Genomic DNA, 54,011 nt, shown 5'->3' with positions numbered 1-54,011 from the left:
CCGCCCACCTGCCGCTCGACCACCAGCTCCAGCGTGTCGCCGCTCTTCACCGGCCGATCGAGCGCGAGCGTCATGTCGCGCCCCCCCACCAGCGCCTGGAAAGTGCCGTCGGGCAGCGGCCGCTGGATGGTGGCGCGCAGCACCTGCCCCGGCAGCACCTCCGGCAGGCGCTCGGGGATGGGGCGGATGCGCTCGACGCCCCCCACCTGCGGCTCGGGGCGCAGCAGATCCGCCTCCACCATCATGCGCAGGCGGGCGACGACGTCGGGCGGGATCATGAGGCCGCCTCGAACGCCCTACGGCGCGCTCGTTGCACGCGACGGCGCTGCGGGCTCCTCATGACGGTTGCGCCTCAGCCCGGCGGCGCGCCCCAGGCGCGCAGGAGCTTCGCCAGGCTCGCATGCGCCGGCAGCAGGTGTGCGCCGGCCGCCTCCAGCGCCGTGCGCGCCGCCGCGATCGCTGCCCGCCGCTCGGGCGAAGCCGGATCGTGCGCCGCGCACCAGGCGCGGTCGGCCTCGGCGAGCCGCGAGAGTTCTCCCATGATCGCCGCCGCGCGCCCCCAGTCGTTCGCCTCGGCGGCCGCGGCAAACGCCGCGCAGCCGCGCGCGAGCTCCGCCCACGGCGCCTCTTCGGCAAGCGTCGTCATCGGTTCACCCCGCCGTGGCCGCGGCCTGCTGGCGCGGCATCTCGGCCCAGGCCTCACGTAGGGTGCGCAGCAGCCCGCTCACCTCCTGCACCGCCGCGGCGTTGTTGGTGGCGTTCGCCTGCGTCAGGCGCTCCACCATGTAGTCGTACAGGGCGGCGAGGCGCTCGCCCAGCTCGCCGCCGCTCTCCACGTCCAGCGAGGCGTGCAGCCCGTCATGGATGATGGCGATGGCCCGGCTGATGGACTGAGCGCGCTTGGGGATGTCTTTTTGCTCCATGGCGACCACGGCCTGCGCGAGCGCCATCAGCGCACCGTCGTAGAGCATCAGGATGAGCTGGTGCGGATCGGCGCTTTGCACGGCGGTCTCCAGGCTGACTTGCGAATAGGCGTTGGCGCCTCGCATCCGGTTGAACATGCCTTCTCTCCTCGGCATCAATTCTTCGTACTCGCCAGCAGGGCGTCGAACTGCTGTTGCAGGTAGCTGCCCAGGCTGGTGTACTGCCCCACGATGCTGTCCATGGCGCTGAACTGGCGCTGGTAGTTCTGCTGGATGCGCTCGAGCTGCGCTTCCAGCCGTTCTTTTTGCTGGTCGATGAGGCTCACCTTGGCGTTGAGCCCCTGCACGCGCGTCTCGAGCAGCCCCCCTGTCTGCAGGTCGGCGGTCAGCAGCGTATCGAGCCGGCTCGCCAGCCCCGGCTGGGTGTCGGTGCCCACCAGCATCTGGTTCACCGCCTGCGGCTGGTCGCGCAGCGCCTGCGCGAAGGTGGCCGCGTCGAACGAGAGCGCGCCTTTGTCGTCGAAGCTCAGCCCCAGGTCGGTGAAGCTGCGCAAGCCCCCGCTGCCGCCGAGCGAATTGAGCGTGTTGCGCAGCTGGCTCTGGATGGTGCGCAGGGCCGAGTCACCGGAGAGCGGCCCGGCGGTCTTGCTCTCCGGGTCGTAGTAGGTGAGGGTGTAGAGGGTGTTGTTCACCGCATTGTAGGCATCCACGAACTCCTGCATCGCCTGGGTGAGCGCCGAATCGTCGCGCTGCACGCTGAGCGTGGACGTCTGCCCTGGCGTGGCCGACTGCAGGCTGAGCGTCACCCCCGGGATCAGGTCCTCGATCGTGTTCGAGGAGCGGGTGACCTCGAGGCCGTTGAACTTGAGCTTGGCATCCTGCGCCGCCTGCACCTGATAGACGGAATTTCCCGGTTCGGTCAAGGGGTTGGTCGGATCGAACGTCAGCCCTGCGAGCTCGCCCGTTCCCGTGAGCGAGAACGCTTGCCCCGTGCCGGTCTGCCGGCTGGTGAGGACGAGCTGCTGGGCCGTGCCGTTGTCGACGATGCTCGCGCTCACCAGCGAACCGGCCTGGTCGTTGATGGCGTTGCGCAGGTCTGCGAGCGAGCCGCCGCCGGAAAAATCGACCTCCACGCTCTGCCCGCCGGCGCTGATGGTGAGCCTGCCCGCGCCGGGAGTGAAAGGCTGCGTGGCGCTGGTGGCCACGCGCTGCGCCTGGGCGAGCTGCTGCACGCCGATCTCGTAGGTGCCGGTGCTCGCCCCGGCGCTCGCGCTGGCGGTGAAGCCGGCCCCTTCGCTCACGCTGGCGGTAGTGGCGTAGCGCACGCTCGGGTCGTCCAGCCGCTTGACGGCCGACTGCAGGGTGGAGAGCGCCGACTTCACCTGCCCGAAGGCCGAAATCTGCGTCTGCACCGTGCTCTTGCGCTGCTCGAGCGCATCGATCGGCTTGCGCTCCACCGCCATCAGCTTGTCGATGATGCCGTTGATGTCCAGCCCCGAACCGATGCCGGAAGAAGTGATGGTGGCCATGGTGCGCTCCTCGAATCAGGCTTTCTGGTGGACGAGCAGGCCCTGGAGCTTGTCGAGCGCCTGGGCGATCTCCAGCATCTCCTTGGGCGGAATCTGCCGGATCACTTCCTTGGTGGAGGTATCGATCACCTGCACCACCATGCGCTCGAAATCCTGGTCGAGGGTGAACTGGATGCCGGCGCTGGAGAGCGTCTGCACCGCCTGCTGCACCCGCTCGACCGCGCCCTGCAACGTGTCGCGGTCGACCGGCGCCGAAGAAGCCGCGGCACCTGCCGCCGTTGCCGCAGCGGCCTCGGTCGCGCGCGGTGTGGCCGTTGGGGAGGGTGCCGTGTCCGCCGCGGCAGCAGAAGGCGCCGGCGCGCGCGGCGGCTCGGTGAGCACCGCGCTCGCCGCGCCTTGCGGTAACGACACGGAAGAAATCGGGACGTTCATGACAATTCCCCTCAAAGCAAAGCGGGCGGCGTCAGGATCATCGTAGACCCTGCGCCGCCCGTGTCAAGCCCCGATCAGCGCAGGAGCGTCAGCACGTTCTGCGTCGAGGCGTTCGCCTGCGCCAGCATCGCCGTGCCCGCCTGCTGCAGGATCTGCGCCCGGGAGAGGTTCGCCGTTTCGGCGGCGAAGTCCGCATCCAGCACCCGCGACCGGGCGGCGGCCACGTTCTCGCTCGTCACCGAGTTGCTCGAGACCACCGAGCTGAAGCGGTTCTGGATCGCCCCGAGGTCCGCGCGCAGGTCATCGACGTAGGCCAGCGCCCCATCGACGATCTTGAGCGCGTCGTTGGCGCCTTGCTGCGTACCGATGTCGATGTCCGCAACCGATTTAAGCTCCCCGTAGTTAGCCGTGCCAGCTGTATCGAACAAATCTCCTGCCACGGAGACGCTGACACTGAAAGGTCCGGACGAATTGAAGGTGACTTCGCCACCGACGCGGGTGCTATTAGCTCCTCCGCTCGTCAAAAGGACCGCATTACCCTCACTTCCGGCGACCGAGATCGTGCTGCTCCCGGCGCTATTGTTGAACCCTTCGATCCCGATATCGTACCCTTCAGCCTGAACCAGCGTCAATTTGCCCGTTTCTTTATCAAAGGAGGCGGATACGCCGGTGGTGCCGGTCGTCTGGTTGATCGCATTGGCCAGTGCAGACAAATCATTGGGGTCGGTGATGTCGGCTGTGACCTGCGCGGTTTTGTCGTTAGCTCCATGCAGAGTAAAGCTGACCGTTCCTGCGGAAGCCAAGGAGCTCATCGTAACGGTTGTGCGTGCGGTGGCGGTTACGCCCGTTTTCTCGCTTTGACTATTGACCGCATCAGCGATTTGTTTGGCCGTCACGCCATCGGTGATGGTGGTTGCCGAGGAGAGCCTGGCTTCGCCGCGCGGGCCTTGGATGGTAATGTCCTGAGCGGACATGTTGTTCGCTGTGGGATATCCGGCTGAGGCCGCAACCGCGGCTTCGATCCCTGCGGAGCCGGTGGTCGAAATTTGGTAGGTGCCGATTGATGCGGCCCGAGAGTCTCCGATGGAGAAACCGATGGTTTGGTTGGTGTAAGCCCCTACTTGGAACTGCTGGCCGGTGAAAGAGCCATCGAGCAGGTTCTTGCCGTTGAACGAAGTTTGGGTGGCGAGTCGCGTGATTTCCTGCTGCAGCTGGTTGACCTCCTTCTGCAGCGAGGCGCGGTCGGTGGCAGTGTTGGTATCGTTGGCCGACTGCACCGCGAGCACGCGGATGCGCTGCAGCGCGTTGGTGATTTCGCCCAGTGCGCCTTCGGCCACCTGGGCGATCGACATGGCGTCGTTGGCGTTGCGCGTGGCTTGGTTGAGGCCGTTGATCTGCGCCGTCATGCGGTCGGAAATCGCCAGGCCCGCCGCGTCGTCCTTGGCCGAGTTGATGCGCAGGCCCGACGAGAGCCGCTGCATGGCGGTCTGCATGTCGTTCTGGCTCTTCAGAAGGTTCCTCTGCGCGTTGAGCGAGGCGATGTTGGTGTTGATGACGGATGCCATGATGGTTCTCCTTGCGTGAGTGGATTGCCGGGTTTGGTAGGAGTGTTTACGGCATCATGCGGCGGGACTTGAGGAATTTTTCCCGTTGGGGGGCATGGCGCCCGCGCGCGGGGGCTTGGGCGTTTTGCCCTCACGCCGCCACAGTTCGTCGGGCACGCCAGCGCGGCGGTTATAGACGCGGGCGAGCACGAAGAGGAGGTCGGAGAGGCGGTTGAGGTAGCGCCGCGGGGCGGCGTGCAGGGGTTCTTCCTGCGCGAGCGCCACCACCGAGCGCTCGGCCCGGCGGCAGACGGTGCGGGCGAGGTGCGCCAGCGCAGCCGCGCGGCAGCCGCCGGGCAGGATGAATTCCTTGAGCGGGGGAAGGTCGGCGTTGTAGGCTTCGACGAGCGCTTCGAGGCGCGCCACCTGCGCCTCGCCGAGCACGGCCGCGCCGGGCAGGCACAGTTCCCCGCCCAGGTCGAACAGGGCGTGCTGGATCTCGGCGAGCACCGCGCGCAGGTCTTCATCGGCGGTTTCGCTCGCGAGCAGCCCGAGCACGGCGTTCAATTCGTCTACTTCGCCCAGCGCTTCGATGCGCCGGCTGCTCTTGGCCACGCGCGAGCCGTCCCCGAGGCCGGTGGTGCCGTCGTCGCCCGTGCGGGTGGTGATCTTGGAGAGGCGGTGTCCCATGGGTGACTCCTTCGTCGAGAGAGCGGCCCGCCAGGCTGGGGCCTGGCGTTTCGTGCCGGACCTGGGTATAATACCGCGCTTGCCGGAGAGGTGGATGAGCGGTTTAAATCGCACGCCTGGAAAGCGTGTTCAGGGGAATACCCTGACGCGGGTTCGAATCCCGCCCTCTCCGCCAGTTTGCCCGCGCTCCGGGAGGCCGGGATGCAACGATTCTTCTTCCTGCTCGGCATCCTCTTCCTGCTCGCGGCCCTGCTCTGGCCGTGGCTGTCGCGCTTTCCCTTCGGCCGCCTGCCCGGCGACATCGTCATCGAGCGCGAAAACTTCACCTTCTACTTTCCCCTCACCACGAGCATCCTCGTCTCGGTGCTGCTCTCGCTGCTTTTCTGGCTGTGGCGCAAGTAGCGCCCAGGCGCTCGACCGGCGCGAACTTGATTTTCGGGCGGGGAGAGGATAGAATTCCATTTCTTCCAGGCCGCAAGGCCGCGCACCACGCCGTTGTAGCTCAGCTGGTAGAGCAACTGATTCGTAATCAGTAGGTCGGAGGTTCGAGTCCTCTCAACGGCACCAAAGGCACCGCTCAGGTGCTTTTTTCATCCCGCTGAAACGCGCACGTTCTCGTTGTAGATCGAGAACCAAGCGCTGCCATCCGAGGCTTACTTGCCCGACTCCTCCATCGGAGCGAGCTCCAGCACCACCGGGGCGTGATCCGAGGGGCGTTCCCATCGCCGGGGCTCGACGTCGATCGTGCAGGCGCGCAGCCGCGGCAGCACAGCGGGTGAGACGAGGATGTGGTCGATGCGCAAGCCCAGGTTGCGCCGGAATGCTCCTTGGCGGTAGTCCCACCAGGAGTACGACTGCGGCGGCTGGGGAAAGCGGCGGAAGGCGTCGACGAGCCCGAGCGAGAGGAGCCGGGCAAAGGCGGCGCGCTCGGGGGGCGAAGCGAGGATGCCGTCCTGCGGCCAGTCGGGGTGGGTGTCTTCGGGCGCCGGGGCGATGTTGAAGTCGCCCATCAGCACGAAAGGGCGCTCCGTGAGCCGCTCCCGTTCGATCCAGCGGGCGAGCGCCTCGATCCAGGCGAGCTTGTAGGCGAACTTGTCGCTGCCCACCGCCTGGCCGTTGGGGAAATAGGCGCTCGCGACCCAAAGCGGCGCCTCGCTGCCGGGTTCGTCGATCTCGGCCACGATGAGGCGCGCCTGCTCGTCGTCGAACTCGGGAACGCCGCGCACCACCTCGCGCCACGGCAACCCCTCGCGCACCAGCAGCGCCACGCCGTTGTAGGTTTTCTGCCCGTGCACCGCGGACGCGTAGCCGAGTTCGGCAATCGCTTGCGCGGGAAATTTCTCCGCCGGGCACTTGAGCTCCTGCAGCGCGAGCACGTCGGGCCGGGCGGCGGCGATCCAGCGCTGCAGGTGCGGCAGCCGGGCGGCGATGGAGTTGACGTTCCAGGTGGCGAGTTTCATGGGCGGGATTGTACCGCCGCACTGCTATGATGAAAGCGCTTGCCGGCACGAGAGGGGACTAGATCATGGTCGATGATGTTCGCTGGAAACGGCGGTTCGAGAATTTTCAGCGGGCGCTGAATCAGCTGAGCGCGGCCGTTCGCTTGTCCGAGACGCGACCGCTCACCGACCTCGAAAAGCAAGGATTGATCCAAGGATTCGAATTCACCCATGAACTCGCCTGGAACGTGCTGAAAGATTATCTGGAAATGGAGGGGATCCAAGGGCTCGTTGGTTCGCGAAGCACAGTGCGGGAAGCCTTCAAGCGCGGATTGGTGCGCGATGGCGACGTGTGGATGGACATGATCGAAAAGCGCAACCTGTCCAGCCATACCTACAACGAATCGGTGGCCGAAGCGATCGTCTCGGCGGTCGTCGAACGCTACCACGCCGCTTTTCTGGAACTGCGCGACCATCTGGCGCGCCTGGCGAGGGGATCGTGAGCGCGTCGCCGGATTTCGGCTTGCCGCAGCGCACGATCGACACCATCCGGCGCATCCTGGCCGAAGTTCCCGAAGTGGAGAAAGCGGTGATCTTCGGCTCGCGCGCCAAGGGAACGTACCGACCGGGGGCGGACATCGATCTGGCCTTGTTCGGCCCCAAGCTCGACCTCGATACGCTCGGCCGCATCGCGGGACAACTGGATGAATCGCCCATCCCTTATCAGGTCGATCTGTGCCTCTTCGACCTGATCGATCATCCCGGTCTGCGCGAGCACATCGAGCGTGTGGGCAAGGTGTTCTACGAGCGGGAGAGGCAGGATCGGACGCCGGGCTGCGACGGAGGCTAGCGCAGCCGCATGCTCGAACCCAAGAGATTTGGTTACAATGCCTCTGACACAAGCGCCGGATGCGGCGTTGGGGAGGGGGAATGAAGTGCGTGATCCTCGCCGGGTGTTATTTTTAAGCCATATTTTTTTATGTAAAATAAATTTTTCCTGATTTGGTGAAAAAATGATCCCTAAAATTTTTCATAGAATTTGGTTCGGTGAAAACAAGAAACCTGAAGAATACGATATGTGGTGGGAGGCATGGCAGAGACAATATCCAGATTGTGAGTTTAGGACATGGACTGATAATGACATTGGTGAATTATATCTTACATCAGAAATCATAAAATTAGCAAAAGGCTATGCCAGGAAATCTGATGTTGCGAGATATGAAATATTATATCGTTTTGGTGGGGTTTACTTAGACTGTGATTTTATGCCTTGGCATTGGTTTGATTTCTTTTCTTGTGATGATGATATTGTTGTTTGTAATGAAGATGAAAGTAATGATTACTGTAGCATAGGGATGATAGCAGCAAAAATTAAGCATCCAATTTTCTTGGAGATAATTGATGATATAAAAAATAATAAAGGTAAATTAAATGAAATTCCTCCAAATATTGGAACCGGGCCTTGGTTATTTGGAAAGCATTTGAAGGAATATAGAAATAAAAGACTTGATGCTAAAAGTTTTTATCCGTTTCATTATAATGAAACGTCCGCTAAGTTAATAATAAATAACCTGAGAAATTCTTATGGTATTCATTGGTGGGGTGGGTCTTGGCTAGGGGAAAATGAATTAATAAATAAAATTGAAAATGCATTAATAAATGAAGATTTTTTTGAGGCAAAAGCTCTTATAAAAAAAATATCTCCAAAAAGAGGGAAGGAATATGAAATTTACATAAATGAAAAAATAAAAAATAAAAAATACAAATGGGATCAAGTGAAAAGCGATTTTAAAGTTAGTAATGTTAATATTTTTGATTTTGAAAAAATATCTATATATTTTATTGATGCTAATCCTGATGGTATTATTTGGCAAATTGGTTCGGCGGATGGAATTTTTGTTGACCAATTACGTCCTGTTTTAGTTAACAAAGATCCGAAAACAGTTCTTTTTGAAGCAAATCCTTATTTATTTGAAAAATTGAAAAGGAATTATGCTAAAAATAAAAATGCAATATTTATTAATTTTGTTTTTGGATCCAGTAATGGATTTGTTGAATTTAATGCAATTAATCCATATAAAATATATGAGTATAAGTTGCCAGATTGGGTTTTAGGGATTTCTTCTTTATATAATGATAAAAATGCGCTTGGAGGATTTACAATAAATGAAGATTTAAAAAATAAAATATGGAAATGCGTTGAAAAAATTAAAGTAAGGCAAATAAATTTTGAAAAATCTAAGTCAATGACTTACGGAGTTGGTCCAGATATATTATTAATAGATGCAGAGGGAATGGATGCTGAAATTATTGATTTGATAGTAATTAAAAATAACCATAAACCAAAAATTATTCAATTTGAACATCAATGTTTGTCCAATGCTGAAAAAGAATTTATTGAAAAATTTCTTTCTCATGATTATAAACTTATTTTTGCTGGTAATGATTTAATTGCGATTAAAAAAGATTTTTTTATTGATTACTGTTCTTATTTATATATTTATCGAGGTTTATCTTATTTATTCGAAGAGCCTTTATGCTGCGGGGTATTAAAAAATAGTTCGCCCATCGTTTCTGTAATTATTCCCTGCTACGATCAAGCCTATTTTCTTGAAGAATCCGTATCAAGCGTTCTTGCCCAAACATTCGAAAACTGGGAGTGTATTATTGTCAATGACGGCAGTCCTGACGATACGTCTGACGTTGCACGCAATCTTATGAAAAAGGATCCAAATGGGAGAATTCGCCTTCTTGAACAAGAAAATAAAGGTTTGGCTGGTGCCCGAAATTTTGGAATTGAGGCTGCCCGTGGTCGATATATACTCCCTCTTGATGCGGATGATAAGCTTGATCCAAATTTTTTGAAAGAAACAGTCGCAATACTGGATAATAACCCGGAATTTTCTACCATTTATACCGATGAACAGAATTTTGGTGATGCGAGCCACATTCACGTCAAAGGTGAATCTCGACTTGATATTCTCAAATTAGTCAATGTGCATGACTACTGTTCTCTTTACCGGAGAGAAGTGTGGGAAAAAGTTGGTGGTTATTCTCCTGCAATGTATCTTGGGGGTGAGGATTGGAATTTCTGGGTGGCGGCGGCAAAACTTGGGTTTAGATCATTTCATCTGCGAAAGCCTCTGTTCTTGTATCGCAACCGACCCAATACCATGGTATCAGGTACGCTTGCGAGCCTTGATGAAGTTTGGGCGCACATAGTTTTTCATCACCCAGAAATATATTCGTCAAGCGAAATAGAAAAAGCAAATATTATTCTTGCCAATTCAAAAAAAGCAAATATTGAAAAATTAAAGATTGCATTGAAAAAACATACTGATAATAAATATCTTCAAAAAATTGCTGAAGCTGTTTTTGGCAGAAAAGATGACTTGCTGGTTTCTGTAATTGTTCCGACTTATAATCGCCCTGATCTGTTGATTCGCGCAATTAGAAGTGTAAAAGAGCAAACATATAAAAACATAGAAATTGTTGTTGTCAACGATGCCGGAAAGGAAGTTTCTGAGATTGTCAATTTCTTTTCGGAAGATTTGAATATTGTCTATATCCGTTATGGACAAAACAGAAAACACGCCGGGGCGCGAAATGTTGCTCTGCGCGTTGCCAGAGGCGACATTATATGCTATCTTGATGATGATGACGTTTTTTTGCCGGAACATGTTGAAAGAGTTGTGGATGAACTCCTTCGTGCTCCAGAGGCAAAATTTGTTTATACCAAGGCTGTATATGTCATTGAATCCTATGGACGTGGTCAGCCTCATGAAGTGGATCGGACGGATCCCCATGGCGAGTCTTTTTATTCCAAAGAGCGCCTCCATGTTTGCAATTATATTCCTATCAATACCTGGGGTCATTGGAAACATGTGATTGATGAAGTGGGTTTTTTTGATGAATCTCTCGATACTTTCGAGGATTGGGATTTTCTTCTTCGCTGTTCCAGATCGTTTGATCTGGTTCATATTCCGGTGGTTACCGTTGAGGTTCACCAGCGTCTTGATCCTGACAATGTATTGCGCCGCGAACGCCCCAAATTCCTTGACACGTATCGTTTGCTTTATTCCCGATACGATGATATGGGTAATCTGGAAATCCGGCAGGGTAGGGAGCGGATGTTGCAAAGTTTCGTGGAGGGTGAGCAAGCTCTTGAAGTGCGGCAGATAGACCCTTACCGTGTGTATCTGCAACGCCACCACCCCCCCTTCCACCCCGACGATCCCCTTCCCGCCGACAGCCCCACCGTCACCTTCGTCGTGCCTTGCCCGGCGTCCGAGCTGCCGCTACTGGCCGATACGCTCGACAGCCTGGGCGTGCAGTCGGCGCCCTTGTGGCGGCTGGTGGTGGTGGCGGATACGCCAGCGCCGGATGCGATGTGGACGGAGTTGCCGATGCTGCGCTGGCGTGAGGTGGAGTCGGCGGAGGGGTTGGAGGCGGCGATCGCGGAGGAGCTGGCGGCGGAGTCGGGTTGGGTGTCGGTGCTTGCGCCAGGGGTGCGGCTGTCTGGCGATGCGGTGGAGCAGCTTGTGCGCCATGCGCTGGCGTTTCCGCAGTGGCGCTTGATGTATGGCGACTCGGACACGGTGGAGGCGGACGGGGCGCGGCGCGATCCGCTCTTCCGGCCGGACGTCAACCTCGATCTGCTGCGCTCGATGCCGTATCTGGGCCCGTGCCTATGGGTGGAGCGCGAGGCGTTTGCGGCGGTGGGCGGACTGGGGGAGGGTGCGTCGGCGTGGCGCTACGATCTGGCGCTGCGCGTGCTCGATGCGTTTGGCGAGGAGGCGATCGGGCACGTGGACGAGGTGCTCTATTCGGTGCCGGCGGGGCGCGAAGAGGCGGTGGACGAGCCGGCGCACCAGCAGGCGCTCGCGGCGCATCTGGCGCGCCGGGGGCTGGAGGCGGAGGTGGCGGAGGGTTACGTACCGGGCACCTGGCGTGTGGTGTATCACTGGCCGCGGCAGCCGCGCGTGTCGATCATCATTCCCACCAAAGACCAGGCGGATTATCTGCAGTCCTGCGTCGAGAGCATCCGGGCGAAGACGGCCTATCCTGACCATGAGATTCTGGTGGTGGATAACGGCAGCACGCAGCCGGAGGCGCTCGCCTATCTGGAGCGCCTGAAAGCGGAGGGGGTGCGGGTGTTGCCCTATCCCAAACCGTTCAATTTCTCGGCGATGTGCAATCTGGCCGCGCGCGAGGCGAGCGGTGAGTATCTGCTCTTGCTCAACAACGACACCGCGGTGCTGCAGGAGCATTGGCTGGAGCGCATGGTGGCCTATGGCCAGCGGCCGGACGTGGGCATCGTGGGAGTGAAGCTGATGTTCCCGCACCCGCAGACGGTGCAGCACGTTGGAATGCTATTGGGATTGGGCGGTATCGCGGATTTTCCTTATATGGGGCTATTGGGACTGACCGATGGCGGGTACATGAACCGTGCCTTGGTGGATCAGGATCTCTCGGCCGTGACGGCGGCGTGTCTCTTGATCCGCAAGTCGGTGTGGGAGGAGGTGAAGGGGCTGGACGAGCAGGCGTTTCGCGTCTCCTACAACGACGTGGATCTGTGTCTAAAGGTGCGCGAGCGCGGCTACAAGATTCTGTGGACGCCCTTCGTGGTGCTGGTGCATCACGGCAGCGTGAGCCAGCAGCAGGAGGCGGCGGAGCCTGCCAAGGCGCGCAAGGCGCAGCAGCGCTTTGGCAAGGAGCAGGAGGCGATGTTGCGCAAGTGGCTGCCGCAGCTCGCGCGCGATCCGGCCTATAACCGGCACTTGAGCCTGACGCACCGCGATTACCGGGTGGAGTCGGAGATCGTGGTGAATTGGGATCCGCGCTTGCCTTCGGAGAAGGTGCGGGTGTTGGGCTGGGAGCAGCTGAGCGGGGTGATCGAGTACCGCATCAAGCAGCCGCTGGAGGGGTTGTGGCAGGCTAGGGCGGCGGAGCGCAGTTTCATCCATGCGCCGGGGGTGCGGCAGACGCGCATTCCCTTGCTGGTGGAGGTGGAGCGGGCGAAGCCGGACGTCTTCACCGCGAGCGCCTTTCTGGAGTTGAGCGACCATCTGGAGACGGTGCGCCAGGTGCAGGAGGTCGCCAGAATTCCTTTCCTGTTGCATCTGGACGATCTCATCAGCGAGATTCCGCGCCAGAGCGAGGTCTATGAGCACCGCAACACGCCGGGCGAGATGAAGCGGGTGGTGCGCACCGCCGACCGGGTGGTGGTGACGACTGAGCCGATCCGCTCGGCGATCGAGAAGTATGCCCGCGAGGTGCGCCTGATTCCGAACTATCTGCCGGGATGGGTGTGGAATGGGTTGAAATCCGAGCGGAGGGTAGGGCCCAAGCCGCGCGTGGGCTGGGCCGGGGCGATGCAGCACGCCGGGGATCTGGCCCTGATCCGCGAGGTGGTGGAGGCGACGAGCGAGGAGTGCGACTGGGTCTTCTTCGGCATGTGCCCGGAGGAGCTGCGCCCCTTCGTGAAGGAGTTCCACCCCTTCGTGCCGTTCGAGCAGTATCCGGCCAAACTCGCGAGCCTCGACCTGGACCTGGCGGTGGCGCCGCTGGAGGTGAATCGCTTCAACGAGTGCAAGTCGAACCTGCGCCTGCTGGAGTACGGCATCCTTGGCTGGCCAGTGGTGTGCTCGGACGTGCTGCCCTATCGCGGCGCGCCGGTGACGCGGGTGCCAAATCGGCCGGAGGCCTGGCTCGAGGCGATCCGCGCCCGCATCCACGACCTGGACGAGGCGCAGAAGGAGGGCGAGGCGCTGCAGCGGTGGGTGCGCGAGGGCTGGATGCTGGAGGATCACCTCGGCGAGTGGATCGAGGCGTATCGGTTCGGGGGGTGATGAGTTGCCCATGGGTCTGGGGCGCAGCATGCCCCAGGGGATAGGGCAATAAGTGGGTGTTTTGGTTTACTTGGTTACTGGTAGTGGTAACGACAAGCAATCACTACCAGGGCCTGCGCATCCACGCAGTAGACCAGCCGGTGGGTATCGTCAATGCGCCGCGACCAGAAGCCCGAAAGGGTTTCCTTGAGAGGTTCGGGTTTGCCGATGCCTTCGAATGGGTGGCGCAGGCAGTCCTTGATCAGGGCATTGATGCGCTTGAGCGTCTTGCGGTCCTGGCTTTGCCAGTATTCGTAATCCTCCCAGGCGGCCAGGGTCCAGGTGAGCTTCAGTAGCTTGTCTTCACTGGGCATCGACCAGGTCCTGCTGCTTCACCTGTCCCTGGCGGTACTGCTCAATCGAGCGGGCCAGGTGTGCCGCATTGGCAGGCGATTTCAGCAGATGGACAGTTTCCATCAGGCCGTTGAATGTGTCCAGCGACATCACCACCGCATCGGGGGCATCCCGGCGTGTGATGACCGTGTAGTCGGCATCGTCGATGACCTGATCGATCACCTTTTTAAGGTTGTTTCGTGCCTCAGAGAAATTCACTACGCGCATGACGAGAGCCCTGCTTCTATTGTGCGATTTACTGTACAACTATAACGCATTGCGTGCATGCGTGCAAGAGGGTGGGCTCATAACGGGAGGATGGTGCGGTACGAGGTGGCAGCGGGTGTGATCGAAGCGAACCATGGGTTCAACCGTCCTCTCCCTACCCGAGAGGTACACTGCACGTACGCGGCAGATTTTCGAGTATGACGACGAAGCAGTAACTTATTGATTTTCTTGATGGGCCCAGCTGGATTCGAACCAGCAACCAACGGATTATGAGTCCGCTGCTCTAACCGTTGAGCTATGGGCCCAGCAGCGAAGATTATCGCATGAAAAAGCCCCGCCCAGAGGGCGGGGCCGAGGCGGTGAGAGGCTTCAGACTTCGTTGTCGAGGAAGCTGCGCAGGCGCTCGGAGCGGGTGGGGTGGCGCAGTTTGCGCAGGGCTTTGGCTTCGATCTGGCGGATGCGCTCGCGGGTGACGTCGAATTGCCGCCCGACTTCTTCGAGGGTGTGGTCGGTGTTCATCTCGATGCCGAAGCGCATGCGCAGCACCTTGGCTTCGCGCGGGTTGAGCGTTTCGAGCACTTCGCGCGTGGCTTCGCGCAGGTCGGCGATGAGCGCGGCATCGACCGGGGCGAGCACGGAGGTGTCCTCGATGAATTCGCCCAGATGCGAATCCTCGTCGTCGCCGATGGGCGTCTCCATGGAGATCGGTTCCTTGGCGATCTTGCGGATCTTGCGGATCTTTTCTTCGGGCATCTCCATGCGGCGCGCGAGTTCGGCGGCGTCGGGCTCTTCGCCCGTCTCCTGCAGGATCTGGCGGCTGATGCGGTTCATCTTGTTGATGGTCTCGATCATGTGCACCGGGATGCGGATGGTGCGGGCCTGATCGGCGATCGAGCGGGTGATGGCCTGCCGGATCCACCAGGTGGCGTAGGTGGAGAATTTGTAGCCACGGCGGTATTCGAATTTGTCGACGGCTTTCATCAGGCCGATGTTGCCTTCCTGGATGAGGTCGAGGAACTGCAGGCCGCGGTTGGTGTATTTCTTGGCGATCGAGATGACGAGGCGCAGGTTGGCTTCGATCATCTCGCGCTTGGCGGCGCGCATCTTGGCTTCGCCCATGGACATGCGTTTGTTGATGTCCTTGAGTTCCTTGAGCGGAATGCGGGCGCGTTGTTCGATCTCGCGGATGCGGTTCTGCTCTTCGAGTACGGAAGGGTAGATTTTGACCATCGACTCGGACCAGGGTTTGCCGGCTTCGATCTCGCGGGTGATCCAGTCGAGGTCGGTTTCGTGCTCGGGGAAGACCTTGATGAAGTAGTCCCGCGGCATGGTGCCGATCTCGGTGCACAGCTTCGAGACCGCCCGTTCGTGCTGGCGCACCTGTTCGATCATGCTACGGATGACGTCGCACAGTTGTTCGATGTAGCGGGCGGTGAAGCGGATGTGCAGCAGTTCGCCGGCGATCTGGTCGCGCAGCGCGGTGTAGCGCGGATCTTCGCTGCCGTAGGCTTCGAGCGCGCGGTCGAGCTCGGCGTAGAGGCTGCGCATGCGCTCGAAGTGCTGCATGGCGCCGCGTTTGAGCTCGGCGAGGTTGGCGGCCTGGATGCGGGCGGCGCGGTCTTCGTCGCTTTCGTCGTCCAGATCCCCTTGGGCTTCGGTTTCGCCGTCTTCGGCGGCTTCTTCGTCGACTTCCGCTTCGTCTTCTGCGAGGGCATCGAGGTCGACGTCGGTCGCGGCCGCTTCGGCTTCGCTGTCTTCTTCGGCAAGCGGCGCGAGATCTTCATGGTCGATGAGGCCGTCGACGACTTCGTCGATGCGGATTTCGTCGCGCTCGATCTTGCCGATGGTCTCGATCATGTGCGCGATGGTGAGGGGGCAGGCGGCGATGGCCTGCACCATGTTCTTCAGGCCTTCTTCGATGCGTTTGGCGATCTCGATCTCGCCTTCGCGCGTGAGCAGCTCGACCGAGCCCATTTCGCGCATGTACATGCGCACGGGGTCGGTGGTGCGGCCGAATTCGGAGTCGACCGAGGAGAGCGCCTGCTCGGCTTCTTCTTCGATGTCGTCATCCGCACCGCCCACGGCAGGGGCTTCGGCCATGAGCAGCTCTTCGGGCGCGGGGGCTTCTTCGAAGACCTGGATGCCGAGGTTGTTGAAGGTGGTGATGATGCCTTCGATCTGCTCGGAGTCGACGATGTCGTCGGGCAGATGGTCGTTGATCTCGGCGTAGGTAAGGTAGCCGCGTTCCTTGCCCAGCGCGATGAGCGCTTTGATCTGGGTGCGGCGCTTTTCGGCGTCGGCCGGAGAATGATTGGCGGCCACCGCTTCGATGAAGGCGCTCTCGGCCTTGGGATTGGCGCGCTTGGAGGATTTGCGCTTGAGGGAATTCTTGGGAGTTTGAGCCATGGCAGCAGCGTGTTTTTCCCGGAAAAACCAACGATTATAAACGACTCGCCGCACATCGGGCGGCTTGCTTTTTTGTTATAGCAGCTTCGACACCCGGCGTCGCTTCTAGGGAGGTTGGGGAGCGGGAAGCGTACCCAAGGTGCCGACGGGGGTGAGACGGGCTTTCTCGCGCAAAAGTTCGCCGATGCGCAGGGTTTCCTCTGGCGTGAGCTTGCGCTGGCGGCCGAGGGCGATGAGGGAATCGATCTCGCGCTCGAGGCGGCGGCGGCGCAGGGTGTGTACGACGTCGTTCAGGGTGGATTCGGCGTCTTCCCAGGAGTGCGTTTCTTCGAGGAGCGCCGCGGCGTGGCGGGAGAATGCTTCGCCATGCTCGCTGCTGCGGAAGTGCTCGACGAGGATGGCGGGGGTGGCGCTCGCATCGAGCGTGCCGACTTCGATGGCGTCGATGAGCGCGGCGCAGGCGCGCCATTCGGGTTCGGGCTCGTCGAGTGGCAGGAGTTCGACCGGGAGCCGGGCGGCGAGCAGCGGATGGGCGATGAGTAGCCGCAGCAGCAGCGCGGCGAGCGGCAGAGGGGCGCGGCGGGCGGGCGGGCGGGCGCGGCGCGGCGGTGCCGCCCGGGGCGAGGAAGGGGGGGCGGCTTCTGCGGGCGGAATCCACTCGTGCAGGGTTTCGATGGCGAGCCCGGTGCGATCGGCAAGTTCCTTTTCTAGCTGCAGACGCAGCATGGGGGCGCGGATTTTGGCGATCAGCGGCTTGGCGAGGTGGGCGAGCCGGGCGCGTCCTTCGGCGGTGTGCAGGTCTTCGTCCCGCGTGAGTTCGTCGAAGAGGTACGTGGTGAGCGGTTTGGCCGCGTCGGCGATGAGGGCACGGAAGGCGTCGGCGCCGTTCGCGCGCACGAAGCTGTCGGGGTCGTGTTCGGGAGGGAGGAAGACGAAACGCAGGCGGCTGTCGTCCTTGAGCGCTTCGAGGGAGTTTTCCAGGGCGCGCCAGGCGGCGCGGCGGCCGGCTTCGTCGCCATCGAAACAGAAGACGACGTGGTCGGTGAGTGCGAGCAGCGTGCGCACGTGCTCGCCGGTGGTGGCGGTGCCCAGCGCCGCGACGGCGTTGGTGAGGCCGTGCTGGGCGAGCATGATGACGTCGACGTAGCCTTCGGTGACCAGGGCAAAGCCCGCCTCGCGGATCCCGTCGCGTGCGAGCGCCAGGCCGTAGAGCGTGCGGCCTTTCTCGAAGAGGGGGGTCTCGGGGGAGTTGAGGTACTTCGGTTCGCCGCCGTCGAGGCTGCGCCCGCCGAAGGCGATGATCTTCCCCTGCCGGTCGTGAATGGGGAAGATGAGACGGTCGCGGAAGCGGTCGTAGCGTTTGCCGCTGTCGGGGTTGGCGATGACGAGGCCGGCTTTTTCAAGCAGCGGCTCGCCGTAGTGGGGGAAGACGGCAGAGAGTGCCTGCCATTCGGGCGGGGCGTAGCCCAGGCCGAAACGCTCGGCGGTGGCGGGAAGGATGCCACGCTGTTCGAGGTAGGCGCGGGCTTTGGGGCTGCGCTCGAGGCTGCGGCGGTAGAAGTCGGCCGCTTTGGCGTGCGCTTCCAGCAGGAGCTGGCGCTCGCTTTTTTGCTGTGCGGCTTCGGCGGCGGAGAGTGTGCCTTGGGCGCGCGGCACCTGCATTCCCGTTTCGGCAGCGAGTGCTTCCACCGCCTCGACGAAGCCCAGCCCTTCGTATTCCATGAGGAAGGTGATGGCGGTGCCGTGCGCGCCGCAGCCGAAGCAGTGGTAGAACTGCCGGGCGGGCGAGACGGAGAAGGAGGGCGTTTTTTCGCCGTGGAAGGGGCAGCAGGCGAAGTAGTTGGCGCCGGATTTCTTGAGCTTGAGGCGCTTGCCGACGACGTCGACCAGGTCGACGCGGGCGAGCAGCTCGTCGATGAAGTCGCGCGGGATCATGGCCGGACGACCAACGTCAGACGTCGGGCGATCGGCGTTCTTGGATGAGGACGGTGCCGGACGAGGGAGCGGGTCACGGCAGCAGAGGCGAAACAGGGGCTGACGCGCAGCGCCGCCCCAGCCTGAATTCCATCAATACATCTTGGGCGGCAACATTTGGCTGCGCAGGCGCTTTTGATAGCGCTTGATCGCGGCGGCGCGCTTGCGCTTGCGCTCGGCGGTGGGCTTTTCATAGAACTCGCGTTTGCGCAGCTCGGTGAGGACACCAGCTTTTTCGACCGTGCGCTTGAAGCGGCGCACGGCGACTTCAACGGGTTCGTTTTCTTTGACGCGGATACCGGGCATCTCGATCCTCGATTCGAATGGATGATACGAAAACTCGCATTATAGAGGTTGAGCAGATGGCTGGCAAGGCGGTTTTGGTCATTCGAGACGCCCGAAGGTACAATTTCCGTTTTTGCGCAAGGACGTGGCGTGCGTATTCTCGGGATCGAATCTTCATGCGACGAAACGGGCGTGGCGCTCTATGAGACGGAGCGAGGCTTGCTCGCGCATCGCCTGCATACGCAGGCGCAGATGCATGCGACCTACGGGGGCGTCGTGCCGGAATTGGCGTCGCGGGATCACGTGCGGCGCTTGCCGGCGCTGGTGCGCGAGGTGATGGCCGATGGGCGCATGGATTGGACGGAGCTCGACGTGATCGCCTATACGGCCGGGCCAGGATTGGCGGGGGCCCTGCTGGTGGGGGCGAGTTTCGCGGAGAGCCTGGCATTGGCCCTGAACAAGCCGACGTTGCCGGTGCACCATCTCGAAGGGCATCTGCTCTCGCCGCTTCTGACCGAGCCGCGGCCGGAGTTCCCGTTTCTCGCCTTGCTCGTCTCGGGCGGGCATACGCAGTTGATGGCCGTCGAGGCGGTGGGGGATTACCGCCTGCTGGGCGAGACAATCGACGATGCGGCCGGAGAGGCGTTCGACAAGACGGCGAAGCTGTTGGGTCTGGGCTATCCGGGCGGGCCGGCGTTGGCGGCGCTCGCCGAACGGGGAGATCCCACGCGCTTTGCCTTGCCGCGCCCCTTGCTGCATGCGCCGACGCTGGACTTCAGCTTCAGCGGCCTGAAGACCGCAGTGGCGCTGAAAGTGGGTTCGCCCGACTGGCGAGCGGAGTATGCGGCGGATCTGGCGGCTGCTTTCCAGGAGGCGGTGGTGGAGGTGCTGGTGACGAAGACGGTGGCGGCCGTGCGCGCGGCGGGTTTGAGGCGCGTGGTCGTGGCCGGCGGGGTCGGGGCGAATCGCCGTCTGCGCGAAATGCTGGCCGAGGCCGGCGCGAAACAGGGGTTTGCGGTGTTCTATCCGGACGTGGCGCTATGCACCGACAACGGGGCGATGATCGCTTTTGCGGCGGCGCTGCGGCTGGAAGCGGGGGCAGAGGTGAAATGGGACCGTCGCATCGAGGTGCGTCCGCGCTGGGCGCTGGAGGGGCTTCGTCAGGGGTGATCGGCCGGGGGCTTGCGTTGGGGCCGTCCGCGGCCGAATTTGGGTTCGGTGCCGTTGAGCAGCTGGCGGATGTTGCGTCGGTGTCGCCAGAAGAGGACGGCCGACATGGCAGCGATGACGAGGATGACTTCACGGGGTAGGTCGAGCAGCAGGGCGAGGAAAGGGGCCCCGGCAGCGGCAGTGAGGGCGGCGAGCGACGAGTAGCGGGTGACGAAGGCGACGACGAGCCAGATGCCGGCCACGGCAAGCGCGAGTGCCGGCTGCAGGCCGGCGAGGACGCCCAGCGCCGTGGCGACGCCCTTGCCGCCGCGAAAGCGCAGGAAGAGGCTGTAGACGTGCCCGAGGAAGGCGGCGAGCCCGGCGAGCGCGGCGACCGTGACGTCCGCGCCCAGCCGATGCACGAGCCAGACGGCGAACCAGCCTTTGGCGGCGTCGCCTGCGAGCGTGAAGAGCGCCGCGGCCTTGTGGCCGCTGCGCAGCACGTTGGTGGCGCCGGGGTTGCCCGAGCCGTAGGAGCGCGGATCGGGCAGGCGAAAGAGGCGGCTTGCGAGGATGGCGAAGGGAATCGAGCCGATCGCGTAGCCCATCAGGACGAGAAGCAGGATCTTGGGCATCGTGCGATGATCCGGAGGAAAGTATCTTAGTTTACCCCAGCTTTGACGGGGGCGTTGCAACGGCGAAGAAGGAAGGAAAGATGGACAGTATCTTCATCGAGGGGCTGCGGGTAGAGGCGCGGGTGGGGGTGTATGCGCGCGAGCAGGTGGCGCCGCAGTCCTTGACGATCGACTTGAGTCTGGGCATTCCGCCCGAGGCCGGGCGAGGCGATGAGTTGGCGACGACGATCGATTACGCCCGCGTGATCGACCGGGTGAAGGAGGAGCTTGCCGGACGGCATTTCCGTTTGCTCGAGCGGCTGGGGGAGCATCTGGTTGGGATGCTTTTTGCCGAATTCGACGCTTCCTGGGTACGCGTGAAGATCGCCAAGATTGGCGTGCGCCCGGAGGTGAAGAACGTGGGAATCCTCTTGGAACGGAGGCGGGATGTGGGGTGAAAAGCAGAAAGAAAAACCGCCGGCGGGAGCCGGCGGATCGAGCGCTTCAGGCGATCATTTGATTTCGAGTTCTTCGGCGGAACGGCCGGAATTTGTCCACTCGGTGAACCATTTGGGCGCGCGGCCGTGGCCGTTCCAGGTGATGTTGGGATTTTCGGGGTGGCGGTATTTGGGCGGTTTTTTGCCGGAATCCCGTTCCTTTTTTTCTCCTTTCAGAAGCCCCAGGGCTTCGTCCAGCGAGATGCCCATTTCTTTGGCGAGCTGGGTGACTCGGGCTTTGAATTGGGCCCGGGCTTCGCGGCGGCGCCGTTCGAATTCGTGGTCGATGTCTTTCTTGAGCTGTTCGAGTTCTTCGATCGTGAGCGAGGTGAGATCCATGATGTTTTTCAAATGGAGTGGATGAAGCCGCTATTATAGCCAATATTTCGTTCTTGGAAAGGGCTCTTTTCATGCTCTGGGATGATGCTGGCGATAAAGGGCTTCCAGACGGGCTCGGGCGATGTGGGTATAGATTTGGGTGGTGGAAATATCGGCGTGCCCCAGGAGCAATTGCACGGCGCGAAGGTCGGCGCCGTGATCGAGCAAATGGGTGGCAAAGGCGTGGCGCAGGGTATGGGGGGAGAGGCGTTCTGGGGCAATGCCGCAGCGAAGCGCATGTTCCTTGATGATCTGCCAGCAGCGTTGCCGCGTCATGGCTTGGCCGTGGCGGTTGAGGAAAAGGGTCTCTTCCCGCTTTCCATTGAGAAGCACGGGGCGCGCTTCCTGCCAATAGCGTTCGAGCCAGGAGGCGGCTTCTTCACCCAGAGGAACGAGCCGCTCTTTGTTGCCTTTGCCGAGCACGCGCAGCCAGCCTTCGTTGCGCTCGATCTGGTGCGTCTGCAAGCCCACGAGTTCGCTCACGCGCAGTCCCGTGGCGTAGAGCACTTCGAGCATGGCTTTGTCGCGAAGCCCGAGCGGCGTGGTGACGTCGGGGGCGGCAAGCAGGCGCTCCACGTCTATTTCGGTGAGCGTCTTGGGGCGACGCGGCGGCAGCAGCGGCGGCTGCAGGGTGGCGGTGGGGTCGCGGGCGATGGCGCCTTCACGCAGCAGCCAGTGGTAGTAGCGCCGCCAGCTCGCGAGCAGCCGCCGCTGGCTGGTGGCCTTGTTGCGGCGGCTGAAGTCGGCGAGATAGGAGAGGAGCTCGGCGCTGCCCGCGGCGCGCGGGTCGAGCCCGGCGCGCTGGGCCCAGAGGAAAAACTGGCTGAGGTCGCTGCGGTAGGCGGCGAGGGTGGCCGGCGCGAGCCCTTCTTCGAGCCAAAGAGTCTGCACGAAGGCGTCGAGCGAGGCTTCCAGCGCCGGCGCGAGGGGCTCGGCCGTCTCGTTCAGCGCCGGATCTCGCCTTGGCCGAGCACGATCCATTTCTGGCTGGTGAGCCCCTCGAGCCCGACCGGGCCGCGGGCGTGGATCTTGTCGGTGGAGATGCCGATCTCGGCGCCGAGCCCGTATTCGAAACCGTCGGCGAAGCGCGTGGAGGCGTTGACCATCACCGAGGCGGAGTCGACTTCGCGCAGGAAGCGCATCGCGGCGGCGTAGTCTTCGGTGAGGATGGCGTCGGTGTGATGCGAACCGTAGCGTTCGATGTGCTCGATCGCCTCGTCGAGGTCGGCAACGACGCGGATGGCGATGATGGGGGCGAGGTATTCTTCGCGCCAGTCTTCCTCGGTGGCGGCTTTGAGGAGCGCCGCGGGCAGGCCGTGGCGCTGCAGCAGGGTGAGCGCGCGCGGGCAGCAGCGCATTTCGACGCCGTGCCCGGTGAACATGCGTCCGATCTCGGGGAGATGGCGCTCGGCCACCGCTTCGTCGATCAGCAGCGTCTCGGCGGCGTTGCACACGCCGTAGCGGTGCGTCTTGGCGTTTTCGACGATGGGGAGCACCTTGGCCGGGTCGGCGGCGGCGTGTACGTAGACGTGGCAGTTGCCGTCGAGGTGCTTGATGACCGGCACGCGGGCGTCTTTCATCACCGCTTCGATCAACCCCTTGCCGCCGCGCGGGACGATGACGTCGACCACTTCGGGTGAGGCGACGAGCCGGGGGACGAGCGCGCGTTCGGTGGTCTGGACGAGCTGCACCGCGGCAAGCGGCAGTCCGGCGGCTTCGAGCCCGGCGCGGATGCAGCGGGCGATCGCCTGGTTGCTCTGCAGGGCTTCCTTGCCGCCGCGCAGGATGGCGGCGTTACCGGACTTGAGGCACAAGGCGGCGGCATCGGCCGTGACGTTGGGGCGCGCTTCGTAGATGATGCCGATCACGCCCAGGGGCACGCGCATCTTGCCGACCTGGATGCCGCTGGGGCGGCGCTTGACTTCGTCGATCTCGCCCACGGGATCGGGCAGCGCCGCGACCTGGGCCACGCCTTTGGCCATCGTCTCCAGCCCTTTCTCGCTCAGGGTGAGGCGGTCGATGAGCGCGGGGGAGAGTCCCGCCTCGCGGGCGGCGGCGAGATCGGCGGCGTTGGCGGCGAGCACGTCGTCGCGCTGGCGCCGCAGCGTTTCGGCCGCGGCAAGGAGGGCGGCGTTCTTCGCCTGAGTCGAGGCTTTGGCCATGGCGCGCGCGGCCTGGCGGGCGGCGCGGCCGAGGTCGGCGAGGTAGCGGTCGAGTTCCGTCATGGCGTACTCCGGTGGTCGAATGGGATCAGGCAGCGCGGCCGCGGGGCGGGGCCGCGCTCAGGGAGAGGAGGAGTCGCTCGGCTTCCAGGGCGAAGTCACCGGTCTCGGCGCCCTTGGCGATGCGGTCGAGCCGGGCGCAGACGATGAGCGCGGTGCGCAAGGGCGGGAGCCTGCGGGCGCTGTGTTCGATGGTACGTTTTTCTTCGGGGCGGAAGACGCGTTCCTGGCGAAAGAAGGCTTCGAGCGGCGCGCCGCGTGCGAGCGCTTCCTGGGCGAGGGCGATGAGGCGCAGGGCCGAAGCGATCGCCCAGACGATGAGCGGGGCGGCGCAGCCCTCTGCCATGAGGGTGCGCAGCAGGCGCAGGGCGCGCAGCGCGTCGCCTTCGAGCACGGCCTGGCGCAGTGCCTCGGGGTCGTAGCGGGCGAGGTCGAAGACGACGGCGCGCACTTCTGCTTCCGGCAGCGGCCCCTCGGGGAAGAGCAGGGCGAGTTTTTCCAGCTCCTGACGCGCGGCGAGGAGATTGCCTTCCGTGCGTTCGGCGAGCAGGTGCAGCAGTTCGGGCGAGGCGCTCTGTTCCTGGCGGGCGAGGCGCTCGCGCCACCACTGGGGAAGTTGCTCGCGCGGCGGGGTGTTTGCCTCCACGACCACGGCGTGTTGCTCGAGGGCGGCGAACCAGGAACTTTTGCGTGCCTGCCAGTCGAGCGCACCGAGTGTGATGAGGAGGATCGTCTCGGGCAACGGAGCCTTTGCCCGTTCGGCGAGCCAGGAGGAACCTTCCGTGCCGGGCTTGCCTTGCGGCAGGCGCAGTTCGAGGAGGCGGCGAGCGGCAAAGAGCGAGAGGCTGTCGGCTTCCTGGCTGAGTCGTTCCCAGGAGAAATTGGCCTCGGCGACGAAGACGAGCCGCTCTTCGAAACCGAGCGCACGGGCGCGGGCGCGGATGGCGTCGGCGGCTTCCAGCACGAGCAGCGGCTCGTCGCCGTAGACCGCCCACACGGGCTCCAGCGTTTGGCGTTCGAGGTGGCGGGCAAGTCGCGCGAGGGGCAGCTTCATTTACGGCTGGCGATCGTGCGGCCGATCATGAGGAACATCTGGTCGACGAGCTGCTGGCGCATGTCGTCGTAGAGGAGCATCTCCTCTTTTTCCCGTGCAGTGATCAGATTGTCGTCGTAGCTGTAGTCGCGCTCGGCGCTGAGCTCGGTAGCGGGGAGGAGCTCCTGCCCTTCCTTGTCGAGCACGCGGAAACGCAGGGACGCCCGGATCAGGTATTCCCGCACCTTGCCGTCGGGAGTGAGCGAGAGGATGTCGCGCTCTTCGCGGTAGGAGAGGATGTCGAGGCGCAGCTCGGCTGCTTCGGGCGGCTCGACCCAGCGCGTTTCGCTGCCGGCAAGGCGCCGGGCGATCGCCCGCCCCAGCGGACTGGTGCGCGGGACGTTGTTGATCTGCACCGTGGGCGCGCCGAGCCCGGCCATGCCACGAGGCCGAAAGCCGCAGCCGGCGAGCGTCAATCCTGCGGCGGCGAGCAGCAGGCGGCGCCGGGAGACGGAACGAAGCGAAGGCTCGGCCATCGGGATTTCCTCACACCACGAGATTGACGAGGCGACCGGGGACGACGACGACGCGCTTGGGCGTGCGTCCTTCGAGGTGATGCGCTGCTGCCTGCAGCGCCGCCGCTTCGATCGCCGCTTGGTCGGCTTCGGCCGGCACCACGATCTTGCCGCGGGTCTTGCCATTCACCTGCAGCACGAGCTCGACTTCGCTGCGCTGCAACGCCGCCGGATCCGGTTCGGGCCAGGGGGCGTCGAGCACGTCTTCGCCGAAGCCGCATTCGCGCCACAGCACGTGCACGAGGTGCGGTGCGATGGGGGCGAGCACGCGCAGCAGGAGGGAGAGCCCTTCTTCGGCGAGTCGCGCTCGAGCAGCCGGCTCGGCCTCGGGCAGGCGTTCGAGGACGTTGAGCATCTTCATCGTGGCCGAGGCGACGGTATTGAGCTGCTGTTTGCCCATGTCGTGGTTGGCCTGCTGCAGGATGGTGTGCAGCTCGCAGCGGGCGGCAGCCAAGGAGGCGGGAAGCGCGCTCACGGCGGGGGCCGAGGGAAGCAGCGGCTGCAGCTCACGGCGGTACTTGTGGCCGAAGGCCCAGACGCGGCGCAGGAAGCGGTGGGCACCCTCGACGCCGGAGTCGGACCATTCGAGCTGCGCTTCGGGCGGCGCGGCGAAGATGATGAAGAAGCGCGCCGTGTCGGCGCCGTAGCGGTCGATGAGCGCTTGCGGATCGACACCGTTGTTCTTGGACTTCGACATCTTTTCGATGCCACCGATGTGCACCGGCTGGCCGTCGGTCTTGAGCCGGGCGGCGACGATGCGCCCTTTGGGGTCGCGCTCGACGAGCACGTCGGCCGGGTTGATCCACTCTTTCCTGCCCTCGACCGTGAGGCGGTAGTAGGTCTCGGCCACCACCATCCCTTGGGTGAGGAGTCGCGTGAAGGGTTCGGAGAAGCCGACGAGGCCCAGGTCGCGCAGCGCCCGGGTGAAGAAGCGGGAATAGAGCAGGTGCAGGATGGCGTGCTCGATGCCGCCGATGTACTGATCGACCGGCATCCAGTATTGGACCCGCTCATCGAGCATGGCCTGGTGGTTGTCGGCGCAGCAAAAGCGCAGGAAGTACCAGCTCGACTCGACGAAGGTGTCCATCGTGTCGGTTTCGCGCCGGGCGGGCTTGCCGCAGCGCGGACAGGTGGTCTCGTAGAATTCGGGCATCTGCGCGAGCGGCGAGCCGCGGCCGGTGAGGGCGACGTGCTCTGGCAGCACCACCGGCAGCTGTTCGTCGGGCACCGGCACGTCGCCGCAATCGTCGCAGTGCACGATGGGGATGGGGCAGCCCCAGTAGCGCTGGCGCGAGATGCCCCAGTCGCGCAGGCGGTACTGCACGCGTTTGGCGCCGAGCCCTTTTTCGGCGAGCGCCGCGGTGATCGCTTCCTTGGCTTCTTCCGAGCGCATGCCGGTGTAGGGGCCGGAGGCGACGAGGAGGCCGAGCTCGGCGTAGTCTTCACGCCAGGGGCCCTGCGGGTCGACGTCGAGGTCTTTCCCCGCCGGACGGATTACCTGCTTGATCGGCAGGCCGTACTTCTGGGCGAAGGCGAAGTCACGCTCGTCGTGGGCCGGCACGGCCATCACCGCGCCCTCGCCGTAGCCCATCAGCACGTAGTTGGCCACCCACACGGGGAGTTTTTCCCCGGTGAGGGGGTGCAGCACGTAGAAGCCGGTGGGGCGGCCTTTCTTCTCCATCGTGGCGATCTCGGCCTCGGCCACGGCCCCGCGCCGGCACTCTTCGATGAAGGCGGCCAATTCGGGGTCGCGCTGGGCGGCGGTGAGCGCCAGCGGATGTTCGGCGGCCACGGCCACGTAGGTGGCGCCATAGAGGGTGTCGACGCGGGTGGTGAAGACGCGCAGGCTTCCTGCCTGGCCGACGCTCGCTTCATCGTAGGGGAAGACGACCTCGGCGCCTTCCGAGCGCCCGATCCAGTTGGCCTGCATGCGCTTGACCTGCTCGGGCCAGCCGGGAAGGTCGTTCAGGGCGTCGAGCAGCTCGTCGGCGTAGGCGGTGATGCGCATGTAGTACATGGGGATCTCGCGCTTCTCCACCAGCGCCCCGGAGCGCCAGCCGCGCCCGTCGATCACCTGCTCGTTGGCGAGCACCGTCTGATCGACCGGATCCCAGTTCACCAGCCCGAGCTTGCGGTAGATGAGCCCCTTTTCATACAGGCGGCGGAAGACCCACTGCTCCCAGCGGTAGTACTCGGATCGGCAGGTGGCGAATTCGCGCGACCAGTCGATGCCGAAACCCAACCGCTGCAGCTGGCGCTTCATGTAGGCGATGTTGCTGTAGGTCCACTGCGCCGGGGGAATGCCGTTCTGGATGGCGGCATTTTCGGCCGGCATGCCGAAGGCGTCCCAACCCATGGGCTGGAGCACGTTGTAGCCGCGCATGCGGTGGTAACGGGCGAGCACGTCGCCGATGGAGTAGTTGCGCACGTGCCCCATGTGCAGTTTCCCTGAGGGGTAGGGGAACATGGACAGACAGTAGTACTTTGGACGTGAGGAGTCTTCGACCGCCTTGAAGCTCTGGCGTTCGTCCCAGTAGTGCTGAGCGGCACGCTCGACGGCCAGCGGATCGTATTTTTCTTGCATGATGGGATGGTGGATGGCGCGAACGAAAAAGAAAGTATAGCCGGTTTGGCGGGGTCGGGGCAAAAGCACCGTGAGCCGCAGGGGAGGGCAGGGCTTGCGGACGTCGTTCTTTGTGTATAATCGAAAAGATATTAATTATCATTTGAACTATGTACTCACGGAGGACGTATGAAAAAAACGGTCACGACGATGGCGGTGCTGACGGCGATGCTCTTCGCCCCGGGGCTGCGGGCCGAAGAATCGGTGGTCAACGTCTATTCGACGCGCCACTATCCCACCGACACCCGCCTCTACGAGAATTTCACCGCCGCCACCGGCATCAAGGTGAATCTGGTCGAGGGGCAGGAAGACCCGCTCATCGAGCGCATCCGCGCCGAGGGGGAGAACAGCCCGGCCGACGTGCTCATCACGGTCGATGCCGGGCGGCTGTGGCGCGCCGAGCAGATGGGGCTGTTCGCGCCCGTGCGCTCGGAGCAGCTGGAAGCGCGTATCCCGGCGCATTTCCGCCATCCGGAAGGGAAGTGGTTCGGGTTCTCCTATCGTGCGCGCGTCATCGTCTACAACAAGGCGGCCACCTCGCGCGACGAGATTAAGAACTACGCCGATCTGGCCGATCCCAAATGGAAAGGGCGCGTGTGCGTGCGCTCTTCGGGCAACGTCTATAACCTCTCGCTGCTCGCGGCGCTCATCGAGCACTGGGGGGAGGAGAAGGCGCGCGCCTGGGCGCAGGGCGTGAAGGACAACATGGCCCGCCCGCCGCAGGGTTCCGACACCGACCAGATCAAGGCGGTGGCCGCTGGCGAGTGCGACGTGGCGCTGGTCAATCATTACTATTACGCGCGCTTGCTTGCCTCCGACAAGCCCGAGGACATGAACCTCGTGCGCAAAGTGGGGCTGGTGTGGCCCGACCAGGACGGCAACGGTACCCACGTGAACGTTTCCGGAGCTGGGGTGGTACGCACCGCGCCGCACAAGGAGGCCGCGATCCGCTTCCTCGAGTATCTGGCGAGCGACGAGGCGCAGGGCTATTTCGCGGTGGGTAACAACGAATGGCCCACGGTACCCGGGGTGGCCTATCGCAACCGCGTGCTCGCCTCGCTGGGCGAATTCAAGATCGATCCCCTGCCGGTGGCGGTGCTGGGCAAGAACCAGCCGCTGGCGCAGAAGATCTTCGACGAGGTAGGCTGGCGCTGAGGCGGCGGTCGGCCCGGCCGTGCCGGGCGATCTGGCGCGCGAGCAGCAGCACGGGCCCGAGCGCGACGAGCACGAGGGTGAGCGCCGGCAGCCCCAGCTCGGCCAGCCGCTCGTCGGCCGCGAGCGTATGGACCCGGGTGGCGAGCGTGTCGAAATTGAAAGGGCGCATCACCAGCGTGGCCGGCAGCTCCTTCATCACGTCGACGAACACGAGCAGGGCGGCGGTGAGCAGGCTTTTCGTCAGAAGTGGCGCGTGGATGTGCGCGAGGGTGCGCCAGGGGCCGCTGCCCAGCGTGCGGGCGGCCTCGTCCAGCGCCGGGCGGATCTTCGCGAGACCCGCTTCCACCGTGTGCAGCGCCGTGGCGAGAAAACGCACGAGATAGGCATAGACGAGGCCGGCGATGCTGCCGGTGATGAGCAAACCCACCGACCAGCCGAAGAGCGCGCGCAGCTGGGCGGCGAGCAGGTTGTCGAGCGCAGCCGCGGGCAGCAGCACGCCCACGGCGATGACCACGCCCGGCAGGGCGTAGCCCAGCCCCACGAGCCGGTTGAGTAGCCGCGCGAGCGCTGATGGATTGAGCCGCGCGTGGTAGGCGAAAAGAAGCGCCAGGGCAACGGCGAGCAGCGCCGTTAGGCCAGCAAGCAGCAGGCTGTTGCCGGCGGCACGCCAGAACCGCGGATCGACGGCCGCCAAGGGCTCGCGCAGGCTCATCGTCAGCAGCAGCACGGCCGGCAGCAGGAAGCCCAGTATCGCCGGCAGGGCGCACACGCAGGTGGCCAGCGCCGCGCGCCAGCCGGCAAGCCGCGTGCGCGGCGCAGCGGCGTGATGCCTGCCGCCGTCGAACTTCGCCCGCCGCCGGCTGGTCTGTTCCAGCCACAGCAAGACCAGCACGAAACCCACGAGCATCGCGGCAAGCTGGGCCGCCGCCACCCGGTCTCCCAGGGAATACCAGGTGCGAAAAATGCCCGTGGTGAAGGTCGGAATGCCGAAATAGGCCACGGTGCCGTAGTCGGCGAGCGCCTCCATGAGCGCAAGCGCCGTGCCGGCGGCGATCGCTGGACGGGCGAGCGGCAGGCTCACCCGCCAAAAAGTGCGCCAGGGAGAGGCCCCGAGGGTACGGGCGGCTTCGTGCATGGCGGCGCTTCGCTCGAGGAATGCCGTGCGCGTGAGCAGGTAAACGTAAGGGTAGAGCGCGAGCACGAGGATGGCCACGGCGCCGCCCAGCGAGCGGATGGGCGGAAACCAGTACTCCCGCACGCCCCAGCCGGTGAGCTCGCGCAGCGCGCTTTGCAGCGCACCGCTCACCTGCAAAAAATCGGTGTAGGCGTAGGCCATCACGTAGGCCGGCATGGCGAACGGCAGGATCAGCGCCCACTCCAGCAGGCGTCGCCCGGGAAACTCGTGCGCGGCGGTAAGCCAGGCGCAGCTCACGCCCACGGCCACCGTGCCCAGCGCCACGCCCAGCGCGATCCAGCCGGTGTTGGCGAGGTATTCGGGCAAGACGGTGCGCAGGAGATGGGCCCAGATCTCGCCCGTGCTCGGCTGCAGCAGCTGCGCGAGCACGCTCGCCAGCGGCACCACCGCGAGCAGGGCCAAGAGGGTGGCGAGCAGAGTCAGGAAAGAGAAGGACCGGCGCATGATCGTCCCATACATCGAATCATACATTATAATGAGAATCGATCTATTTTAAGCGAGGAAGGTTGAAGGTGTCGGCGGCTCTGGAAATTCGCGGCTTGCATCACGCCTACGGCGCGCACCCCGTGGTGCGTGATTTGTCGCTGTCTTTGCCGGCAGGCACGATTGGGGTGCTGCTCGGCGCCAGCGGCTGCGGCAAGACGACGGTGCTGCGCTGCGTGGCCGGGTTCGAAGCGCCCCAGCGCGGCGACATTTTCCTCGATGGCCGGCCCGTGACCCGTCCGGGCCTGGTGGTGCCACCGCAGCGACGCCGCATCGGCATGGTATTCCAGGATCACGCCCTCTTTCCGCACCTCACCATCGCCCAGAACGTCGCTTTCGGCCTGCAGGGGCTGGACCGGCGCGAGCGGGCGCGGCGGGTGGCGGAGATGCTGGAGGTGGTGGGCTTGAGCGCCTGGGCCAATGCCTGGCCACATCAGCTCTCGGGCGGGCAGCAACAGCGGGCGGCGCTTGCCCGGGCGCTGGCGCCGCAGCCGGCGCTGCTGTTGCTCGACGAACCTTTCTCCAGCCTCGACGAGGCGCTGCGCGCGCGCCTGGCGCACGAGGTGCGGGCGTTGTTGCGCGAGCGCGGCATGACGGCGCTGGTGGTGACCCACGACCAGCACGAGGCCTTCGCCATGGCCGACGCCGTCGGCCTGATGCACGAAGGGCGCATCGAGCAGTGGGGCAGCCCCGAGGCGCTCTATCGTACGCCGGCCACGCGCCACGCCGCGCAGTTCGTCGGCGAGGGGGTTTTCCTGCGCGGGCGCCTCGCGGGGGAAGGGGAGGTCGAGACCGCCCTGGGTCGCCTGCCGGTGCGCTTCGCCGGCGAAGGAGAGGCCACGGCGGGGCAGGGCAACGTGGAAGTGCTGCTGCGGCCGGAAGACGTGCGGCTGGAGGCCGCTTCACCGGTGCGCGCGCGCGTGGTGGATGTCCTTTTTCGCGGGGCGCAGTGCCGCCTCACGCTGCGGCTGTCTTCCGGCGAAGACGTCTTCGCTTTGGCAGAGGAGGCTCCGCTTCCGAGCGAGACGGTGGGGGTGGCGGTGCGTCGGGGGAATTTCCGCGCCTTCGCCGGATAAAAAAACGCCCGCACGGGGCGGGCGTGAACTCCATCGAGATGGAGAGGGAGGGAGACAAGATTCGGTCAGGCGGCGCGGCTGCGCTCGAGTATTTTTTCGCTGGCGCGCAGCAGATCGCTGGCCGCGCGCAGGGGCATGGTCATGAGGCGATGCTGCAAGCGCAGCCAGCTGGTGATCGGGTGCAGGCGCTGCGACTCGGCTTCGGCGAGTCGATGGAATTCGTTCCAGGCGGTTTGCCAGTAGAGAGAGGAGCCGATCCAGCCGGTGGCCAGCGTGGCGCGGCGCACGGCTTCAGCCCACAGCGCCTGGGCGCGCTCTTCGGGCAGGCCATATTGCTTGGCAAACCAGGGCAGGAGTTTGGGTGCTTTCATCGCTCGTTCCTTGCCGCTTCGTGGGCGGCGATTCCGTTTCGCAGCATGTTGTGCCGCAACACACGCTCGCATTATCGTGATCCGGGCGGGGAAATGCAAGTCCGACTTACTTTTTGTTGCACCCGCGCAACGTCTTGCATCCATGGCCGCCCAAATTTCAATCGGGTTTTTTTACGAGACGTCTCGTTCGATGTTGCGATGCAACAAAAGTTCCCTGCCGCCGTCCTTCGTCGAGGAAGGTTACAATCGGGGCCGGGAGAAAACGCCGGCACGGAGCCGGAGGACGCACGATGCACGAGGTCTTGCAGGGACTCAATCCAGAACAGCGCGCGGCGGTGACCCTGCCGCCGCAGCACGCCCTCATCCTGGCCGGTGCTGGCTCGGGAAAAACCCGGGTGCTCACGAGCCGCATCGCCTGGCTGCTGGAGACGGGCGAGGCGGGGCCGCACGAGATCATGGCGGTGACCTTCACCAACAAAGCGGCGCGCGAGATGGCCTCGCGCCTGGCGGGGCTCTTGCCCGAAGCGCTGCGCCCGGGCTTGCGCCGCATGTGGGTGGGGACCTTCCATGCGCTGGCGAACCGCCTGCTGCGCATCCATCACCAGGCCGCGGGCCTGCCGCAGATGTTCCAGATCCTGGATACGGCCGACCAGCTCTCGGCCATCAAGCGCCTGCTCAAGCGGCTCAACGTCTCCGAGCAGAGCGCTCCGCCACGCGAGCTGCTTTCCTTCATCAACGCGCACAAGGAGCAGGGGCTGCGCCCGGACAAGGTGGCGGCCGAGTCGCGCCGCGCCGAGCGGTTTCTGCCGCTGTGGCAGGAGTACGAGGCGCAGTGCCAGCGCGAGGGGGTGGTGGATTTCGCCGAGTTGCTCCTGCGCAGCGACGAGCTGCTCGCGCGCGACGAGGCGCTGCGGGCGCATTACCGCGCGCGCTTCCGGCACGTGCTGGTCGACGAATTCCAGGACACGAACGCGCTGCAATACCGCTGGCTGCAGCGCTTCGCCGCCGATCCGGTCACGGGCGAAGCCGGGGCCTTTCTCTTTTGCGTGGGCGACGACGACCAGTCTATCTACGGCTTTCGCGGGGCGCTCGCGCGCAACCTGATGCGCTTCGAGCAGGAATTCCGCGTGCAGGCGGTGATCCGCCTGGAGCGCAACTACCGCTCGCACGGCAACATCCTTGCGGCGGCCAACGCCATCATCGCCCACAACCGCGAGCGTCTGGGCAAGAACCTGTGGACCGAGGCGGACGAGGGCGAGCCGATCCGCGTGTTTCAGGCACCCGAGGACGGCGCCGAGGCCCGTTTCGTGGCCGAGGAGATCGGCAATCTGCTGCGCGAGGGCGTCTCGGCGGATGAAATCGCCGTGCTCTACCGGGCGAACGCCCAGTCGCGCGCGCTGGAGCATGCCCTGCTCGCGGCCGGCATTCCCTATCGAGTTCATGGTGGGCAGCGCTTCTTCGACCGCGCCGAAATCAAGCACGCGCTCGCCTACCTGCGGCTGCTCTTGCTGCCCGACGACGAGACGGCCTTCCTGCGGGTGGTGAATTTTCCGCCACGCGGCATCGGGGCGCGCACGCTGGAGGCTCTGGCGGCGCAGCGTGACGGGCAGACCGACATCAGCGCGGCGGCCACGCGCCTCGCCGGCCGGCCGGGTGCGGCCTTGCAAGGATTCCTGCAACTCATCGAACGCCTGCGCGAGCAGACGCGCGAGGTGCCACTGCCGGAACTCGTCGAGCGGGTGATCGCCGGTTCGGGGCTGCGCACGCACTACGCCGCCGAGCGCGACGGGGGCGACCGGCTGGAGAACCTCGACGAACTGGTGAGCGCGGCAAGCGACTTCGTCGCCCAGATGGCGAGCGAGGGGATCGAGGCGCAGGGACACGAGATGCTCGCCCTCTTCCTGCAGCATGCCGCGCTCGAATCCGGCGAACAGCAGGCCGAGGCGGGGCAGACGGCGGTGCAGCTGATGACGGTGCACGCCTCCAAGGGGCTGGAATTCGACGTCGTCTTCCTCACCGGGCTGGAGGAAGGGCTCTTCCCGCACCAGAACAGCCTCTACGCCGACGGCGGGGTGGAAGAAGAGCGGCGCTTGATGTACGTGGCGGTCACCCGCGCGAAGAAGCGACTCTATCTCTCCTGGTCCGACATTCGCATGCTGCACGGGCAGACCGAATACCATCAGCCTTCGCGCTTCCTCGAAGAGATTCCGCCGGAGCTGCTGCTGTGGCTCAACGCCAAGCGACGGGAACGGAAAGGAGGCGATTTGGCGCCCTCGCGCGTGACCGCCGTGCCGCAGTCCTCGAGCGGGGCAGCCAACGGCTGGCGCAGCGGCGAGCGCGTGCGCCATCCCAAGTTCGGCGAAGGGGTGATTCTGGCGGTGGAAGGGGCCGGGGCGCACGCGCAGGCGAGCGTGAAGTTTGGCCCCGAAGTAGGCGTCAAGCAGCTGCTGCTGTCGGTGGCGCCGCTCGAACGGCTCTAGCCGGCGGTGCGCGCCTCGATCGCCTCGAAGAGGGCGGCGAATTCCTGCGCCAGGCGGTGCCCCGGTTCGAGCGCGGCGAGCGGCAGGCTCTTCTGATGTGATTCCTTCACCTTGACCGAGCTCGACAGATACGGTTCGAGCACCGGCAGCCCCTGGTCGATGAGCGCTTCCACTGCCTGGCGCGGCAAGGTGGCGCGGCTCTGGAACTGGTTGACCACGATGCCCGCCAGTTGCAGCTCCGGGTTGTGGTCGGCGCGGACTTCTTCGAGCGTGTCGAGGAGCTGCAGGAGCGCCCGGCGGGCGAATTCGTCGCAGTCGTAGGGGATGAGGCACCAGCGCGCGGCGATGAGCGCCGAGCGGGTGTAGAAGTTGAGCGCCGGGGGCGTGTCGATATAGATGCGGTCGAACTGCGCCGCGAGCTCGCGCAGGGCCTCGCGCAGCTTGAAGATCTTGTAGCGCGATTCGAGTTTGCCCTGCAGCTCTTCGAGCGCCCCGTGCCCCGCCAGCAGGGCGAGGTTCTCGTGCGCCGTGGGTAGGACGAATTCCTCGGTGCGCCGCGGGTTGAGCTTGAAGTTGAGCGTCTGGTCGAAAAACTCGGCGAGCGTCGGTTCGGCGCTCTCGGCCGCCTCGCCCAGCAGGTAGCGCGTGGTGTTGGCCTGCGGGTCGAGATCGACCACCAAGGTGCGCAGCCCGCGCCGGGCGGCGATGGCGGCAAGATTGACGGTGATGGTGGATTTCCCCACCCCGCCTTTCTGGTTGAAGACGACGGTGATCATGACGCAAGGCTCCGAAGGTCGGCCGACGGCTGCATTGTGGCAGAAAATGCCCGTTTCGACGACGGGGCGCTCAGGCCGAACCGAGCGGACGGCGGGTGGCGGTGCGCAAGTGGGTGGTGCCGAGCGCGTCGTAGGTGGTGAGGCGCTCTTGGGCGCCGAGGAGCACGTCGAGCGCCTGCTGATTGACTGCCAGCCGCTCGCGGATGAAGGTGCCGTTTTCGAGGTTGGCGCGGCGGCAGCGCTCGGCAAGCGCCCGGATGCGTTCCCACGCCGGGGCGAGCGAAGGCTCCTGCATCCATTCCTGCAGCACGAGGGCGGCTTCCTCGTCCGTCTTGCCGGTGCTTTTTGCCGCGAGCAGCAGTTTTTGCCGGCTGCAGTTCTGCAGTGTTTCCGCCACGCGGTTCTTCTCTTCGACGGCGGCGGCGATCGCTTCGGCCTCGCCGGCGAGCAGCGCCCGACGCTCTTCCTCGAGCACCGCAAGGAAGCGTTCGAGCGCGCGCTCTTCCTGCGCGAGCAGCTGCGACAGCAAGGCGAGGACGGCGGGCGGCAGGTGCATCATCCCTCACGCGAGAGCAGGTCGCGCATTTCGGAGAGCAGCCCCTCGGCGATGCGCTCGGCGTCGACGCGGAAACGCCCGTCGCGGATCGCCTGCGAGAGTTCCTGCACCCGGGCCGAATCGATCTCCGGCGTGCTTTCCATGGCGCTTTCCCCTTGCGCGAGCAGGTTGGCCAGGCGCGAGACGGCGACCGTTTCGTTGCCGGCGGCCGATTCCTCCGCCGTGGCATCGGGCAGCTTTTTTCCGCCCGGAGCCGGCGGCCGCAAGAGCTCGGCGCTGCCCGTTGCCGGCGGGGTTGGAGTACCGATTTTCATGGCCAATCCTCATTCGTCCAATGGCATCTTGAATGGGATTACGGCAGGTATGAGCGGAAACTTTAGCATTTTTCAGGGGTTGATGAGGACCGAGCCGTCGGCCTGCGCCTGCCCCGAGACGACGCGGCCGCCTTCGAGCCGCACCCGCACCGTTTCGCCCGGCGCGGCGCGATTGAGCGCCTTGCCGCGATTCTCCACCACGAAGCCCGGCCCAGCGACGCGCACTGCCACCTCCATGCCCGGCGAGACGACGTCGGGCAGCACCAACTGGCTCTGACGCAGGGGTTGGCCAGCTGCCATGCTGCCGCGCAGACGCGCCCCGACCACGCGGGAGGCATCGAGTACCACGTCTTCCGGCAGCGCTGTGAGTTCCCCCTCTTCGCGGCGCAGATCGTCGGGCGAGAGGATCTGCCCCGCGCGCAGCGGCCGCGCGCTTTGGTAATAGGCGCCGAACACCGCCACCCGGGCGGTGAGGTAGGCCGTCCAGGCCGTGGGCTCGGTGCAGCGTACGCCCACGGCCACGCGCCCCCACAGCCGCACGTTCTCCGGTACGAAGGCTTCCAGCCTGCGGCAGGAAGGAAGCTGGTTGTAGGGATCGAACGGATCGACCTCGATCTGCACCCGCCCCGGCAGCCCCGCCGTGGCCTGCTGCAGGAAGGCGCGCACGGTCTGTTCCACCGCCAGCGGCTCTTGGCGCGCCTGGGCCATACCAGGGCCCAGGGCGAGCGCGACGGGGAAGAGAAAGAGGAAGAGACGGGCGGCGTTCATGGGCCGCAGTTCTAGCACGGATCGGCAAGCCCGGCAATCCTTGCCGGAGGGAAAGCGCGGATTTGCCGGGAGGAACCCCCGATGTTCCGCCCTTTGCCTTGCGGGGAAGGGACTTATCCTGACAGGCATGGAACGTGCTTATGCCTCGTCGTCCCAAACCGGAGGATGACCATGTTGGAAAAACTCGAACAAGCGCTCGCCTTTCAACGCCAAGCCCTCGAGGTGCAGGCCCGGCGGCAGCAGCTCATCGCCTCGAACATCGCCAATGCCGACACGCCCAATTACAAGGCGCGCGACCTCGACTTTCGCGCCGCGCTCTCCAAGGCCCAGTCGAGCCGCAGCGCGCCGGGGCTCAAGAAAACCGATTCCGAGCACCTCTCGGCCGGCGGAGACGAGCCGCTCGCGGAGTACGAAGGCTACCGCAGCGAAGTGCAGTCGGCCGTGGATGGCAACACCGTCGACATGGACCAGGAGCGCACGGCCTTTGCCGAGACGGCGTTCCACTACGAGGCGAGCCTGAACTTCATCAACCGGCTGCTCAAGGGCATGCGCACCGCCATCACCGGGCAGTGAGTGAATTCGCAGGGAGATCGTCATGGCAATGCTCGACGTGTTCAAGGTCGCCGGCTCGGCGCTCACGGCGCAGTCGGTGCGGCTCAACACCACCGCCTCCAACCTCGCCAACGCCGAGAGCGTGGTCGGTCCCGACGGTCAGCCCTACCGGGGCAAGCAGGTGGTCTTTCGCACCACGCCCATGGGCGAAGGCCCCGCCCAGGGCGTGCGCGTGCAGGAAGTGGTGGAGAGCGCCGCCCCGCCGCGCCTCGTCTACGAGCCCAACAACCCGGCCGCCGACGAGAACGGCTACGTGGCCATGCCCAACGTGAACGTGGTCGAGGAGATGGTCAACATGATCTCCGCCTCGCGCTCCTACCAGAACAACGTGGAAGTCATCAACACGGCACGAAGTTTGCTTCAGAAGACTTTGACGATCGGACAGTGAGGAAGGCGCCGGTAGCGACGCTTTCGCCGATCGGTGATCTATCCAGCGGAGACTTTCCATGAGCACCACCACCAATCCCACCACGACCACCGCCAGTTCCATCCTGGCGCAGTACGGCCCGCGCACGACGAGCAGCTCGAGCGTGACGGCCGGGGCCGTGGAGGACATGCAGAACCGCTTCCTGACGCTCTTGACCACCCAGCTCAAGAACCAGGACCCCCTGAACCCGATGGACAACGCCGAGGTGACCTCGCAGCTGGCGCAGATGAGCACGGTGCAGGGCATCGAGAAGTTGAACCAGCTCGTCTCGGAGCTGGCTGGCACGGCGCAGATGACCGACATGGCTTCGCTCGTGGGGCGCGGAGTGCTGGTGGCTGGCAACCAGATCACGCTCACGAATTCGGGCGGCATCGGGGGGGTCGACCTTCCGGCGGCCGCGAGCGAGGTGAAAGTGACCATCACCGACCAGTCGGGGGTGCTGGTGCGCACGCTCGATCTGGGCGCGCTCGATGCGGGCAGCCACAATTTCGTGTGGGACGGCAAGGCCGACGATGGTCAAACCGCCCAGCCGGGCATCTACAAAATGAAGATCGAGGCGAAAGACGGCAGCGAACCGGTCACGGCCACTGCGCTGCAGCTCGGCCAGGTCACGGGCATCGTGAAAGGGCCGAAGAGCACCGACCTGCAGGTGGGCGACCTGGGCATCTTCACCCTCGACGAAGTCAAGCAGATCATGTGAGATAGGAGAGGATCATGGCATTCCAACAAGGTTTGAGCGGCCTATCCAGCTCCTCGCAGGCGCTCGACGTCATCAGCCACAACGTGGCCAACGCCAATACCACCGGCTTCAAGGCGAGCCAGACGGTGTTCGCCGACGTCTATTCAGCCACGCTGGGCGCCGACCCGTACAAGCAGGTGGGCAGCGGCTCACGCGTGGCGGCCATCCGGCAGAATTTCAGCCAGGGCAGCATCACCGAGACGGGCAATTCGCTCGACATGGCGATCAACGGCGACGGCTTCTTCATGGTGAAACGCCCGGTGCTGGGCGACAACCAGATGTATTACACCCGCGCCGGGGAATTCCAGCTCGACAAGGACGGCTACGTGACCACGGCCACCGGCTACCAGCTGCTCGGCTATCCCGGAACGGCAGGGGCGGGGGATGCGGTACCGATCAAGGTGCCGTACGACACCGGCACGCCGCGCGAGACCTCGACAGTGGATATGACGTTCAATCTGGATGCCAACCAGCCAGTCATGACAGGAACGTTCAATCCCAATGACCCAAAAACCTATAACTTTTCCACGACGGTCGTGACCTACGACTCGCTGGGAATCGCCCACAATTTGAACCTGTATTTCGTGCGAACGGCTTCGGGTAATCCATCGACATGGGACGTCTATGGCGCCCTTTCCGGTGATCCAGCTACGGATCCTGCGGCAACCCCTCCGGGAATCCCTGCTAATTTGGGTACTTTGGAATTCGACGCTTCGGGCGCATTGACAAGTGGGTCTCCTTTGGCTTTTAGTGGCATCACCTTGGCCAACGGCGCCACGATCGGAGGGCCTGTGGGGGCGAGCGACGGCACCATCGACATCAACTTCACCGCCACCCAATTCGCCCTCGCATCCTCCGTGAACACCATCAGCCAGGACGGCGTGCCGGCCGGGGAGCTGGCGGGGGTATCGGTCACGAAAGAAGGTCAGATCCAGGCGCGCTACACCAACGGCAACGTGGTCACGGTGGGGACGGTGGCGATTGCTTCGTTCCGCAACCCCAACGGCCTGGTGTCGATGGGGGACAACCTGTGGATCTCCTCGCTCGAATCGGGGCCGGGTGTGGCGGGAACCCCCGGGGCGGGCACGCGCGGTTTCATCTCCGGCGGGTCGGTGGAGGCATCCAACGTGGATCTCACCGCCGAGCTGGTCAACATGATCGTGCAGCAGCGCGCCTATCAGGCGAACGCCCAGTCGATCAAGACGCAGGACCAGATCCTGCAGACCGTCATCAACCTGCGCTGATAGCGGGCGCTGAAGGAGGATTGCGATGGACCGCGTCATTTACACCGCCATGACCGGCGCGAAATACACCCTGGAGCAGCAGGGCGCGGTGGCGAACAATCTCGCCAACGTGGATACCGCCGGTTTCAAGGAGGCGATGCACCGGCTGCGCGCCGTGCCGGTACAGACGCAGGCGCTGCCCTCGCGCGCTTTCACGGTGGATGCCACCGTGGCCACCAATTTCGAGGCCGGCCCGCTCGAGTACACCGGGCGGCCGCTCGATGCGGCGATCGAGGGGCAGGGGTGGTTTGCCGTGCAGACGCCCGACGGCGGCGAAGCCTACACCCGCGCCGGCAATTTCCAGCTGAGCGCGAACGGCATCCTGCAGCTGCCCAGCGGCCAGCCGGTGCTCGGAGAGGATAACCAGCCGGTGGCGTTGCCGCCGGATCGGGAATTCACCATCGGCAAGGACGGTACGATCTCGGCGGTGGACCCCACCAACACCCAGGTCACGGAGGTGGTGGGGCGGCTCAAGCTGGTCAACCCGCCGGTGGAGAACCTGCAGCGCGGCGAGGACGGGCTCTTCCGCCTGCAGGAGGGGGGAGCCTCGCCCATGGACGAGACGGTGCAGGTTTCGAGCGGCTATCTGGAGAAGTCGAACGTGTCGCTGGTCGACCAGATGGTGCGCATGATTGCGCTCGCGCGCCAGTTCGAGATGAATACCAAGGCGATCACCACCGCCCAGGAGAACGACGCGCGCGCTTCCAGTATCCTCTCGCCCGCCCGCTGAGGGGAATGGCCGGCGGAAATGAGGCGGCAAAGCGCCGGTTTTCCGGCGACGGGGGAGGCGGTGGTGGACGTAAGATGAGTCCATGGAACGCAGCAACCGCGCCGCCCCGATCGATCGAACCGCGGCGGCGCCCACAGGAGAACGACCATGATCCGTTCGCTCTGGATCGCCCGCACGGGGCTCGACGCGCAGCAGACCCAGCTCGACGTCATCTCGAACAACCTCGCCAACGTCTCGACCAACGGCTTCAAGCGCCAGCGCGCCGTGTTCGAGGATCTGCTCTACCAGACCCTGCGCCAGCCCGGCGCGCAGCAGACGCAGCAGAACCAGATCGGCAGCGGCCTGCAGATGGGCACCGGCGTGCGCCCGGTGGCTACCGAGCGCATCTTCACCCAGGGAACGCTGCAGCAGACCGGCAACCCGCTCGACGTGGCCATCCAGGGGCGGGGCTTCTTCCAGATCCAGATGCCCGACGGCACGACGGCCTACAGCCGCGACGGCGCGTTCCAGCTCGACAACCAGGGCAACGTGGTCACCGCCTCGGGCTATCCGCTGGTCGATGCGATCAACATTCCGCCCGATGCGCTCTCCGTCACCATCGGCAAGGACGGGGTGGTGAGCGTGCTGCAGCCGGGCGCGGTGGCGCCGGTGCAGGTGGGGCAGATCCAGCTCGTCACCTTCGTCAATGAGGGCGGCCTGCAGGCGCTGGGGGAAAACCTCTTCGCCGAGACGCAGTCGAGCGGCCCGCCGGCGGTGAACATCCCCGGCAACAATGGCTCCGGGGTATTGAACCAGGGCTATGTGGAAAATTCGAACGTGAACGTGGCCGAGGAGCTGGTGAGCATGATCATCACCCAGCGTGCCTATGAGCTCAATTCCAAGGCCGTGTCCACCTCCGACCAGATGCTCGCCCGTCTGACCCAGCTGTGAGGGGCAGGGCCATGAACGCTCCCTTCGCCGGAAGATTCGCCAGGCGCACCCGCTGGCTGCTCGCCGGGCTTGCCGTCTTGTCCGGCTGCGCCGCCATCGACACCACGCCGCCGGCCATCGTGCATCAGCCGATGACGGCGCGCCCCGTGCCGCAGAGCGCCGCACCGGCAAACGGTGCCATTTTCCAGGCAAGCGCCGTGCGTCCGCTCTTCGAGGATCGCAGGCCGCGCTACGTGGGCGACACGCTCACCATCAACCTCGTCGAGAACACCTCGGCCAAGAAGAACACCGGCGCCAACGCGAGCCGCAATACCAGCTCGGAAGTGGGCATCGATTCGATGACCCGCCTGCCGCTCTCGGGCCTGGCCGGACTCGGCCTGAACGCCAGCGGCGACCAGAGCCTGGAAGCCAAGGGCGGCGCTTCGGCCGACAACACCTTCCGCGGCACGATCACCGTCACCGTCATCGACGTCTATCCCAACGGCAATCTGCTCGTCTCCGGCGAGAAGCAGCTGGCCATCAACCAGGGGCGCGAGTACATCCGCTTTTCCGGCGTGGTCGATCCGGTGACCATCAGCGGCAAGAACACGGTCGATTCCACCTCGGTGGCCGATGCGCGCATCGAATACGTCGGCAGCGGCTACATCGACGAAGCGCAGAAGATGGGCTGGCTGCAGCGCTTCTTCCTCAACTTCCTGCCGTTCTGAGGAAAAATGTCATGAACGGAGAGCCTGTGAAGCAATCTGGACACCGCGGGGGCGATCGCCGCGCCCGCATCGGCCGGGCGCTCCTTGCCGCGCTGCTTGCCTGCACCTTTTTCTTTCCCGCGCTGTCCCCCCAAGCGGCCGAACGTATCAAGGATCTCGCCTCGGTGGGCGGCGTGCGCGACAACCAGCTCGTGGGCTACGGCCTGGTGGTGGGGCTGGACGGTAGCGGCGACCAGACCACGCAAACGCCTTTCACCGTGCAGAGCGTGATCAACATGCTGCGCAGCATGGGGGTGAATCTGCCGCCGACGGGCAACATGCAGCTCAAGAACGTGGCCGCGGTCATGGTCACGGCCGACCTGCCGCCGTTCGCCCGTCCCGGGCAGCGCATCGACGTCACCGTCTCGGCCATGGGTAACGCCAAGAGCCTCAAGGGCGGCACCCTGGTGATGACTCCGCTCAAGGGGGCCGACGGGCAGATCTACGCCATCGCCCAGGGCAACGTGGTCGTCGGTGGGGCGGGGGCGCGCGCCGGCGGGGCGGCGCAGCAGATCAACCACCTCTCCGCCGGCCGCATCCCCGACGGGGCCACGGTGGAGCGCGAGGTGGGCACGAACTTCGCGCAATCCGAAGTGATCCGGCTCGAACTGGAAGAGATGGATTTTGGCACCGCCGCCAAGATCACGCGCGCCATCGAGAACGCGTTCGGTTTCGGCACGGCCCAGGCGATCGACGGGCGGACCATCGCCGTGCGCGCCCCGGCCGACCCTTCCGATCGCGTGGCCTTTCTCGCCCGCCTGCAGAACCTCACCGTGGAGCCGGACGTGCAGCGCGCCAAGGTGGTGGTCAATTCGCGTACCGGCTCGGTGGTGATGAACCAGGCCGTGACGCTGCAGCACGTGGCGGTGGCCCACGGCAGCCTCAAGGTGACCGTGGGAGAAAACCTCGCCGTCAGCCAACCGAACACCCCCTTTGCCGGCGGCGCCACCGTGGCCGCGCGGCAGGGGCAGGTGCAGATCGAGCAGCCGGTGGCGGTGATCCAGGACGTCAAGGGCGGCGCCAACCTCTCCGACGTGGTCAAGGCGCTCAACGCGCTCGGCGCCACGCCCATGGATCTCATCAGCATCCTGCAGGCGCTCAAGTCTTCGGGCGCCCTGCGCGCCGATCTGGAAGTGATCTGAGGGAGCGCGCCGATGAGTGTCCCGAGCGTCCCCGCCTTCGATCCGCGCTCGCTGCGCTCGCTGCAGAATCTTGCCAAGCAGGGTGACTCGCCCGAGGCGCTGCGCGCCGCCGCCAAGCAGTTCGAGGCGGTGATGCTGCAGCAGATGCTCAAGGCCATGCGCGCCACCGTGCCGCGCAACGACTTTACTTCGAGCGATGCCGAGCGCATGTTCCAGGAGATGAGCGACCAGCAGCTCGCGCAGAACCTCGCTGCCGGCCATGGCCTCGGCCTGGGCGAGCTGCTCGCGCGCCAGCTGCAGCAGCGCCTGGGAAAGACCACCGAGGCCGCCGCGACGGACACTTCGCCCGCGGCGGCAGGCGCAGTCGCGTCGGGGAGCGAATCGGCTGGCGCCGGGGCCGCGGCGGGCATCTCGCTTGCCGGGGTGCTGCGTCGGCCGGCAAACTTTGCCGCTGCCCGGCAAATGGCGGCCGAGGCCGGAGCGCCGGTCGAAGAAAAGGGCTTTTTCGCCGCCCTGGGCGGAGCCGACGACACGGCCGAGCCGCTCGTGCCGCTCGAAGAAGACGAGGCAAAGCCGCTCTTGGCGCCAGAGGGAGCGGGGGCAGGGCTTCTTCCTGCGCTGTCCTCGGCCGCCAGCGAAGTGCGCCGCGCTCAGGACGGCGCCGACGTGCCGGAGAAGATCCGCCGCTTCGTGCAGGATACCCTGCCGCAGGCCAAGCGTGCCGCGGCGCAGCTGGGCGTGCCGCCGGAATTCCTCGTCGCCCAGGCAGCGCTCGAGAGCGGCTGGGGAGAGGCCGTCATCACCCGCCCCGACGGGCGCTCCAGCCACAACCTCTTCAACATCAAGGCAGGCAGCAGCTGGAGCGGCCCCGCCGTCACCCTGCCGGTGACCGAATACGACAGCGGCCGCGCCGTGACCGAGAACGCCCGATTCCGCGTCTATCCTTCCTACGCCGCCGCCTTCGACGACTACGTGCGCCTCATCCGCGACAACGAGCGCTACGCCGGCGTGCCGGGCAGCCGTACCCCGCGCGAATTCGCCTTGGCGCTCGTGCGCGGCGGCTACGCCACCGACCCGCGCTACGCCGACAAGATCGTCTCCATCCTGCAGGACCGGCGCTTCCGGGCGGCGCTCCCGGGGTGACGGTGCATAATGGCATGAATTTTGCTACTTGATTGGCGACACCCCTACGCCGGGAGAGCATCATGGCCGATTTCCTCAACATCGGTTTGACCGGGCTGATGGCCTCGCAGGCCAAGCTCAACGTCGCCAGCCACAACATCGCCAATGCCGACACCCCCGGCTACAGCCGCCAGAGCGCGGTGCAGACCACCCAGCCTTCCCAGTACATGGGCTATGGCTACATGGGCCAGGGCGCGCGGGTGGTGGACGTGGAGCGCGCCTACGACCAGTTCCTGCACAAGCAGCTGCTGCAGTCGCAGAGCCAGGCGAGCTACTACCAGAACTACAGCGATCTCGTCGCGCCCATCGACAACCTCATTGCCGACCCCGACGCGGGCCTCTCTTCGGCCATGTCGCAGTTCTTCGATGCGGTACAGGAAGTGGCGAACAACCCCTCCAATATTGCCGCGCGCCAGACGATGCTGTCGCAGAGCGAGGTGCTGGTCAACCGCTTCCAGCTTCTTTCCGGCCAGCTCGATGAGATCGACGCCAGCGTGGAGCAGAACATCGCCCTCGCCGCCCAGGACATCACCCAGTACGGCCAGCAGATCGCCCGGCTCAACCAGGAGATCTCGCGCGCGCTCGGCGTGGGCAACGGCGCTTCGCCCAACGACCTGCTCGACCAGCGCGACCAGGCGCTCGCCGAACTCGCCAAGCGCGTGAACGTCCAAGCGGTGGTCGACGACAAAGGGATGATGACCGTCTTCATCGGCAACGGCCAGGCCCTGGTGCAAGGCACGCAGAGCGCCACCATCGCCACCCGGCCCGACCCCGCCCAGCCCTCGCGCACCCAGGTCACTTACCAGATCGGCAACGGGGCGGCCTTGGCGCTGCCCGAATCGCAGTTGAGCGGTGGCGAACTGGGCGCGCTGCTCGCCTTCCGGCGCGAGGCGCTCGAACCGGTGCAGGACCAGCTCGGTTTCCTCGCCACGGCGCTCGCGGCAAAATTCAACCAAGTGCACGCGTCGGGCTATGGGCTGGACGGCAGCACCGGGAAACCCTACTTCTCCGGCATCGATCTTGCCCAGCCGGTGGTGAGCGCCGGTTCGCAAGGCAGTACCGTCTCCGTTTCGTTCGCCACGAACGTCAAGCTTTCCGCCCTGCGCCCCGACACCTACACGATCAGCAACGACAATGGCACGCTCAGCGTGACGCGGCAAAGCGATGGCGCGCGCTTCAATGATTTGACCCAACCGATCGACGGCCTCGACTTCTCCGGCGTGACCCTGCAAACCGGTGAGACCGCCGTCATCGCGCCCTACCGCGACGCCGCCTCCAGTATCGGCGTGGCGATCACCGATCCCCGGCAGATCGCTGCGGCCGAGCAAAATCCCCTCACCGACAGCGGCCCGGCCGACAACCGCAACGCGCTCACGCTCGCCGCGATCCAGACGGAGAAATTCCTCTACGACGATGGCGCCGGGCAGGCCACGGCCACGCTGCAGACGGCCTACGCCCGCACCGTGTCATCGCTCGGAGCCAAGGCGAGCGAAGTGAAGAACGGGGCTTCTTCCTCGCAGGCGCTCTACGAGCAGATCCAGGCGCAGCGCGACAGCCACGCCGGCGTCAACCTCGACGAAGAGGCCGCCAACCTGGTACGCTACCAGCAAGCCTATCTCGCGGCGAGCAAGGTCATGCAGATGGCCCAGAAACTCTTCGACTCCGTGCTCGCCATCGCCGGCTGACCAGGAGAACGATCATGCGCATCTCCACTTCTCAGATTTTCGACCGCAACATCGCCGCCCTGCAGAACAACCAGGCGCAGCTGACGCAGACGCAGCTTCAGGTTGCCAGCGGCAAGAAGATGCTCAAGCCCTCGGACGACCCTGTGCGCGCTGCGCGCAGCCTCGAACTGCAGCAATCCCAGAGCGTGAACCAGCAGTTCCTCGCCAACATCGGCTACGCCAAGGACCAGCTCGCGCTCACCGACACGCGCCTCTCCACGATGACCGACACGCTGCAGTACATGCGGCAGCAGTTCATCAAGGCCGGCAACGGCGGGCTCTCCGCCCAGGACAAGGCGGCGATCGCTTCCGACCTGCGCAGCCAGCTCGACAACCTCGTCGCACTCGCCAATAGTAAAGACGGGCAGGGGGAATACCTCTTCTCCGGCTACAAGAACGACACCGCGCCGATCGCTTTCGGCGACCACGACGGCGATGCGACTACGCCCGATGTCTATTACTACCAGGGCGACGCCGGCACCCGGCAGATGCAGGTAGGCCCCGAGCGGCGGATGGACATCGGCATTCCCGGTTCGGCGAGCGGTGGTGGAGGGCTCTTCGAGGCGGATCAGAGCGCCTATGTTCCGGCCAACCCGACGACCGGCACTCCGGCCAAATACCCCTCCGCCGAGTTCTTCAACCGACTCAAAACGGCGATCGACGCCATCGATCCGGCCACTGCCGCAACGGTCACCTTGCCGCCGGGCTATACCGATCCCACAGGGTACGGCCTCGACACCGCCGATGCCTTCATGGAGCGCGTCGCCCTCTATCAATCCAAGGTCGGCTCCCAGCGCGCCGAGCTCGACTCGCTCGACTTCGCCGGTCAGGCAATCGACGAACAGTATGCCACCGCCCGTTCGCGCATCGAGGATCTGGACTACAACGAAGCTTTGAGCCGGCTCGCCCAGCAGCAGCTCGTTCTGCAGGCGGCGCAGCAGTCTTTTGCGCGCGTGGCCAACCTTTCCCTCTTTGAATATCTCTGAGGCTGCTCCATGCGCGCTCTGTGCTTTCTTACGCTCGCGGGGTTTGCCGCGCTCATGGGCGGATGTGCAGAAGCGCCCTGGAACGACCCTGAACGCCTGGTCGCGCCGGCGGCGGGCGCCGCGGGATCGGCGCTGGTGCTCTCGTCCTCGTCGATGAACGTCAATGGTTCGAGCTCGAGCAGTGCCGCTGGGGGAGCCAATTCCGTCACTCCTACCCCCGTGTCGCACGCCGCGCTGCTGCGCCAGCTCGGCGGCGCGGCGCTCATCGCCTATGCGCTCTACGACCCGTTCGATCCCAACTGGCGCATCGAGGTGGAGGAATCTCCCGCCAACGCGACCGCCCGCATCCGCATGAACATGCGCACCCTCACCACGGGCGGCCAGGGCGAGGCCTATACCGTGTTCCGTCGCGCCGCCAAGGAGATCGCCTTGCGCCGCGGCGCCCAAGGCTTCGAGATCCTCGAATATGAAGAGGGGGTGCACTCCACCCGGCCGCTCGCGCAGCGCTACGCGGTGGGCGACGTGCGGCTCGTGGGGCTACCCCCGGCGGAGGGGCGCTGAGGCGCTCGCACCGCGCACGGCGGTTTCTTCCCCGGCGCTCAGGCGGAGGAACGGGCGGGACGCTGCCCCAGCGTCTTCACCAGCACGCCGTGCCGCGGATGACGCAGGTGATGGGCGAGCGCGGCGCGCACCGTCTCGAAAGCGAGTTCGTCCCAGGGAATGTGGCGCAGAGGGAAAAGCCGCGTCTCCAGACTTTCTTCGCCGGGGGCGACGTCCAGGCTGAGCAGATTCGCCCGGTAGAAGAGGTGGACCTGCTGGATGACCGGAACGTCGATGAGCGCCTGCAGTGTGCCGATCTCGACGAGCGCGCCGGCTTCTTCCCAGGTCTCACGCATCGCCGCTTCCACCGTGGATTCGCCGTTTTCCATGAAGCCGGCCGGCAGCGTCCACCATCCCAGGCGGGGCTCGATTGCGCGGCGGCACAGCAGGACCTGGTTCTTCCAGCGCGGAATGGCCCCGACCACGAGCTTCGGGTTTTGATAGTGGATCTCGCCGCAATGGGAACACACGTGCCGAGGCCGGTTGTCGCCGGGCGGGACGAGGACCTGCAGCGGATGACCGCAGACGGTACAGTAGTTCATCGCTCGCTCACGAGCGCCTCGATGGCGATGGATATTTGCCGATTGTACCTTCCTTGTCCCGGTGCATGGTTCCCTCCTTGACGTTGCCCGCTCCGGCTCGCTAAGATGGGTTCCCCCAACTTCGCAATACAAGGATCTCCATGGACATCCAAGAAAAAATCCGCCAGCAGATCGACGCCGATCCGGTGGTGCTCTACATGAAAGGCACGCCCGATTTTCCCTTGTGCGGCTTCTCCGCAGCCGTGGTGCAGGTGCTGCGCCGCTGCGGCCTGAAAGACTTCGCCGCCTACAACGTGCTCGAAGACGAAGCGCTGCGCCAGGGAATCAAGGAATACGCCAACTGGCCGACGATTCCCCAGCTCTACGTCAAGGGGGAATTCATCGGCGGGGCGGACATCGTGCGCGAGATGTACGAGTCGGGCGAGCTGCAGGAACTGCTGAGGGAAGCCGGCGTGCTCGCCTGACCCTTCGTTCAGGCGCGCTTTAGCCGCGCCCGGGCCTGCGCGATCGCTTCGCGCACCGCCTCGGGCGCGGTGCCGCCGATGTGCCGCCGCTGCGCGAGCGACCCCTCGATCGTCAACACTTGATACACGTCCTCTTCGATCAGGGGGCTGAAACCGCGCAGCACTTCGAGCGGCAGTTCGGCCAGATCCACGCCGCGCGCCTCGGCCTCGCGCACGGCGCGCGCCACCGCTTCGTGCGCGTCGCGAAAGGGCACCCCTTTCTTCACCAGATAGTCGGCCAGATCGGTGGCCGTGGCGAATCCCTGGCGCAGCGCTTCGCGCATCGCCTCGGGGTGCACGCGGATGCCGCCCACCATCTCGGCATAGATGATGAGCGTGTCGAGCACGGTATCGACGGCGTCGAACAAGGGTTCCTTGTCTTCCTGGTTGTCCTTGTTGTAGGCGAGCGGCTGCGCCTTCATGAGGGTGAGGAGCCCCATGAGGTGCCCATAGACGCGCCCCGTCTTTCCGCGCACGAGTTCCGGCACGTCCGGGTTCTTCTTCTGCGGCATGATGGAAGAGCCGGTGCAGAAGCGGTCGGCCAGGGTGATGAAGCCAAAGCGCGGCGTCATCCACAGGATGAGCTCCTCGGAGAAACGCGACAGGTGCATCATCACGAGGGAGGCCGCCGAGAGGAATTCGATGGCGAAGTCGCGGTCGCTCACCGCGTCGAGCGAATTGCGGCACACGTCCTCGAAGCCGAGCTCGCGGGCGACGAACTCGCGGTCGATGGGAAAAGTGGTGCCGGCGAGGGCCGCCGCTCCCAGCGGCAGGCGGTTGACGCGCCGGCGGGCGTCGCGCAGCCGCTCGCGGTCGCGCTCGAGCATCTCCACATAGGCCATGAGGTGGTGGCCAAAGGTCACTGGCTGCGCCACCTGCAGATGGGTGAATCCGGGCATGGGCGTGGCCGCGTGGGTCTCGGCCAGGTCGAGGAGCGCGCCTTGCAGCGATTCGATCGCTTCCACGATGGCGTCGATCTGGTCGCGCAGCCACAGGCGCAGGTCGGTGGCGACCTGGTCGTTGCGGCTGCGCCCGGTGTGCAGGCGCTTGCCCGCATCGCCCACCAGGGCGGTGAGGCGCTTTTCGATATTGAGGTGCACGTCCTCGTCGTCCAGCGACCAGGGAAAATCCCCGCGCGCGATCTCTTCGCGGATCTGGGCCATGCCGCGCTCGATGTCGGCCAGGTCCTGGGCGCTCAGGATGCCTTGACGCGCAAGCATTTTCGCGTGGGCGAGCGAGCCGCGGATGTCGTGCTCGGCAAGCCGCCGGTCGAAGGGAATCGAAGCGGTGTAGCGCTTGACGCGCTCGGAGACGGGTTCGGCGAAGCGTCCCGACCAGGTCTTGGCGGGCGTATGGGGCGTGTCGGTCATGGTAAGGAGGAAGGGCTTGGCAACGAAAGGGGGAATTATAAGGCCGCGGGGCGCCATGCCGGCGATGATAGAATCGCCGCATCCGTTCGCCGCCGGCGCTCGTGCCCGTGCCGTCAGGGAGAAAGCATGACAGAAGAAAACCCGGCCTTTCCGCCTCCATCGCGCCTCGTCATCGCCACCCGCGAGAGCCGCCTCGCCCTGTGGCAGGCGCAGTTCGTCAAGGACCGGCTCGAGGCGCTCTATCCCGCTTGCCGCGTCGAACTCCTGGGGATGACCACGCGCGGCGACCGCATCCTCGACCGTCCCTTGGCGAAGGTGGGCGGCAAGGGGCTCTTCGTCAAGGAGCTGGAGGTGGCGCTGCTCGCGGGGGAAGCCGATCTGGCGGTGCACTCGATGAAAGACGTGCCGATGGTGCTCGACGAGGCGTTCGCGCTCGCCGCCACGCTCGCGCGCGAGGAGCCGGCCGACGCCTTCGTCTCGAACCGCTACGCGAGCCTCGACGATCTGCCGCCGGGGGCGGTGGTGGGCACTTCCTCGCTGCGGCGCCAGGCGCAGCTCATCGCGCAGTATCCCTATCTGGCGGTGAGCCCCCTGCGCGGCAATCTCGACACGCGCCTGCGCAAGCTCGACGAGGGGCAGTTCGACGCCATCATCCTCGCCGCGGCCGGCTTGCGCCGCCTGGGGCTGGGTGAGCGCATCCAGTCGGTGCTGCCGGTCGAGGTCAGCCTGCCGGCGGCGGGGCAGGGGGCACTGGGCATCGAGTGCCTGGCCGAACGCGCGGACGTGCGCTCCTGGCTCGCACCGCTCGCCGATCCCGCTACCACCGCCTGCGTGGCCGCCGAGCGGGCCTTCGCGCGCGTGCTGGGCGGCAGCTGCGAAGTGCCGATCGCCGCCTATGCCGTGCTCGAGGGAGGGGAACTTTGGCTGCGCGGCCGGGTGGCCGAGCCCGACGGCAGCCGTATCTACGGCGGCGAGATCCGCGGCTCGCTCGCAGAGGCGGGCCGTTTGGGCGAAACCTTGGCGCAGCGCCTGCTCGACGAAGGGGCGGCGGCGCTCGTCGCGGCGCTCTCGGGCGGCGCGGCATGAACGGTTCGCCGCCCGCCGTCTGGGTGACCCGGCCGCGCGAACAGGCCCTGCGGCTCGAGGCGCTGCTGCGTGAGCACGGGTTCGAGCCGGTGGCGGCGCCGCTGCTCGCGATCGAACCGATCGAAGATGAAACGAAAGAGGCGCAGGTCGCTGCCGCGCTGGATGACTACGCCTGGGTCTTCTTCGTCAGCCGCAGCGCCGCCGAACTGGCCGTGCCGCGCCTGCGCCGTTACCGCGCCTGGCCGCCGGGTCCGCCGGTGATGACGGTGGGCGAGGGCAGCGCCGCCTCCTTGCGCGATCTGGGATTCGCAGAGGTCGTCTTTCCCCGGCAGGGGGCGGATTCAGAAGCGGTGCTCGCGCTGCCAGAATGTGCGCGTGCCGCCGTCTCCGGGCGACGGGTGCTGATCGTCAAAGGGGAGGGCGGGCGGGCGCTGCTCGCCCAGACGCTGACCGAGCGCGGCGCCTCGGTCGATACCTGGATATGTTATCGTCGCATCCGGCCGCAGTGGTCCGACGAGGTGCTCGCGCCGCTGCGCGAGCGGCGGCTCGCGGCGATGCTCCTCACGAGCAGCGAAGGGGCCGGGAACCTGCCGGAGCTGGTGCCGGCTGCCGATTGGCCGCGGCTTGCCGAAATCCCTGCCGTCGCGGCGCATCCGCGCATCGCTGCCGCGGCGCTCGCCCTGGGGCTGAAGCGGGTCGTCACCGCGCCGGCCCCGGGCGATGCCGGACTCGTCGCCGCCCTGGAATCCTTGCCCGTTTTTCAGGAGCTAACTCTCGTATTACAAAAAGTGCAAATTAGTCCATAATGGGTTTCATGGAAAACACCATGAGCACGGGCAAGGCGGCAAAACTTCTTGGCGTAACCGCCAAGACCTTGCAACGCTGGGAACGCGAAGGACGGTTGATTCCAGCGGCACGCACAGGCACCAACCGGCGTCTTTATACCGAGTCGCAGATTCGTGAGTTCATCGGACTGCGTCGATTGGGTGCCGTGCCCACCAGGCTGGTGGCCTACTGCCGGGTGTCAAGTGCCGCGCAGAAACCGGATTTGGCGAATCAGCGCAGGGTGCTGGAAGAATTCGTGGTGGCGAGAGGCTTGGCCAACGTCGAATTCATCGAGGAAGTGGGTGGCGGCCTGAACTTCAAGCGCAAACGGTTTCTGGCGCTGATGGATGAGATCGGCAGAGGGGAAATCAAGACACTGATCCTTGCTCACCGCGACCGGTTGACCCGTTTCGGTTTCGAGTGGTTCGAGCACTACGCCAAGACCCACGGATGCGAGATCCTGGTGCTCAACCAGGAACGGCTCTCTCCTGAACAAGAGATGGTGCAGGACTTGATGACCATCGTGCATTGTTTCTCGTCGCGCCTGCATGGGTTGAGAAACTACCGAAAAAAGCTGGACGAGCTCCTGAAGCAGGATGTGGCGCATGACGCGCAGAATCAAGACAGACATCCCTCTGCCGACGAGTAAATGATCATGCACCTCACCCACCGAATCGCCCTTCGTCCCACGCCCGAGCAGGCGGATTACTTCAAACGCGCCTGCGGCACGGCCCGGCGCGTGTGGAACTGGGCGCTCGCCGAATGGAACCGGCAGTATGCCGCCGGGCAAAAGCCCAATGCCATGGCACTCAAGCGGCAGTTCAACGCCATCAAGTACAGCGACTCCGACTGGCTCGACGAAAACGGCCAGCCGTGGCTCGAGGGCATCCACAGGGATGCGCATTCGCAGCCGTTCGCGCACCTGGAAAGGGCGTGGAAGCGGTTCTTCAAGCAGATCGAAGAAGGGGCGCGCATCGCGCCGCAGGACAAAGCGCTGCGGCGCAAACTGCGCAAGCAGGGCGTCAAGCTCGCCTATCCGCCGCAGTTCAAGAAGAAAGGTCACAGCCGCGACAGTTTCTACGTCGCCAACGACAAGTTTTCCGTCTCCGGTCAGACGATCCGCCTGCCGAAAATCGGCGACGTCGCCATGACCGAATCTTTGCGATTCGAGGGGAAAATCCTCGGGGCCACGGTCTGCCGCACGGCGGATCGCTGGTTCGTGTCGATTCAGGTCGAGGTGAAGGACGAGCAGTTCTACCGCCGCCGGAAGGCAGACGGGATCGTTGGCGTCGATCTCGGCGTCAAGGCCGCCGCGACGCTCTCCAATGGCGAATCGCTTCGAGCGCCGAAGCCGCTCAAGTCGGCCATGCGACGCCTTCGCATCCGCTCGCGCCGCCTCAGCCGCAAGCTCGAGGCGGCAAAGGTCGCTGCGGGATTCAACCCCAAGGGCACGCTGCCGAAAGGCACCCGTCTTCCCGTCTCCAGCAACCGCCAGAAGTCCGCTCAGGCATTGGCAAGGCTGCATGGCCGCATTGCCCATATCCGAGCGGATTTCGCCCACAAGCTCACGACCCGGCTCTGCCGCGAAAACCAAGCGGTGGCGCTCGAAGACCTGAACGTCTCAGGGATGCTCGCCAACGAGAAGC

54 protein-coding genes and 3 tRNA genes (1 of these 57 running past the window's edge) are annotated in these 54,011 nt (G+C 64.5%); 28 read left to right on the top strand and 29 right to left on the bottom strand.

Annotated elements, in window-relative coordinates; translation table 11 throughout:
- The 7 genes from fliK to EPD82_RS09665 all read right to left on the bottom strand — a co-directional run.
- On the bottom strand, positions 1 to 278 hold the beginning of the coding sequence (fliK, locus tag EPD82_RS09695) for a flagellar hook-length control protein FliK (RefSeq protein WP_055424003.1). It extends 1,222 nt beyond the left edge of the window; the window shows 278 of its 1,500 coding nt (coding positions 1-278); the start codon lies at positions 276 to 278; the stop codon falls past the left edge of the window.
- Between the two features lie 74 nt (positions 279 to 352).
- Positions 353 to 646 (bottom strand): hypothetical protein, encoded by a 294-nt coding sequence (locus EPD82_RS09690; RefSeq protein WP_055424004.1) that lies wholly within the window; start codon positions 644 to 646, stop codon positions 353 to 355.
- A 4-nt stretch (positions 647 to 650) separates the two neighbouring features.
- The gene (fliS, locus tag EPD82_RS09685; protein WP_055424005.1) at positions 651 to 1,061 is read right to left on the bottom strand and encodes a flagellar export chaperone FliS; all 411 of its coding nucleotides are present in this window, start codon (positions 1,059 to 1,061) and stop codon (positions 651 to 653) included.
- A 17-nt stretch (positions 1,062 to 1,078) separates the two neighbouring features.
- Complete coding sequence (gene fliD, locus EPD82_RS09680; RefSeq protein WP_055424006.1) at positions 1,079 to 2,452, bottom strand: flagellar filament capping protein FliD; 1,374 nt, start codon at positions 2,450 to 2,452, stop codon at positions 1,079 to 1,081.
- 15 nt (positions 2,453 to 2,467) lie between these two features.
- Positions 2,468 to 2,884, bottom strand: coding sequence for a flagellar protein FlaG (locus EPD82_RS09675; RefSeq protein WP_055424007.1), 417 nt, complete (start codon positions 2,882 to 2,884; stop codon positions 2,468 to 2,470).
- 74 nt (positions 2,885 to 2,958) lie between these two features.
- Entirely contained in the window at positions 2,959 to 4,449 is a 1,491-nt protein-coding gene (locus EPD82_RS09670; protein WP_141056538.1) for a flagellin N-terminal helical domain-containing protein, read from the bottom strand.
- 54 nt (positions 4,450 to 4,503) lie between these two features.
- Entirely contained in the window at positions 4,504 to 5,118 is a 615-nt protein-coding gene (locus EPD82_RS09665; RefSeq protein WP_072247968.1) for a cob(I)yrinic acid a,c-diamide adenosyltransferase, read from the bottom strand.
- 84 nt (positions 5,119 to 5,202) lie between these two features.
- Here EPD82_RS09665 and EPD82_RS09660 point away from each other — a divergent pair.
- The 3 genes from EPD82_RS09660 to EPD82_RS09650 all read left to right on the top strand — a co-directional run bounded on the left by EPD82_RS09660 (position 5,203) and on the right by EPD82_RS09650 (position 5,685).
- Positions 5,203 to 5,293: transfer RNA gene (locus EPD82_RS09660), tRNA-Ser, on the top strand.
- A 26-nt stretch (positions 5,294 to 5,319) separates the two neighbouring features.
- Positions 5,320 to 5,520 carry a DUF2905 domain-containing protein gene (locus EPD82_RS09655; protein WP_055424009.1) on the top strand — a complete coding sequence of 67 codons (201 nt, stop codon included), beginning with the start codon at positions 5,320 to 5,322 and terminating at the stop codon, positions 5,518 to 5,520.
- A gap of 89 nt (positions 5,521 to 5,609) precedes the next feature.
- A tRNA-Thr gene (locus EPD82_RS09650) sits at positions 5,610 to 5,685 on the top strand.
- 86 nt (positions 5,686 to 5,771) lie between these two features.
- Here the strand turns inward: EPD82_RS09650 and xth are convergent.
- Positions 5,772 to 6,578 carry an exodeoxyribonuclease III gene (gene xth / locus EPD82_RS09645; RefSeq protein WP_055424010.1) on the bottom strand — a complete coding sequence of 269 codons (807 nt, stop codon included), beginning with the start codon at positions 6,576 to 6,578 and terminating at the stop codon, positions 5,772 to 5,774.
- A 65-nt stretch (positions 6,579 to 6,643) separates the two neighbouring features.
- Here xth and EPD82_RS09640 point away from each other — a divergent pair, with 65 nt between their 5' ends.
- The 3 genes from EPD82_RS09640 (at position 6,644) to EPD82_RS09630 (ending at position 13,408) form a co-directional block, all read left to right on the top strand.
- Positions 6,644 to 7,060 (top strand): nucleotidyltransferase substrate binding protein, encoded by a 417-nt coding sequence (locus EPD82_RS09640; RefSeq protein WP_055424011.1) that lies wholly within the window; start codon positions 6,644 to 6,646, stop codon positions 7,058 to 7,060.
- Positions 7,057 to 7,407: a nucleotidyltransferase domain-containing protein gene (locus tag EPD82_RS09635; protein WP_055424012.1), complete on the top strand. Its 351-nt coding sequence runs from the start codon at positions 7,057 to 7,059 to the stop codon at positions 7,405 to 7,407. The genes EPD82_RS09640 and EPD82_RS09635 overlap by 4 nt, the downstream gene beginning before the upstream one ends.
- Before the next feature lie 163 nt (positions 7,408 to 7,570).
- A complete protein-coding gene (locus tag EPD82_RS09630) occupies positions 7,571 to 13,408 on the top strand; it encodes a glycosyltransferase (protein ID WP_082438437.1) in 5,838 nt (1,945 codons plus the stop codon).
- A gap of 74 nt (positions 13,409 to 13,482) precedes the next feature.
- Here the strand turns inward: EPD82_RS09630 and EPD82_RS09625 are convergent, their stop codons facing one another.
- From EPD82_RS09625 to rpsU, 6 genes are all read right to left on the bottom strand, one after another.
- On the bottom strand, positions 13,483 to 13,761 hold the full coding sequence (locus tag EPD82_RS09625) for a Txe/YoeB family addiction module toxin (protein ID WP_055424015.1): 279 nt from the start codon (positions 13,759 to 13,761) through the stop codon (positions 13,483 to 13,485).
- Positions 13,751 to 14,008 carry a type II toxin-antitoxin system Phd/YefM family antitoxin gene (locus tag EPD82_RS09620; RefSeq protein WP_055424016.1) on the bottom strand — a complete coding sequence of 86 codons (258 nt, stop codon included), beginning with the start codon at positions 14,006 to 14,008 and terminating at the stop codon, positions 13,751 to 13,753. Before EPD82_RS09620 ends, EPD82_RS09625 begins: the two co-directional genes overlap by 11 nt.
- A 232-nt stretch (positions 14,009 to 14,240) precedes the next feature.
- Positions 14,241 to 14,313, bottom strand: a tRNA-Ile gene (locus EPD82_RS09615).
- 64 nt (positions 14,314 to 14,377) lie between these two features.
- Complete coding sequence (rpoD, locus tag EPD82_RS09610; RefSeq protein ID WP_055424017.1) at positions 14,378 to 16,414, bottom strand: RNA polymerase sigma factor RpoD; 2,037 nt, start codon at positions 16,412 to 16,414, stop codon at positions 14,378 to 14,380.
- Positions 16,415 to 16,519: 105 nt separating this feature from the next.
- Positions 16,520 to 18,349, bottom strand: coding sequence for a DNA primase (gene dnaG / locus EPD82_RS09605; RefSeq protein ID WP_055424018.1), 1,830 nt, complete (start codon positions 18,347 to 18,349; stop codon positions 16,520 to 16,522).
- A 132-nt stretch (positions 18,350 to 18,481) separates the two neighbouring features.
- Entirely contained in the window at positions 18,482 to 18,694 is a 213-nt protein-coding gene (gene rpsU / locus EPD82_RS09600) for a 30S ribosomal protein S21 (RefSeq protein ID WP_141056537.1), read from the bottom strand.
- Between the two features lie 129 nt (positions 18,695 to 18,823).
- On the opposite strand from rpsU, the gene tsaD reads away from it, so the two are divergent.
- Positions 18,824 to 19,843 (top strand): tRNA (adenosine(37)-N6)-threonylcarbamoyltransferase complex transferase subunit TsaD, encoded by a 1,020-nt coding sequence (gene tsaD, locus EPD82_RS09595; protein WP_141056536.1) that lies wholly within the window; start codon positions 18,824 to 18,826, stop codon positions 19,841 to 19,843.
- Here tsaD and plsY read toward each other — a convergent pair.
- Positions 19,834 to 20,457, bottom strand: a complete 624-nt coding sequence (plsY, locus tag EPD82_RS09590; protein WP_055424020.1) for a glycerol-3-phosphate 1-O-acyltransferase PlsY — start codon at positions 20,455 to 20,457, stop codon at positions 19,834 to 19,836. The two genes, tsaD and plsY, sit on opposite strands and share 10 nt — an antisense overlap.
- Before the next feature lie 80 nt (positions 20,458 to 20,537).
- On the opposite strand from plsY, the gene EPD82_RS09585 reads away from it, so the two are divergent.
- Positions 20,538 to 20,894 carry a dihydroneopterin aldolase gene (locus EPD82_RS09585; RefSeq protein WP_055424021.1) on the top strand — a complete coding sequence of 119 codons (357 nt, stop codon included), beginning with the start codon at positions 20,538 to 20,540 and terminating at the stop codon, positions 20,892 to 20,894.
- A 54-nt stretch (positions 20,895 to 20,948) separates the two neighbouring features.
- Here EPD82_RS09585 and EPD82_RS09580 read toward each other — a convergent pair whose 3' ends face one another.
- The 6 genes from EPD82_RS09580 to leuS all read right to left on the bottom strand — a co-directional run bounded on the left by EPD82_RS09580 (position 20,949) and on the right by leuS (position 27,725).
- Entirely contained in the window at positions 20,949 to 21,272 is a 324-nt protein-coding gene (locus tag EPD82_RS09580) for an H-NS histone family protein (protein WP_072247973.1), read from the bottom strand.
- Between the two features lie 69 nt (positions 21,273 to 21,341).
- Positions 21,342 to 22,292 carry a site-specific tyrosine recombinase XerD gene (gene xerD / locus EPD82_RS09575; protein WP_082438438.1) on the bottom strand — a complete coding sequence of 317 codons (951 nt, stop codon included), beginning with the start codon at positions 22,290 to 22,292 and terminating at the stop codon, positions 21,342 to 21,344.
- Positions 22,256 to 23,536 (bottom strand): glutamate-5-semialdehyde dehydrogenase, encoded by a 1,281-nt coding sequence (locus EPD82_RS09570; RefSeq protein WP_055424023.1) that lies wholly within the window; start codon positions 23,534 to 23,536, stop codon positions 22,256 to 22,258. The genes xerD and EPD82_RS09570 overlap by 37 nt, the downstream gene beginning before the upstream one ends.
- 25 nt (positions 23,537 to 23,561) lie before the next feature.
- Complete coding sequence (holA, locus tag EPD82_RS09565) at positions 23,562 to 24,587, bottom strand: DNA polymerase III subunit delta (protein WP_055424024.1); 1,026 nt, start codon at positions 24,585 to 24,587, stop codon at positions 23,562 to 23,564.
- Positions 24,584 to 25,102, bottom strand: coding sequence for an LPS-assembly lipoprotein LptE (locus tag EPD82_RS09560; protein ID WP_141056535.1), 519 nt, complete (start codon positions 25,100 to 25,102; stop codon positions 24,584 to 24,586). Before EPD82_RS09560 ends, holA begins: the two co-directional genes overlap by 4 nt.
- A gap of 10 nt (positions 25,103 to 25,112) precedes the next feature.
- The gene (leuS, locus tag EPD82_RS09555) at positions 25,113 to 27,725 is read right to left on the bottom strand and encodes a leucine--tRNA ligase (protein WP_141056534.1); all 2,613 of its coding nucleotides are present in this window, start codon (positions 27,723 to 27,725) and stop codon (positions 25,113 to 25,115) included.
- A 168-nt stretch (positions 27,726 to 27,893) separates the two neighbouring features.
- Between leuS and EPD82_RS09550 the strand changes: the two genes are divergently transcribed.
- On the top strand, positions 27,894 to 28,919 hold the full coding sequence (locus EPD82_RS09550; protein ID WP_141056533.1) for a Fe(3+) ABC transporter substrate-binding protein: 1,026 nt from the start codon (positions 27,894 to 27,896) through the stop codon (positions 28,917 to 28,919).
- On the opposite strand, the gene EPD82_RS09545 is transcribed toward EPD82_RS09550, so the two are convergent.
- Positions 28,834 to 30,558, bottom strand: coding sequence for an ABC transporter permease (locus EPD82_RS09545; RefSeq protein WP_082438441.1), 1,725 nt, complete (start codon positions 30,556 to 30,558; stop codon positions 28,834 to 28,836). The two genes, EPD82_RS09550 and EPD82_RS09545, sit on opposite strands and share 86 nt — an antisense overlap.
- Before the next feature lie 68 nt (positions 30,559 to 30,626).
- On the opposite strand from EPD82_RS09545, the gene EPD82_RS09540 reads away from it, so the two are divergent.
- Positions 30,627 to 31,673 (top strand): ABC transporter ATP-binding protein, encoded by a 1,047-nt coding sequence (locus EPD82_RS09540; protein WP_055424027.1) that lies wholly within the window; start codon positions 30,627 to 30,629, stop codon positions 31,671 to 31,673.
- 65 nt (positions 31,674 to 31,738) lie between these two features.
- On the opposite strand, the gene EPD82_RS09535 is transcribed toward EPD82_RS09540, so the two are convergent.
- A complete protein-coding gene (locus EPD82_RS09535; RefSeq protein WP_055424028.1) occupies positions 31,739 to 32,044 on the bottom strand; it encodes a hypothetical protein in 306 nt (101 codons plus the stop codon).
- Between the two features lie 290 nt (positions 32,045 to 32,334).
- Between EPD82_RS09535 and EPD82_RS09530 the strand changes: the two genes are divergently transcribed.
- Positions 32,335 to 34,524: a UvrD-helicase domain-containing protein gene (locus tag EPD82_RS09530; protein ID WP_141056532.1), complete on the top strand. Its 2,190-nt coding sequence runs from the start codon at positions 32,335 to 32,337 to the stop codon at positions 34,522 to 34,524.
- Here the strand turns inward: EPD82_RS09530 and EPD82_RS09525 are convergent.
- The 4 genes from EPD82_RS09525 to flgA form a co-directional block, all read right to left on the bottom strand.
- Positions 34,521 to 35,300, bottom strand: coding sequence for a ParA family protein (locus EPD82_RS09525; protein WP_055424030.1), 780 nt, complete (start codon positions 35,298 to 35,300; stop codon positions 34,521 to 34,523). The two genes, EPD82_RS09530 and EPD82_RS09525, sit on opposite strands and share 4 nt — an antisense overlap.
- Before the next feature lie 70 nt (positions 35,301 to 35,370).
- Positions 35,371 to 35,859, bottom strand: a complete 489-nt coding sequence (locus EPD82_RS09520; protein ID WP_082438440.1) for a flagella synthesis protein FlgN — start codon at positions 35,857 to 35,859, stop codon at positions 35,371 to 35,373.
- Entirely contained in the window at positions 35,856 to 36,170 is a 315-nt protein-coding gene (gene flgM / locus EPD82_RS09515) for a flagellar biosynthesis anti-sigma factor FlgM (protein WP_055424032.1), read from the bottom strand. Before flgM ends, EPD82_RS09520 begins: the two co-directional genes overlap by 4 nt.
- A gap of 72 nt (positions 36,171 to 36,242) precedes the next feature.
- A complete protein-coding gene (gene flgA / locus EPD82_RS09510) occupies positions 36,243 to 36,938 on the bottom strand; it encodes a flagellar basal body P-ring formation chaperone FlgA (RefSeq protein WP_072247971.1) in 696 nt (231 codons plus the stop codon).
- 171 nt (positions 36,939 to 37,109) lie between these two features.
- Between flgA and flgB the strand changes: the two genes are divergently transcribed.
- From flgB to EPD82_RS09450, 12 genes are all read left to right on the top strand, one after another.
- Complete coding sequence (flgB, locus tag EPD82_RS09505; RefSeq protein ID WP_055424033.1) at positions 37,110 to 37,511, top strand: flagellar basal body rod protein FlgB; 402 nt, start codon at positions 37,110 to 37,112, stop codon at positions 37,509 to 37,511.
- 22 nt (positions 37,512 to 37,533) lie between these two features.
- Positions 37,534 to 37,938, top strand: a complete 405-nt coding sequence (gene flgC / locus EPD82_RS09500) for a flagellar basal body rod protein FlgC (RefSeq protein WP_055424034.1) — start codon at positions 37,534 to 37,536, stop codon at positions 37,936 to 37,938.
- Between the two features lie 58 nt (positions 37,939 to 37,996).
- Positions 37,997 to 38,677, top strand: a complete 681-nt coding sequence (locus tag EPD82_RS09495) for a flagellar hook assembly protein FlgD (RefSeq protein ID WP_141056531.1) — start codon at positions 37,997 to 37,999, stop codon at positions 38,675 to 38,677.
- Between the two features lie 14 nt (positions 38,678 to 38,691).
- Positions 38,692 to 39,960, top strand: coding sequence for a flagellar hook protein FlgE (gene flgE / locus EPD82_RS09490; RefSeq protein WP_141056530.1), 1,269 nt, complete (start codon positions 38,692 to 38,694; stop codon positions 39,958 to 39,960).
- 25 nt (positions 39,961 to 39,985) lie between these two features.
- Positions 39,986 to 40,729 (top strand): flagellar basal-body rod protein FlgF, encoded by a 744-nt coding sequence (gene flgF / locus EPD82_RS09485; protein WP_141056529.1) that lies wholly within the window; start codon positions 39,986 to 39,988, stop codon positions 40,727 to 40,729.
- A gap of 147 nt (positions 40,730 to 40,876) precedes the next feature.
- Positions 40,877 to 41,659: a flagellar basal-body rod protein FlgG gene (flgG, locus tag EPD82_RS09480; protein WP_141056528.1), complete on the top strand. Its 783-nt coding sequence runs from the start codon at positions 40,877 to 40,879 to the stop codon at positions 41,657 to 41,659.
- 11 nt (positions 41,660 to 41,670) lie between these two features.
- On the top strand, positions 41,671 to 42,366 hold the full coding sequence (locus tag EPD82_RS09475) for a flagellar basal body L-ring protein FlgH (RefSeq protein ID WP_141056527.1): 696 nt from the start codon (positions 41,671 to 41,673) through the stop codon (positions 42,364 to 42,366).
- A gap of 11 nt (positions 42,367 to 42,377) precedes the next feature.
- Positions 42,378 to 43,547, top strand: a complete 1,170-nt coding sequence (locus EPD82_RS09470; protein WP_141056526.1) for a flagellar basal body P-ring protein FlgI — start codon at positions 42,378 to 42,380, stop codon at positions 43,545 to 43,547.
- Positions 43,548 to 43,559: 12 nt separating this feature from the next.
- Entirely contained in the window at positions 43,560 to 44,690 is a 1,131-nt protein-coding gene (gene flgJ, locus EPD82_RS09465) for a flagellar assembly peptidoglycan hydrolase FlgJ (RefSeq protein WP_141056525.1), read from the top strand.
- Positions 44,691 to 44,752: 62 nt separating this feature from the next.
- Positions 44,753 to 46,414: a flagellar hook-associated protein FlgK gene (gene flgK, locus EPD82_RS09460; RefSeq protein WP_141056524.1), complete on the top strand. Its 1,662-nt coding sequence runs from the start codon at positions 44,753 to 44,755 to the stop codon at positions 46,412 to 46,414.
- A 14-nt stretch (positions 46,415 to 46,428) separates the two neighbouring features.
- Entirely contained in the window at positions 46,429 to 47,439 is a 1,011-nt protein-coding gene (flgL, locus tag EPD82_RS09455) for a flagellar hook-associated protein FlgL (protein WP_141056523.1), read from the top strand.
- Between the two features lie 9 nt (positions 47,440 to 47,448).
- A complete protein-coding gene (locus EPD82_RS09450) occupies positions 47,449 to 48,000 on the top strand; it encodes a hypothetical protein (RefSeq protein ID WP_141056522.1) in 552 nt (183 codons plus the stop codon).
- 38 nt (positions 48,001 to 48,038) lie between these two features.
- Here the strand turns inward: EPD82_RS09450 and EPD82_RS09445 are convergent, their stop codons facing one another.
- The gene (locus EPD82_RS09445; protein WP_141056521.1) at positions 48,039 to 48,581 is read right to left on the bottom strand and encodes an NUDIX hydrolase; all 543 of its coding nucleotides are present in this window, start codon (positions 48,579 to 48,581) and stop codon (positions 48,039 to 48,041) included.
- Between the two features lie 140 nt (positions 48,582 to 48,721).
- Between EPD82_RS09445 and grxD the strand changes: the two genes are divergently transcribed.
- Entirely contained in the window at positions 48,722 to 49,045 is a 324-nt protein-coding gene (grxD, locus tag EPD82_RS09440) for a Grx4 family monothiol glutaredoxin (protein WP_055424046.1), read from the top strand.
- Between the two features lie 8 nt (positions 49,046 to 49,053).
- Here grxD and argH read toward each other — a convergent pair whose 3' ends face one another.
- Complete coding sequence (gene argH, locus EPD82_RS09435) at positions 49,054 to 50,454, bottom strand: argininosuccinate lyase (RefSeq protein WP_055424047.1); 1,401 nt, start codon at positions 50,452 to 50,454, stop codon at positions 49,054 to 49,056.
- Between the two features lie 126 nt (positions 50,455 to 50,580).
- On the opposite strand from argH, the gene hemC reads away from it, so the two are divergent.
- From hemC to EPD82_RS09415, 4 genes are all read left to right on the top strand, one after another.
- The gene (hemC, locus tag EPD82_RS09430) at positions 50,581 to 51,540 is read left to right on the top strand and encodes a hydroxymethylbilane synthase (protein WP_141056520.1); all 960 of its coding nucleotides are present in this window, start codon (positions 50,581 to 50,583) and stop codon (positions 51,538 to 51,540) included.
- Positions 51,537 to 52,346, top strand: a complete 810-nt coding sequence (locus EPD82_RS09425) for a uroporphyrinogen-III synthase (RefSeq protein WP_055424049.1) — start codon at positions 51,537 to 51,539, stop codon at positions 52,344 to 52,346. Before hemC ends, EPD82_RS09425 begins: the two co-directional genes overlap by 4 nt.
- Positions 52,347 to 52,354: 8 nt before the next feature.
- Positions 52,355 to 53,014, top strand: coding sequence for an IS607 family transposase (locus tag EPD82_RS09420; RefSeq protein WP_055424055.1), 660 nt, complete (start codon positions 52,355 to 52,357; stop codon positions 53,012 to 53,014).
- Between the two features lie 6 nt (positions 53,015 to 53,020).
- The coding region (locus EPD82_RS09415) for an RNA-guided endonuclease InsQ/TnpB family protein (protein ID WP_141056519.1) at positions 53,021 to 54,011 on the top strand (991 nt) is incomplete at its 3' end.

The organism is Tepidiphilus succinatimandens (genome assembly GCF_006503695.1).
GTDB classification, from domain to species: domain Bacteria; phylum Pseudomonadota; class Gammaproteobacteria; order Burkholderiales; family Rhodocyclaceae; genus Tepidiphilus; species Tepidiphilus succinatimandens.
The sequence above is the reverse complement of the archived record's forward strand: the minus strand, read 5'-3'. Positions and strand labels throughout refer to the sequence as shown.

What these genes read in the sequence shown, in the direction of transcription:
- EPD82_RS09640 (WP_055424011.1), top strand. Translation starts at nt 6,644, where the DNA reads ATGGTCGATGATGTTCGCTGGAAACGGCGGTTCGAGAATTTTCAGCGG.
- flgF (WP_141056529.1), top strand. Translation starts at nt 39,986, where the DNA reads ATGGACCGCGTCATTTACACCGCCATGACCGGCGCGAAATACACCCTG.
- EPD82_RS09450 (WP_141056522.1), top strand. Translation starts at nt 47,449, where the DNA reads ATGCGCGCTCTGTGCTTTCTTACGCTCGCGGGGTTTGCCGCGCTCATG.
- EPD82_RS09665 (WP_072247968.1), bottom strand. Translation starts at nt 5,118, where the DNA reads ATGGGACACCGCCTCTCCAAGATCACCACCCGCACGGGCGACGACGGC.
- EPD82_RS09425 (WP_055424049.1), top strand. Translation starts at nt 51,537, where the DNA reads ATGAACGGTTCGCCGCCCGCCGTCTGGGTGACCCGGCCGCGCGAACAG.
- EPD82_RS09570 (WP_055424023.1), bottom strand. Translation starts at nt 23,536, where the DNA reads ATGACGGAACTCGACCGCTACCTCGCCGACCTCGGCCGCGCCGCCCGC.
- EPD82_RS09445 (WP_141056521.1), bottom strand. Translation starts at nt 48,581, where the DNA reads ATGAACTACTGTACCGTCTGCGGTCATCCGCTGCAGGTCCTCGTCCCG.
- flgA (WP_072247971.1), bottom strand. Translation starts at nt 36,938, where the DNA reads ATGAACGCCGCCCGTCTCTTCCTCTTTCTCTTCCCCGTCGCGCTCGCC.
- EPD82_RS09475 (WP_141056527.1), top strand. Translation starts at nt 41,671, where the DNA reads ATGAACGCTCCCTTCGCCGGAAGATTCGCCAGGCGCACCCGCTGGCTG.
- argH (WP_055424047.1), bottom strand. Translation starts at nt 50,454, where the DNA reads ATGACCGACACGCCCCATACGCCCGCCAAGACCTGGTCGGGACGCTTC.
- EPD82_RS09535 (WP_055424028.1), bottom strand. Translation starts at nt 32,044, where the DNA reads ATGAAAGCACCCAAACTCCTGCCCTGGTTTGCCAAGCAATATGGCCTG.
- EPD82_RS09560 (WP_141056535.1), bottom strand. Translation starts at nt 25,102, where the DNA reads ATGGCCGAGCCTTCGCTTCGTTCCGTCTCCCGGCGCCGCCTGCTGCTC.
- rpoD (WP_055424017.1), bottom strand. Translation starts at nt 16,414, where the DNA reads ATGGCTCAAACTCCCAAGAATTCCCTCAAGCGCAAATCCTCCAAGCGC.
- EPD82_RS09585 (WP_055424021.1), top strand. Translation starts at nt 20,538, where the DNA reads ATGGACAGTATCTTCATCGAGGGGCTGCGGGTAGAGGCGCGGGTGGGG.
- hemC (WP_141056520.1), top strand. Translation starts at nt 50,581, where the DNA reads ATGACAGAAGAAAACCCGGCCTTTCCGCCTCCATCGCGCCTCGTCATC.
- EPD82_RS09525 (WP_055424030.1), bottom strand. Translation starts at nt 35,300, where the DNA reads ATGATCACCGTCGTCTTCAACCAGAAAGGCGGGGTGGGGAAATCCACC.
- EPD82_RS09495 (WP_141056531.1), top strand. Translation starts at nt 37,997, where the DNA reads ATGAGCACCACCACCAATCCCACCACGACCACCGCCAGTTCCATCCTG.
- flgC (WP_055424034.1), top strand. Translation starts at nt 37,534, where the DNA reads ATGGCAATGCTCGACGTGTTCAAGGTCGCCGGCTCGGCGCTCACGGCG.
- rpsU (WP_141056537.1), bottom strand. Translation starts at nt 18,694, where the DNA reads ATGCCCGGTATCCGCGTCAAAGAAAACGAACCCGTTGAAGTCGCCGTG.
- flgG (WP_141056528.1), top strand. Translation starts at nt 40,877, where the DNA reads ATGATCCGTTCGCTCTGGATCGCCCGCACGGGGCTCGACGCGCAGCAG.
- EPD82_RS09550 (WP_141056533.1), top strand. Translation starts at nt 27,894, where the DNA reads ATGAAAAAAACGGTCACGACGATGGCGGTGCTGACGGCGATGCTCTTC.
- plsY (WP_055424020.1), bottom strand. Translation starts at nt 20,457, where the DNA reads ATGCCCAAGATCCTGCTTCTCGTCCTGATGGGCTACGCGATCGGCTCG.
- EPD82_RS09675 (WP_055424007.1), bottom strand. Translation starts at nt 2,884, where the DNA reads ATGAACGTCCCGATTTCTTCCGTGTCGTTACCGCAAGGCGCGGCGAGC.
- EPD82_RS09620 (WP_055424016.1), bottom strand. Translation starts at nt 14,008, where the DNA reads ATGCGCGTAGTGAATTTCTCTGAGGCACGAAACAACCTTAAAAAGGTG.
- EPD82_RS09630 (WP_082438437.1), top strand. Translation starts at nt 7,571, where the DNA reads ATGATCCCTAAAATTTTTCATAGAATTTGGTTCGGTGAAAACAAGAAA.
- fliS (WP_055424005.1), bottom strand. Translation starts at nt 1,061, where the DNA reads ATGTTCAACCGGATGCGAGGCGCCAACGCCTATTCGCAAGTCAGCCTG.
- EPD82_RS09420 (WP_055424055.1), top strand. Translation starts at nt 52,355, where the DNA reads ATGGAAAACACCATGAGCACGGGCAAGGCGGCAAAACTTCTTGGCGTA.
- flgB (WP_055424033.1), top strand. Translation starts at nt 37,110, where the DNA reads ATGTTGGAAAAACTCGAACAAGCGCTCGCCTTTCAACGCCAAGCCCTC.
- flgK (WP_141056524.1), top strand. Translation starts at nt 44,753, where the DNA reads ATGGCCGATTTCCTCAACATCGGTTTGACCGGGCTGATGGCCTCGCAG.
- EPD82_RS09530 (WP_141056532.1), top strand. Translation starts at nt 32,335, where the DNA reads ATGCACGAGGTCTTGCAGGGACTCAATCCAGAACAGCGCGCGGCGGTG.
- grxD (WP_055424046.1), top strand. Translation starts at nt 48,722, where the DNA reads ATGGACATCCAAGAAAAAATCCGCCAGCAGATCGACGCCGATCCGGTG.
- EPD82_RS09655 (WP_055424009.1), top strand. Translation starts at nt 5,320, where the DNA reads ATGCAACGATTCTTCTTCCTGCTCGGCATCCTCTTCCTGCTCGCGGCC.
- xth (WP_055424010.1), bottom strand. Translation starts at nt 6,578, where the DNA reads ATGAAACTCGCCACCTGGAACGTCAACTCCATCGCCGCCCGGCTGCCG.
- leuS (WP_141056534.1), bottom strand. Translation starts at nt 27,725, where the DNA reads ATGCAAGAAAAATACGATCCGCTGGCCGTCGAGCGTGCCGCTCAGCAC.
- EPD82_RS09580 (WP_072247973.1), bottom strand. Translation starts at nt 21,272, where the DNA reads ATGGATCTCACCTCGCTCACGATCGAAGAACTCGAACAGCTCAAGAAA.
- EPD82_RS09625 (WP_055424015.1), bottom strand. Translation starts at nt 13,761, where the DNA reads ATGCCCAGTGAAGACAAGCTACTGAAGCTCACCTGGACCCTGGCCGCC.
- EPD82_RS09670 (WP_141056538.1), bottom strand. Translation starts at nt 4,449, where the DNA reads ATGGCATCCGTCATCAACACCAACATCGCCTCGCTCAACGCGCAGAGG.
- flgM (WP_055424032.1), bottom strand. Translation starts at nt 36,170, where the DNA reads ATGAAAATCGGTACTCCAACCCCGCCGGCAACGGGCAGCGCCGAGCTC.
- EPD82_RS09545 (WP_082438441.1), bottom strand. Translation starts at nt 30,558, where the DNA reads ATGCGCCGGTCCTTCTCTTTCCTGACTCTGCTCGCCACCCTCTTGGCC.
- xerD (WP_082438438.1), bottom strand. Translation starts at nt 22,292, where the DNA reads ATGGATCGTGCTCGGCCAAGGCGAGATCCGGCGCTGAACGAGACGGCC.
- flgE (WP_141056530.1), top strand. Translation starts at nt 38,692, where the DNA reads ATGGCATTCCAACAAGGTTTGAGCGGCCTATCCAGCTCCTCGCAGGCG.
- holA (WP_055424024.1), bottom strand. Translation starts at nt 24,587, where the DNA reads ATGAAGCTGCCCCTCGCGCGACTTGCCCGCCACCTCGAACGCCAAACG.
- EPD82_RS09690 (WP_055424004.1), bottom strand. Translation starts at nt 646, where the DNA reads ATGACGACGCTTGCCGAAGAGGCGCCGTGGGCGGAGCTCGCGCGCGGC.
- flgL (WP_141056523.1), top strand. Translation starts at nt 46,429, where the DNA reads ATGCGCATCTCCACTTCTCAGATTTTCGACCGCAACATCGCCGCCCTG.
- flgJ (WP_141056525.1), top strand. Translation starts at nt 43,560, where the DNA reads ATGAGTGTCCCGAGCGTCCCCGCCTTCGATCCGCGCTCGCTGCGCTCG.
- dnaG (WP_055424018.1), bottom strand. Translation starts at nt 18,349, where the DNA reads ATGATCCCGCGCGACTTCATCGACGAGCTGCTCGCCCGCGTCGACCTG.
- EPD82_RS09520 (WP_082438440.1), bottom strand. Translation starts at nt 35,859, where the DNA reads ATGATGCACCTGCCGCCCGCCGTCCTCGCCTTGCTGTCGCAGCTGCTC.
- fliD (WP_055424006.1), bottom strand. Translation starts at nt 2,452, where the DNA reads ATGGCCACCATCACTTCTTCCGGCATCGGTTCGGGGCTGGACATCAAC.
- EPD82_RS09470 (WP_141056526.1), top strand. Translation starts at nt 42,378, where the DNA reads ATGAACGGAGAGCCTGTGAAGCAATCTGGACACCGCGGGGGCGATCGC.